Below are 57,671 nucleotides of genomic sequence, written 5' to 3'. Positions count from 1 at the left end.
TGAGTTACTGACGGTTGACAACGACCTGCGCCGCCACATTCATGACCGAGCGTCCGAGCAAGACCTGCGAGAGTATGTGATTTCCCGCGGCATGCGGTCACTGCGGGATGATGGCATGCGCCTGGTTGCACAAGGCGTAACCAGTCTGGAAGAAGTCGTGCGCGTGACGCGCGAATAGGGCCTCCTTAATCCTAAATCCAGTAGTTGGACGGTGTGAAGTGTACGGTTTTTGGGGTACGGGGCAAGGCGCAACAACGCGGAATGGTTGTTCCATTCCAAGGAGTTGCAACGCAGTCATGTGCCGCAAAAACTGTGCAATTCACCCCGTAGTGGCCTCACCCGGAAGACGAGCGTCAAACAATACAAAATATTTTTATTAATCATAATACTAATCTATTAAATGAGCGGTCAACTACCGGATTTAGGTTAATGGAAGCATACCGCTATGAAGCGCTTGACGCAGCGGGCCGTACGGTATCCGGCGTGGTGCAGGCCGATACGCCGCGTCAGGCGCGTGCGCAATTGCGTGCCCAGGGTTTGTTGCCTTCGGTGGTCGATCAGGTGCGGGCCCGGGAGCAGGCGCAGCTGCTCTGGACGCGGGGCATTTCTTCGGCTGAACTGAGTCTCTTGACAAGACAGCTGGCGACGTTGCTGTCGGCCGGGTTGACTGTGGAGCAGTCGCTAACGGCGCTGATCGAGGAGTCCACCGAACCCGCGACACGAGAATTGCTGGGCGGCATTAAAACCGAGGTAACGGGAGGGCTCTCCCTCGCCGGTGCTCTGGGCAGCTACGGCAAGAGCTTCCCCGATTTCTACCGCGCACTGGTGCATGGGGGGGAGGAATCCGGCGCATTGCCTCTAATCTTGCAGCATCTGGCAGATTATCTCGATGCACGGCAGGCCATGAAGCAAAAAACCAGCCTTGCCCTTCTCTATCCGATTCTGGTTACAGTGGTAGCAATTCTGATTGTTACCGGTCTACTGGTTTATGTCGTGCCGCAAGTGGTACAGGTATTCCAGCATTCACGCCAGAGCCTGCCTTTTCTAACACGTGCGCTGATTGGATTGAGCGATTTTCTCGGCATGGCATGGCCCTATCTTCTCACGGCTACCACTGGCGGTCTGATCGGCGCCCGCATGATGCTGCGTCACGCCAGGGCAAAGTACCGGTGGCACGCCCTGCTGCTGCGAATGCCCTGGCTGGGATCGCTCATTCGCGGTGAAAACACCTCCCGTTTCGCCAGCACTCTCTCGATTCTGGTCGGGGGCGGCGTGCCGCTTCTTACCGCGCTCAGTTCCGGTGCGCGCGTAATGAGTAACGTAGTAATGCGCAAGGCCATCGAAGACACCATCGCGCGGGTACGCGAAGGGGCGGGCCTCGCCCGGGCGCTGCGTGAAACACGCGTATTTCCACCCTTGCTTGTCCATCTGGTGGCAAGCGGGGAAATGAGCGGCAAACTGGCGCAAATGCTCGAACGCGCCGCACAACTTGAAACGCGGGCGCTCGAACGGCGCCTGGCAGTATTTCTGACGCTGCTTGAGCCCGTAATGATCCTGGTAATGGGGGGAATTGTGCTACTTATCGTTCTCGCTATACTGCTTCCCATTATCGAGATTAACCAGCTGGTGCATTAAGGAATTTCTGAATTGGTTACCCGTAGAACACGCTATGATGCGTTTAATCCCTTTGCCAGATCTGCCTTGATATCCTTGACCGCTTCGAGCCCCACTGCGATTCTCAGGAGACCGTCGGTGATACCCGCCGCATCCCGGTTTTCCTGACTGATACGCGCGTGGGTGGTCGTGGCTGGATGTGTAAGCGTACTCTTGGTATCGCCCAGGTTGGCGGTGATCGAAATCAGCCGGACAGAGTCCACCACTCGCCACGCCGCCTCTTTTCCATCCTTCAATTCAAATGAAACAATACCACCGCCGGCTTTCTGCTGGCGTTTGGCAAGCGCATGCTGTGGATGCGACGGCAGGCCAGGGTAATGAACTCTTGCCACGCCGGGCTGCGCTTCCAGCCAGCGGGCAATTTGCAGGGCATTTGCGCAATGAGTCTCCATACGAACCTTCAGGGTTTCCATTCCTTTCAGAATTACCCAGGCGTTAAATGGGCTCAGGGTCGGTCCGGCGGTACGCAAGAAGCCGAATACCCCTTGTTCCATCACCAGATCCCGCCTTCCCAGTACCGCACCCCCCAGCACTCTGCCCTGACCCTCAAGGTACTTGGTAGCGGAATGAATCACCAGATCTGCGCCCAGATCCAGTGGCCGTTGCAGTGCCGGTGAACAAAAGCAATTGTCGACTGCAAGCCATGCGCCGGCTTTTTTTGCCACCGCCGCAAGCGCGGCGATATCCGAAATTTCGGTGAGCGGATTTGAGGGTGTTTCTATGAACAATAATTTTGTATTAGGTTTTACCGCCGCCTCCCAGGCCGCAATATCGGTGGCGGAAACAAAAGTTGTCTCGATATTGAAGCGCTTGAGGATATTATTGAACAGGTTCACCGTGGCCCCGAACAAGCTGCGCGATGCAATCACGTGATCCCCGGCGGAAAGCAGCCCCATGACGCAGGCAAGTATTGCCGACATGCCTGAAGAAGTCGCTACGCAGGCTTCCGCCCCTTCCAGGGCCGCAAGCCGCTCTTCGAAAGCCGTCACCGTGGGATTGGTAAAGCGCGAGTATATATTTCCCGGTTCCGCGCCGGAGAAGCGCGCCGCGGCTTGGGCGGCGCTGTCAAATACAAAGCTTGAAGTCAGATATAAAGCTTCAGAGTGTTCATTGAATTGGCTGCGGTGAATACCCGTATGCAGTGCCAATGTTTCCAGTTCAAAATCATCAGACATGCGAATCCCCCAAATAAAAAACCCGCTCAGCATTTGCCAAAACGGGTTCCCCGCTTTAGCCGAATTTATAACGCGCCCGCAAGCTGAACATCAAATCGGCGCACATCATTAAACTACGCTCGGTAACTGTTTTTGTCAAATACTCATCAATGAAATTCCGGATAGGTTTCCAGTTTCCCAGCCTTAATCCGCCGCCGCCAGATTCAGATCCAGCTGCGTGCTGGACCCGGTTCGCGACAATGGAGCACCGCCGTTGCGTTGCGCCTCCAGAACGGCCAGATACTCCTCGGTGACATCACCGGTAATGTAACGACCATCGAAGCAGGATGTTTCATAATGCGTAATGGATGGATTGACCCGGGATACGTCTTTTATGAGGGAGTCGAGTTCCTGGAAAACGAGGTGATCGGCACCGATCTCGCGACAGATTTCGTCATCATCCCGGCCAGTCGCGATGAGTTCTTCGCGTGTCGGCATATCAATCCCATAGACGTTGGGAAACCTGACCGGTGGGGCGGCGGAAGCGAAATATACCTTATGTGCCCCTGCCCCTTGCGCCATTTGCACGATCTCCCGGCTGGTCGTCCCGCGCACGATTGAATCGTCTACCAGCAGCACGTTCTTGCCGCTAAATTCCACGCGCATGGCATTAAGCTTTTGGCGCACCGATTTACGCCGCTGCTGCTGTCCTGGCATGATGAAGGTCCGGCCAATATAGCGGTTCTTGACGAAACCCTCACGGAAACTCACTCCCAGGCGATTTGCCAGTTGCAAGGCACTGGGGCGGCCAGAATCAGGAATGGGAATGACCACGTCGATATCTAAATGACGCATGGTTTTGGTAATTTTGTCGGCCAGGCTCTCACCCATGTTCAGCCGCGTTTCATATACTGAAATACCGTCCATCACCGAATCAGGGCGCGCCATATAGACATACTCGAAGATACATGGATTAAGCACGGGATGAGCGGCACATTGTTTATTGTAGAAATTCCCGTCTCCATCGATAAAAATCGCTTCTCCCGGCGCGATATCCCGCACCAATTTGAACCCCAACGTATCGAGCGCCACGCTCTCGGAGGCCACCAGATACTCCATCCCTTGTTCGGTATCGGCACAACCGAACACCAGCGGGCGTATGCCATAAGGATCGCGAAAAGCCAGTAACCCATAACCGGCGATCATTGCCACGACCGCATATGCGCCCCGGCAACGCCGGTGGACCCCCGACACCGCGGCAAAAATGGCGGCGGGGTCAAGATGATAGTTTTTCGTGCTTTGCTGCAACTCATGAGCCAGCACATTAAGGAGTACTTCCGAATCGGAATTCGTATTGACGTGACGCAGGTCCTCACGAAACAATTCCTGATTGAGTTGTGCCGCATTGGTGAGGTTGCCGTTATGCCCGAGTACGATGCCAAACGGCGAGTTGACATAAAATGGCTGCGCCTCGGCCGAAGATTCGGAGGAACCCGCGGTGGGATATCTCACATGCGCGATACCCATATTGCCAGTCAGCGCACGCATGTTCCGGGTGCGAAATACATCCCGTACCATCCCGTTGCCCTTGTGCATATGAAACGTGTTGTCCTGGGCGGTAACGATGCCGGCCGCATCCTGTCCACGATGCTGAAGTACCAGCAGCCCATCGTATAGCAATTGGTTAGCGGGAGCTTGTGCGACCAGACCCAGAATTCCACACATCATTGCACTCCGTAAAAGTAACTTGGATAACGCTGTACAGGAAAGCGCAAAGAAATTTCTCTCATAACGTACCGGCAAATACGCAGGACGTTATAAGTATCTATTATATTTGCAAATGCTCATTGTTCACTCTTCAGTTTCACGTAACTGATGCGCCCGGACAAATCCTTTGGCAACCACGGTATCGCCATCATCGCCGCTGTCTCCAATGGCTTGCTCAGTAAAGCCTTCTGCCAGAACGGCTCTTGTGGCAACGCGGTCAGCCCCGCTGCCAATACCATCAATAGCACGACCAGCAACCCGCGCATAAACCCGAATAACGAACCAAAAAACCTGTCGGCGAATCCCAGTCCCACGGTCTTTACCAGAGCCGATATCAACATGGTAATCAACGCCATCGCCAGCAACGTCGACAAGAACACCGCAGCAAATGCCAGCAACATACGCAGCGATTCGCCGGTAATGCTGGATGGCAGCATGGACACAAATCCCGCCGCGAACGAATTCGCCACCATGAATGCGACTACCCAGCCCGCCAGCGAAAACAATTCGCGTACGACCCCACGCATCACGCTCAGTAGAATCGATACAACAAGTATGGCAAGAACAGCGTAATCAAAAATAGTCATTCGTAGCGAGAGCAAAATTACACAAGCGCGATTTGCCTATGCGGCAACGGATTCCATAAATTCATCGGCGCTATTTATCTGTGACTACGCCATCCAGCCCCAGCTTCTTCAATTTCTCGCGGGCAACCTCCGCTTCCTCGCGGCTGGCAAAAGGGCCGGCGCGCACGCGCGTTATTTCCCCTTTGTCGGTCTTGAGCGTCTCCGTATAAACCTTGGTGCCCTTGGATGCCAGACTTTGCTGCTGTTGCCGGGCTTTGGCCGGATCAGAGAACGCGCCCAATTGCACTACAAACATAGCCGTGGCGTCGGTGGCTTTGGCAACTCCTGATTCAACCTTGGTACTTGTACTCTTCCCATCCACAGCCGGCTTCTCCACCGGCTCATTCGAGGATTGAGCGGACTTTACGGGTGGTCCGGGTTCTTTTTGCGTTTCCTGCTGTACGCCAGTTACGGTTTTTTCGGGAGCAGGTGTTTTCATACCGGGGGCGCTTCCAGGAATGAATTCCTCCGCGGCCTCTTCCGATGGAATACGGATGTCAATCTCCTGACTTCGCGGCTCCGGTTTACTATCCAGCACCATCGGCAAAATCACAACCGCTGCGATCACTAACGTAATTGCACCAACCAGGCGCCTTCTCGCACGCTTTCTAAGTTGAATCTCTTCTTCGCTGACAGCTTTTGCCATTTGAATCTAAATCCGGTAGTTGATCGCTATCCGTGCTCAACCGTGTTCCGGTACCGTAATACTTCGGCTACGGTATGGAACGAGCCAAATACGCAAATTCTATCATTTTCAGCCGCTCGCTCACAGGCATACGCATAAGCCATGGCGGGATCAGTAAAAGTATGAATAGCCTCCTCAGCGCTATCCACACCCGCCGCTTCCAGCGCCTGCCGCACTTCATTTGCCGAGGCACCACGTGGCACATCAATGCCAGCGGTCAGCCATATATCCACCTTTCCCGCAAGCGCTCGCGCCACACCGGCGATATCCTTATCCTTGAGCATTGCGAATACGGCATAAGTTTTCCGGAAGCGTCCCATCCCGCCCAGGTTGATGGCCAGCGCATGCGCGGCACCAGGATTATGCGCCACATCAAGCACCGTCGCCGGCCGGCCGGGTAGTACCTGAAACCTCCCTGGCAATGCGACGTTCAGCAAACCTTGGCGTACGTCGCTCATGGTAACCGGCAAACGATCCCGGACAACGTCAAGCGCCGCCAGGCAGGCACTGGCGTTGTGCAACTGATAGGCGCCGCGCAGGGCGGGATAGGGCAGCGAATGACGTTTTCCGCCAGGCCCCCAGTAACCCCATAGTGTAGTATCGGCTGCGTTGGCTGAATGGCCGAAGTGTTCACCGATGTGCATCAAATTCGCACCGATGGTATGTGCATGATGCCGGACACTCGCGGGAATATTTGGCTCCGCACAGACTGCAGCCCGCCCGCTTCTGAAAATTCCCGCCTTCTCGAATCCGATTTTTTCGAGAGTATTGCCGAGATAGTCCATATGATCGAAGTCGATGCTGGTGAGCACCGCGCAATCAGCATCAAAAATATTGACCGCATCCAGCCGCCCACCCAGCCCCACCTCCAGAATCGCAACATCCACGCCGGCTTGACTGAATAATTGCATCGCCGCCAGCGTACCGAACTCGAAATAAGTCAGGGAAACACCGCTGCCGCTGCGGGCTGATTCCACAACATCAAAAGCACTGCACAATTCTCCGTCACTGGCCTCTTGCCGGCTTATCCGCACCCGCTCGTTATAACGCAGCAGGTGTGGCGACGTGTAACAACCCACGCGGTACCCGGCACAGCTCAGAATTGTCTCCATCATGGCGCACGTTGACCCTTTGCCATTGGTCCCGCCAACTATGATGATGGGAAAAGGTAACGCGAGGCCCAGTTCGCTCCAGACGCGAGTTACACGCTCCAGCCCCATTTCGATAGCCTCGGGATGGAGACGCTCAAGATAGCTCAGCCAGCCGGAAAGCGTTCTGGATTTTGAGTCCAAATCCATCATCGGCGCCTCATGGCCTTTCATACATGTAGCATAAAGCCGGGATACGATCAGACTGAAGCGCAGTCAGCAATTACGAGACCGGCGCGGATGTATGCATCAGTAACGTGCACAGGTTGGCAAGTTTGTCGCGCATGCGTCTGCGGTCTACGATCATGTCTATCGCGCCATGTTCCAGCAGGAATTCGGCTCGTTGAAAGCCTTCCGGCAGGGTTTGCCGTACCGTCTGCTCGATCACGCGTGGTCCCGCAAAACCAATCAGCGCCCCTGGCTCAGCGATTACCACGTCACCTATGAAAGCAAAACTGGCCGATACGCCACCCATGGTGGGATCAGTCAGCACCGAGATAAAAGGAAGCTGATGCTGACTCAACTGAGTCAGCGCCGCCGATGTCTTGGCCATCTGCATGAGCGACAACAACCCTTCCTGCATGCGCGCCCCACCGCTGGCGGCGAAACACACGAAGGGCAGACGCTGTTCCACGCAGACCCTCACCCCGCGCGTGAAGCGCTCGCCCACCACCGATCCCATTGAACCGCCCATGAAACCGAATTCAAAAGCTGCTACGACCAGGGGAACTGTTTTTACACTTCCCTGCATCACCACCAGGGCATCGTCTTCGTCTGTATCCCTTTTCGCATCCGATAACCGGTCAATATAGCGCTTGCTATCCTTGAATTTAAGCGGATCGAGCGAGAGTATTTCCGCGCCGATCTCATAGCGTCCCTCGGCGTCCAGTAACAAATCAAGGCGCACTCTGGCCGAGATACGGTTGTGATGGTTGCACTTGGGGCAGACGTTGAGATTATTTCCCAGATCAGAGTAATACAGCACGGCTTCGCAAGAGGCACATTTGCTCCACAGTCCCTCAGGGACGGCTTTTTTTTCGCCGCTTTCCTTGCGCTTGATTTTTGGTGGGAGAAGTTTCTGAAACCAGCTCATGGGTTTGCGTGATCAATAGCCACTTCGTTGATTGCGCTTCGCAGGCTTCTTACCAAACGACTCACATTCGTCAGCATCTTTCCTTTGGGCGAATTCTCTATCTCCTCGATGATGCGGCTTCCCACCACCACTGCGTCGGCAAGCTCCGCCACCGCCTTGGCTGTTGCGCTGTCGCGTATACCGAACCCGACGCCAATGGGAATGGAAATGAAGGAACGCAATTGGGTCAGCTTGTTGGATACATCGCTCAGATCCAGGTTTAGCGCGCCAGTCACTCCTTTTAGCGAAACGTAATATACATATCCCTTGGCCATTTCCGCCACATGTTCGATGCGTGCCCGCGGGGTCGTGGGAGACAGCAGGAAGATTGCGTCGATCTGCTGGCGTTCAAGATATTTCACCCATTCCCCGGACTCTTCCGGCGGGTAATCTACCGTCAGTACCCCGTCTACGCCACATGCTTTTGCTCTGACCGTGAATTTCTCATACCCCATCGCTTCTATCGGATTAGCGTAGCCCATTAACACCACCGGCGTGGAAATGTCGTTTTCCCTGAATTTCTCGACCATGGTCAGAACATCGTTCAAGCCAACATTGTGCTTTAAAGCCCGCTCGGAGGATCGCTGTATGGTCGGCCCATCGGCCATGGGATCGGAGAAAGGTACGCCCAGCTCAATGATATCGGCGCCCGCCTTCACCAGTTCATGCATCAGCGGCACCATCATCGCAGGTTCGGGATCACCGGCGGTAATAAAAGGAATTAACGCTTTTTTTCCCTGCTGACGCAGTTCGTCAAAGGTAGTTGCAATGCGTGACATGAAAATAGGAAGTTGAATTAGAAAGTAATATCGGAAGCGCGCACCACGGTGGCCATATCCTTATCCCCGCGGCCGGAGAGATTCACCAGCAGCAGCTTGTCCCGGCTGAGTGTGGGGGCGAGCTGGGCAGCATACGCCAGTGCATGGCTGGATTCCAGCGCAGGCATAATGCCCTCGTAGTGACATAGGTCATGGAAGGCCGTCAATGCCTCATCATCGGTTATGCCCACATATTCGGCACGATGGCTGTCCTTGAGCCATGCGTGTTCCGGGCCGACACCCGGATAATCCAGGCCAGCCGAGATGGAATGTGTCTCGATGATCTGCCCATTTTCATCCTGGATCAGATACGTGCGATTACCATGCAGCACACCCGGCGTTCCCTGCGTCAGGGTAGCGGCATGCCGGCCGCTTTCAATGCCGAGCCCCGCCGCTTCCACGCCGATCATGCGGATGTTACTGTCCAGATAAGGATGAAACAGGCCAATTGCGTTGGACCCCCCCCCCACGCACGCGATTAATATATCCGGCTGGCGCCCGTACTCTTCCTGCATTTGCACAATCGCTTCCCGTCCAATAATCGCCTGGAAATCACGCACCATCATCGGATAGGGATGCGGTCCGGCCACCGTGCCGATGATGTAGAACGTATCTTCAATGTTGGTCACCCAATCGCGCATGGCCTCATTGAGCGCATCTTTCAGTGTTCGGGAACCTGATTCGACCGGCACCACCGTTGCGCCCAACAGTTTCATCCGGTAAACATTGGCGGCCTGGCGTTCCACATCCACCGAGCCCATGTATACCACACATTCCATCCCATAACGCGCAGCTACCGTGGCACTGGCCACGCCATGCTGACCAGCACCTGTTTCGGCAATGACGCGTGATTTGCCCATGCGCCTGGCAAGGAGAGCCTGTCCAATGGCATTGTTGATTTTGTGCGCGCCGGTATGATTCAGGTCTTCTCGCTTCAGCAGAATCTGCGCCCCCCCCAGATGCGCCGACCATCTTTTTGCATGATAGATGGGGCTGGGCCGTCCCACATAGTGCTTCAACTCATAGGCAAACTCGGCCTGGAAGTCGGCATCACCACGATAGTGCTCATATTGAACGCGCAGTTCCTCCAGCGCCGTCATCAGCGTCTCGGCAACGAACACGCCACCATACGGACCGAAGTGGCCGTGACTGTCAGGAAGATCATAAACTTTCACTATTTCGCACTCCTTGCATGAAAGCGGCAATTTTCTCCGCGTCCTTGATGCCTTTGGCAGCTTCCACACCGCTCGATACGTCCACCGCCCAAGGCCGGGCCTGCCTGATTGCGCCAGTAATGTTGGCGGCATGCAGCCCGCCCGAAAGTATCAACGGCAATGGCAAATCCCGTGGGATCAGATTCCAGTCAAACACATGTCCGGTGCCACCCGGCTCGCCTTTAACATAAGTATCGAGCAACAATCCCCTGGCACCGGTATAACGGGTTGCGTATTGTAGCAAATCTACACCCGTCCTGACGCGCACCGCCTTGATATAAGGCAGTGCAAATTTTTGACAAAATTCCGGAGACTCATCACCATGAAACTGAAGCAGATTCAGGCCCGCGATGGAGGAAGTTTCCTTTACCCATTCCGTATCCGGATCAACATACACACCCACCGCGCTAATGAATGGCGGTAGCGCGGCAATAATTTCCCGGGCTTTAGCGGGCGCGACATAACGCGCACTCTGTCTCCAGAATACAAGGCCAATGGCGCTCGCTCCAAAACTCACTGCCGTCAGCGCATCTTCAATACGCGTAATACCGCAAATTTTAACCCGGATGGCCATGCCTTCAGTTTGCTTTATCGGAATTTGGATTCTGCCGGTTTCAGGTTCAAGCCAGCCTGCCTATTCTCGGCAACACCAAAGCAAGCGGCGGTTCGACAAAACCGGGGAGCTTCCATTTGGCATCATAGGCGACCCCCGCCAAGTATAACCCCGCGGCAGGAAAAGTAGGGGCTGCGTGACGACGATCACGGCCTGCCAGCAATGTCTTTATCCATTCAGGAGGATATTTGCCCTTGCCCACATAAATCAGGCATCCGACGATATTGCGCACCATGTGATGCAAAAACGCGTTGGCACGCAGTTCGAATACAATAAGGTCTCCCTGTCGCGTAATCTCGAGTTTTGTCAAATTACGCACAGGAGATCTAGCCTGGCATTCGGCGGCACGAAAGGCGCTGAAGTCGTGCTCACCCAGCAGCATTTGTGCGGCTGTCTGCATTTTTTCCGCATCAAGAGTCTGATGAAACCAGCCTATCTTGCCGTGACAAAGCCCCGGGCGCACGGCATGATTCGATAGCAGATAAAGATAGCAGCGCTCTCTGGCGCAATAGCGGGCGTGAAAATCATCGGGGATTTGTGATGCCCATAATACCGCGATGCTGACGGGTAACAAGGCATTGACCCCGCGCACCCAGGCATTCATTGGCCGTTGCGCCTGAGTGTCAAAATGCAGCACCTGATATGCGGCATGAACTCCCGAATCGGTGCGTCCCGCGGTAACCACCCGAACGTCATCACATGCGATTTTCGACAATGCGGCTTCCAGTGCATCCTGCACGGAACCACCTGATAGCTGGCTTTGCCAGCCACAGTAAGCACTGCCGTCGTATTCCAGTATCAGCGCGATTCTCACACAATAGGCGCCGTCATGACTATCCTAAAATCTCGCAACTGGACAAGGTAGAAGGGGGCGATCCGCTCATTGCCCTCACTAAGCGTGCTCTTGCTATGCTGCGCTTCTCTCATCGCATGGATTGGATCCTGCACGCCGCCTACCTCCATCCCATCCCATCGCTGTTTCTTCCGTTCACACGCTTCCCGACGATGCCCTTTTCACCCATGCCGTTCCCGCCTGGGCCCGTCACGCCCATATTGTTGCCGGCGTTCCATGATCCCTCGCCTTGAAAAAGCTTTGGAACTGAAGGCCCTCCGATTTCCGCATCGGCGGCGGATTCTATCTTCCCCGTATCAGTTTGTTTTGGTTCTTTGGCCACTTCTATTACCCCTGATGGCCTCTGCCGGTTCCAATCCACTGTCTGATTTTTTACCTCTTTGTCAGCCTCTTCTGCGGTTATTGCACCGATTTCGCTATTGTCCGGTATCCGCAAAATTGGCCCTGCCTTAAGCTGATGCATATTACTGCCGAAGAAAGCATCCCGGTTTGCGCGATGAACGGCAACCAGCATCTGATTAAAGCTTACGCCGGAAGGGGGAACAATATTTCTCACTATTCCAGTTAAAGTGTCGCCGTGCTTTACGGGGCCATAGACAGTATGAGCCTTGCTAACCGGCGCAGATTCCGGCGCGAGCGTGTTTTCAACGATAATGGGGCTCTTGAGGGGTAGACCTGATCTCTCAGCCGTAGCGGATTCCGCTTTCACGGAAGCGGGAAGATGGATTTGACTTACCGGTATTATAGGTGGATGCGCATCAATTTCCGGGGGAGCCAGCACAACGGTGTACTCCCGCAACACTCGCGCTGACAGCCCACTCAATTCGATCAAGATATGCAGAAGCGGCTCGGAGACAGGTTGCGGAGAAACTATCCTGATGTAGGGGCTTCCGTTGGAGTGGTTCTCAATACTCGCTTTAAAGGTGGAAAGAAGAGGTACATAATCAACATTGACCTGACGAAAAATTTCCTGTGGTGCGAGCCGCACCGTTAAGGAAGCCTTCTCCTCTTTTTCTACCGCAATCAGATTGATCTCTGCGTCGAATGGTTGACCCAGAGTGGAATTGACAGTCACTCTGCCCAAATTCGCCGCATGAGCCAGCGCCGGGAACAGAAATGCCACTAAGAGCAAACAAGCTTTGGAAACAGGTTTAGGCACTGCACGCTCTTTGGGAAGAACACTCGCAAGGTTAGGCTTCTACTAGAATTCTCAGCATTCTGCGCAACGGTTCCGCCGCGCCCCACAATAATTGATCGCCCACTGTAAACGCCGAAAGATATTCTCCCCCCATGGCAAGCTTGCGCAGCCGTCCTACCGGTATGGCTAGCGTTCCGGTAACCATGGCGGGAGTCAGCTCTTTCATCGTGCTCTCGCGGTCGTTGGGAACCACCCGCACCCAGTTGTTGGAAGCTGAAAGAATATCTTCAATCTCGTCCAGCGGAACGTCCTTCTTCAACTTGATAGTCAGCGCCTGACTGTGGCAACGCATGGCGCCGACACGAACGCAGATACCATCAACCGGAACGGCATGATCACTTCGCCCCAGAATCTTGTTCGTCTCGGACTGTCCTTTCCATTCTTCCCGTGTCTGACCATTCCCGAGGTCTTTGTCTATCCAGGGAATAAGGCTACCCGCCAGCGGCACGCCGAAATTCTGAGTTGGAAAATTCCCGTTGCGCAACGTTCCCGCCACTTCCCGATCGATATCAAGGATGCCCGAGGCAGGATCATCCAATAAATCTTTTGCCACTCGATGGGCTTCGCCCATTTGCAGCAGCAACTCCCGCATATTCTGTGCGCCGGCACCGGAAGCCGCCTGATAGGTCATGGCACTCATCCATTCCACCATATCTTCTTCGAACAAGCCACCCACCGCCATCAGCATTAAACTGACCGTACAATTGCCGCCGATATAATTTTTTACATCATCGTGCAGGGCCTGCTTGATAACCGGCATGTTAACCGGATCAAGAATAATGACTGCGTCCCCCCCCATGCGCAGCGTTGAAGCTGCATCGACCCAGTATCCCTGCCAGCCAGCCTGCCGCAGCTTGGGGAAGATCGCACTGGTATAATCCCCTCCCTGGCAGGAAATAAGGATATCCATTGCCTTCAGCTCATCTATATTGTAGGCATCTTTGAGCGGCGATATTTCCCGGCCGATATCCGGACTTCTTCCTCCTTGCTGCGAGGTAGTGAAAAACACCGGCTCTACCAGTGCAAAATCATTTTCTTCCCGCATTCGCTGCATCAGTACTGAACCCACCATACCGCGCCAGCCAATAAATCCCACTCGTTTCATTGATCGCTCTCTATCTGTCTATATGTTTGCCAGAATGGCGTCGCCCATTCCTTTGGTTCCCACCTTCTTCATCCCTGGTTCGTAAATGTCCTCGGTACGATAACCTTGCGCAAGAACCTTTTTCACCGCGCTCTCAATGCGCACCGCCACCGCCTCCTGGTCAAATGTGTAGCGCAACATCATCGCCACCGACAATATGGTTGCCAGGGGGTTTGCCATATCCTTACCGGCGATGTCCGGAGCCGAGCCGTGGATCGGCTCATATAATCCCTTATTCTTATCATCCAGCGACGCCGATGGCAACATGCCGATGGAGCCAGTCAGCATGGACGCCTCATCCGACAGGATATCGCCAAACATGTTACCCGTCACCATCACGTCAAACTGCCTGGGATTGCGCACCAACTGCATCGCGGCATTATCCACCAGCATGTGTGAAAGTTCCACGTCCGGATATTCCTTGTTCGTCTCCGTCACCACATCGCGCCATAATTGCGTACATTCCAGTACGTTCATTTTATCTACCGAACACAGTCGGCGATTGCGTTTACGCGCTGCCTGGAATGCCACCCGGGCAATTCTGCGTATCTCCGCTTCGCTATAAATCATGGTATTGAAACCAACACGTTGACCGTCGCGTTGTTCAATACCACGCGGTTCACCGAAATAGATGTCTCCTGTCAACTCCCGTACGATGAGAATATCCAGGCCCGCCACGACTTCAGATTTCAGCGTTGAAGCATTTGCAAGTTCTGAATAAAGTACCGCCGGCCGCAGATTGGCGAATAAACCCAGCATCTTGCGTATACCGAGCAAACCCTGCTCGGGTCTTAGCTGACGCGGCAACATATCGTACCGCGGACCGCCTACGGCACCCAGGATCGCGGCATCCGCATCGGTCACAAGTCTGCGTGTCGTCTCTGGAAACGGCTCACCGGCCGCGTCGACAGCGCACCCCCCCAATAGACCCGGTTCCAGTTCAAATTTTAGTCCGTCACTCTTCAGCGCTTCCAGTACTCGCACCGCTTGAGCGACAATTTCCGGACCGATACCGTCACCGGCCAGGATTGCAATTTTCATAAAGACCTCAATGAATCCTAATCTCGTTCTGATACGACATGACTTGGAAGATGTTACCGCTTACATGTTAAATATGTGTGGCGAACCAAAGTTTCTTTTGCGCCGCTGCGCGGATTGTCTATTTACGCATCGAGGCATCCTGAAATCCTTTTTTCAAACAAATCTTTTCATGCAAACAACCATGGCCGCGCTGCCCGATGCCACGCCTCGAATGCCTTGATCTTGTCCGCGTGTTGCAATGTCAGGCCAATTTCATCCAGGCCATTCAACAAACTATGTTTGCGGAAAGGATCGATATCGAAGAAGAAAGATTCGCCGCTGGGCGTAGTCACTGACTGATCTTCCAAATTGACAACCAGACGATAACCCCCGGTCGCAAATACTTCGTGGAATAGCTGATCCACATTGTCTGCATCGAGCACAATGGGCAGCAAACCAATCTTGTAGCAATTGTTGAAAAAGATATCGGCGAAACTAGGCGCGATGATCACCCGGAATCCATAATCCTGAAGCGCCCAGGGCGCATGCTCCCGGCTCGAACCACAGCCGAAATTTGCGCGCGCAAGCAATATTTGCGCACCCCGGTAACGCGGCAGGTTAAGTATGAATTCCGGGTTGAGTTTACGCTGTGCGCTATCCATCCCCGGCTCGCCGTGATCCAGGTAACGCCACTCATCAAACAGATTCGGCCCGAAACCGGAACGCTTGATGGACTTCAGAAACTGCTTGGGAATGATGGCGTCGGTATCGACATTGGCGCGATCCAGCGGCGCCACCAGCCCCTCACAGGAATGAAATTTTTCCACTCGTTACTTTGTCGATCTCTCAATCGCCTCGCCACCTTTCTGGATATCCTTCCCTACTCCACCAATGGTGTTACATGCGGACAAACCAAAAGCAGCGATCAAGGTAATTATTATGGACAATGTTTTCATTACAACCCCCTTTTATAAAAAAAATCTTTCTTCCAAATTAAACCCGCCGCAAGCAGCGGAGTATTAGCTGCGTTCTTACAATCCGCTGGCTTTCAGCCAGCCTTCGCCCCATGGAGCGAGGAATTAAACCCGCAGGGATTAAATACTAATCAATATTAGTATATTTCCCGCACATCCACAAAGTGCCCCGCCACTGCCGCCGCCGCGGCCATCGCCGGACTTACCAGGTGCGTGCGCCCGCCCGGCCCCTGCCTGCCTTCAAAATTGCGATTGGATGTGGAGGCGCAGCGCTCCCCCGGGGAGAGCCGGTCGTCATTCATGGCAAGGCACATGGAACACCCCGGTTCACGCCATTCGAATCCCGCTTCACGAAATACCTTGTCCAGTCCTTCCTGTTCCGCCTGATGCTTGACCAGGCCGGAACCCGGTACGACCAGGGCAAGCTTGATATTCGCGGCAATATGCTTGCCTTTTACCACGTCCGCTGCCGCGCGCAAGTCCTCGATACGCGAGTTGGTACAGGAACCAATGAATATCTTGTCCGGGTGGATATCGGTGATCGGCGTATTGGGAGCAAGACCCATATACTTCAGGGCATGCTCCATATCATGACGCTTCACCTCATCGGTAATCTGGGACGGATCAGGCACCTTGCCGTCAACCGTTGTGACCATTTCAGGCGAGGTGCCCCAGGTCACCTGCGGCTTGATCTGGCCCGCATCCAGCGTCACCACGCGATCGAAGGCCGCATCGGGATCGCTTTTCAGCGTGAGCCAGTAAGCCGCCGCTTTTTCCCATAAATCACCTTTAGGTGCGAAAGGCCGTCCCTTGATATACTCAATGGTGGTATTGTCCGCCGCGATCATCCCGGCACGCGCGCCTGCCTCAATAGCCATATTGCAGAGCGTCATGCGCCCTTCCATGGAAAGCGCGCGTATGGCGCTGCCGGCAAACTCGATGGCGTAGCCGGTGCCACCCGCCGTACCGATCCTACCGATAATGGCGAGCGCTATATCCTTGGCGGTAATGCCGTGACCCAGCTCGCCTTCGACTGCGACCTGCATGGATTTCGCTTTTTTCATCAGCAGGCACTGCGTTGCAAGCACGTGCTCCACCTCCGAGGTACCGATACCAAACGCAAGGCACGCGAATGCGCCATGCGTGCTGGTATGCGAATCGCCGCATACCACTGTCATGCCGGGCAGCGTGGCGCCCTGCTCCGGTCCGATCACGTGCACAATTCCCTGACGCAGGTCGTTCATTTTGAATTCGGTGATATCCAATTCCTCGCAATTCTGGTCGAGCGTTTCCACCTGCAGACGCGATATCGGGTCGCTGATACCGTTGCTGCGGCCAGTGGTGGGAACATTGTGATCGGCCACGGCAAGAATCGAATCCCGCCGCCAAGGCTTGCGGCCGGCCAGCTTCAATCCTTCAAACGCCTGCGGACTGGTGACTTCATGCACCAGGTGGCGATCGATGTAGATCAGCGCCATCCCATCCGGTTTATCGGACTCCTGGTGCACCACATGGCTTTGCCAGAGTTTATCGTATAAGGTTTGCATCTTGCGGAAATCCAAAGGTAAGTTGTAATTATCCCATAAGACCAGGCTTTTAACTTCAGCCTTTTTTTACATTACCGGCTAATGTTCATTTTCCAGACCACCAGTCCCAATCCGAGCAAAACGGCAGCGGCACTCAGGGTAAATGTAAGACTCGCCCCCAGCAACTCCCAGACATAGCCGCTGAATACTCCTCCGAATGCACCACCGAGACCGAATGTAAGACTGGTATAAAGAGCTTGTCCCTTGGCCTGATGGCGTCCGCGAAAGAAGTGATGCACCAGCATCATCGCGGTAGCGTGATGGGCGCCGTATGTCGCGGCGTGCAGGATTTGCGCCAGCACCACCACGGTCAGCCACTCCACTCCCCAGCCTATCATCAAAAAACGTGCTATCGCGCAACTGAAACTGAAAATCATAATCTGCTTCAGGCCAAACCGGCGCATGAGTTGCGGCATCAGAAAGAATACGCCGATTTCGCATATCACGCCTATCGCCCATAACCAGCCGACTAGGCCCTTGTTATAACCGTGCTCCACCAGATAAATCGAATAAAAAGTGTAATAAGGTCCATGAGCAAGCGCCATCAGCAAACACGCCGCAAAAAACGCCAATACTTCAGGGCGTTTGAATATCTGTCGCACGGAAAGATTGTCTGCGGGCTGAAGCGCTATTTCGGCATCGGGAATCTGCCGGGAAAAAATTATGATGCCCAGCTTGAAGCCCAACACCGCCCATAATAACGAGCCGATATCCATGGCATCCAGCAAATAGCCGACGCTTATCACGGCGAAAATAAACCCCAGCGAACCCCAGGCGCGAATACGTCCATACTTTGCCGTGCTTTCGCCGAGGTAAGAAAGCGTGGTTGCCTCGATCAGCGGCAACGATGCGCTCCAGAAGAAGCTCATCAACGCCATCGTTGCCGCCATCCAGGCAAATGATTCGCCAAAAAAAACACCACAATAACTTATCGACCCCATTATTGCGGCCAATTGCACGATCAGCAACCGTTTACCGGTGTGATCGGCAAGCCAGCCCCAGGCGGCGGGGGCAAAAACACGCGTTACATGCAACAGTGACATCAATATGCCAATCTGAAAGGCATTGAAGGAAAGGGATTTAAGATACAGGCTCCAGTAGGGAGCAAATGCGCCGATAAAAGCGAAATGAAAGAAATAGAAACCGGAAAGGGACCAGTAGGGAATGGGGCGCATCCGGCCGATTTTAACAGGCCGCAAGGAACAAACAGATAAACACTCAATGCACCGAACTGCAAAGGAATATTATCCTGAATCCGGTGATTGGCCACTTTCATGAAGCCCGGTTTCATCAACAATTCTTTTTTGCATCCAAATACCTAAAACAAAGGAGGCAAGATGACTTGCCTCCTTTGTTTGCGTAACCCTTGAAGCTACGGGCGACGGTTTCTACTTGTGAAAGTGACGGGGCGCTTCGGTCTCTCCTTTGGCACCATCAGTACCTCTTGTCTTTTGCGCTATCCGAAATCCTCTCGTCCTTTCTGGGAGCGGATGCCGCATAGTCGACGGAAGACTTGGTGTCCGTGTATGATTTTGTCCCATAATAGGAATGGATCGTATTTTGCCAGGTCGGGTCCGCCATATCCGGCCAATCATCCTTATCAAAGCCCGGTGCGGATTCGAGACGTTCCTTATCTACTTTGAGCAGGAAACGTTTGTTCACGGTATCCAGTTTCAACGCACTCCACGGCACTGCGAAAAGCTTGTTGGCGATACCGAGAAATCCTCCGAAAGACAATACCGCATAAGCGATTCTGCCATTGTCTACATCCAGCATGATTTCCTTGATATCGCCCAGATCTTCATCTTTATGATTATATACATCGTCTCCAATGAGGGTGTCAGCACCCATCAATCGAGGCCCTGGACCCTTCTCGTCGTAGCTTTTGTACATGCCGTAGGTATCGCGATCTTCATAACTCATGTTTATCTCCTGTCAATATGATATTTGAGAAATCCTCGTTATTGCCATATGCCCGGCGAAGAAATCTAATCGGGTAAAAGCGTTTCAGGCGAGTACAGGATGCGGGAATCATCCAATGAGGTCGGTACGGTGTTTAACAAAAAGATGTTTTCCAAGGCGATGCGCTAAACCTTTATGACAATATCTGGCACAAGATAAACAGGAATGGGAGAATAGCGGCGTCAAAAAAGAATCGACTGAGAATGGGAGAAGCGGATGTTCGAGTGGCTGGCTAGCCCGGAAGCGTGGGTGGCATTGGTGACGCTAACCGCGTTGGAAATCGTATTGGGGATCGATAATATTATCTTTATCTCCATTCTCGTGGGCCGCCTTCCCGAAGCCCAGCGCAATTTTGCGAGAAGAATGGGCCTCGGCCTGGCCATGCTTACTCGCCTCGGGCTGCTGTTCTCCATTTCATGGGTAATGAGCTTAACCGAACCATGGTTTGAGGTACTCAGCAACCAGATTTCAGGGCGCGATGTCGTTCTGATTGGAGGGGGCCTGTTTCTACTGGTCAAAGCCACTCATGAAATACACAACAGCGTCGAAGGATTGGATGATGAGGGCCACAAGGTTGTCGCCAACAGCATGGGAATGGTACTCCTGCAGATTGCGATCCTGGACATCGTTTTTTCGCTTGACTCAGTCATAACAGCCGTCGGTCTGGTCGATCATGTTTCATTGATGGCGATTGCGATTGTTCTGGCGGTGCTGGTTATGTTGATGGCAGCCAAGGCAATAGGGGATTTTGTAGATACTCACCCAACCATCAAAATTCTTGCGCTCTCGTTTCTGATACTGGTTGGAGTGACCCTTATCGTGGAAGGTTTCGATGTGCATGTTCCAAAAGGTTATATCTATTTCGCGATGGCATTTTCGGTCGGCGTGGAGTTTCTCAACCTTCGAATGCGTCGAAAGAAGGCAATCAGATTACACAAGCAGATTAATGAAATTGACTGACTGCAAGACCAATACGCGCAAATTAGGTTAGTGAACTCACCTGCTGGGCTCTTCTACGTATGATTGATTGGCGAAATGGCCAACCCTTTTCCTCCTTTTTCGGTGATATCTATTTCTCAAGGGATTCCGGGCTGGAGGAAAAACGTCATGTTTTCCTGCAAGGCAATCATCTCTCCGAACGTTTTGCGTCTTTGGCAACAGGTGAAGGTGATGCATTTGCCATTGGTGAGACAGGATTCGGCACCGGGCTGAGTTTCCTGTGCGCATGGCAATTATTCCATGAGATCGCCCCATCCAGGGGCAGTCTGGATTTTTTTAGCGTCGAGAAATATCCACTTGATGAGCGGGAGCTGGCCGATGCCCTGGCGTTGTGGCCAGCATTGCAGCAATATGCTGATGATCTTGTTGCACGTTGGCCGCGCCGCGTGCCGGGCTGGAATCGATGGAGTTTTGCCGATGGACGAGTACGGCTCACGCTGGCGATAGGCGACGTGGCCGAGACGCTGCCTGAAATCCATAACGGCATCGACGCATGGTTTCTCGATGGCTTTTCACCAGCGCGCAATCCGGAAATGTGGACGCAACCGGTATTCGAACACGTCGTACACGCATCCCGCCCCGGCGCTACATTTGCCACCTATACCTGCGCCGGCTGGGTACGGCATGGACTGGAGCAAGCTGGATTTCAGGTAAGCAAGCAGCCGGGTTTCGGCCGCAAACGCGAAATGCTGCGAGGTTGCCTTCCCGGTTCACCGCTTATGCAACCCTCCAGTCCTGCAACGGCCATCGTGATCGGCGGGGGAGTGGCGGGCTGTGCCGTTGCATCAGCGCTGGCCATGCGCGGGGTCTCCGTTGCCCTCATCGAACGTGCGCCAGCCCTGGCTGCGGCGGCGTCAGGCAATCCACGCGGCATACTGCACGCTCGCTTGAGCGCGAGCATGAATCTGCTGCAACGCTTCGTGCTGGCCTCCTATGGGCATGCGCTTGCCTTGCTGGATGAAAAGCTGCCCATAGACGGCATCGCCCGCGCGCAATGCGGAGAGCTGCAATTGGCCTTTTCCGCGGAAGAGGTGCAACGCATCAACAAGCTGGTGGCGCTCGATTGGCCACCGCACATATTGCGGTACGTCAATGCGGCTGAGGCATCCGCACTCGCTGGCATCGAGTTGTCGCATGGGGGTTTGTGGTTTCCCGCAGGCGGCTGGCTGGTTCCACCACGATTCTGCGCAGAATTGGCAGCGGGCCCGGGCATTGTGCGCCACACCGGCCATCGTGTGGAATCCCTGATGGCGATGGATGCTGGCTGGCGCGTGGAGGGGAAGGATCAGCAGGGGCAGACATGGTCCCATGAGGCTCAAATAGCCGTGATTTGCACCGGATATCAGGTGAAATCATTTGCGCCGATGGCAAATTTTCCACTGACTCCAGTACGGGGACAGATCACTATGGTACCCGCCACACCCTATAGCGAGAATTTGCGGACGGTCGTGTGTACCAGCGGTTATCTGGCGCCATCAACCGAGGGACTGCACATGATGGGAGCGACGCATGGTTTTAACGATGAAGCGATTAATTTGCGCGCATCCGATCATGCCGCCAATTTGGCTAGGCTAGTGGAAATATCCCCCATGCTGGCAAAAGCGATAAATATCGATTCTTTGGATGTTGAGGGACTGGCTGGACGCGCCGCGGTGAGGGCATCCATGCCCGGAGCCTTACCGCTGGTGGGCGAACTATTGCCCGGGCTTTATACCAGTCTGGGCCATGGCACGCGCGGCCTGATAACCGCCGGTCTCTCAGGTGAATTGATCGCAGCGGCTGCGTGCGGACAATTGTCCCCCTTGCCAGCGTCTGTGCTAAGCGCATTGTCCCCTGCGAGAAGGCTTATGGGGCTTATTTGCCGCGCAAGCAGGACAGGAACATAAAACGAACGTTACAGTATGGAATGAGTAAAGCGATTAAGCGCAACGGGACAGGATGCAGGAAATAGGGCTCTACGCGACGCCCCCGTATGTCGTTAAAACGAGGTGCGCACCGTATAACAGTTTCTGATCAATCTTTTGATCTCATTCGAATATTTGCCTGTGCCTCTGCTTTATTAATGGCCGAAATCTGGCGTCCGAATGCATCGCGTGTCTTTCTATCAGCCTGGGCGCTCTTGATGCTGCGTTCACACCGCCAGCGTTTGCCCGTCTTTGTAACGACCAGACGCATTTCATCGCGCGAATGTTGAACGTGGCAATGGTAGCAATAAATAGTGGCAGACATGGCTAATTATGAGAAGTTGTGCGTTTTTCCAGCTTCTTCCAGGATGACCGGATGCTGGCTGGGGGAAAACAAGGGGCCAGACTTTCGCCTAGCCCTCTGTTCACGTGGCGCGCCCGGCAGGATTCGAACCCACGACCCCTTGGTTCGTAGCCAAGTACTCTATCCAACTGAGCTACGGGCGCTAAAGCTGGTCAATTTTACTCGCGTCATTCAAAATTGCTGGCCACGATTATACCAGACTGGTGGCTCATCAAGTCAAAGTGAACTTCATTCAGTTAAAATTTTTCGTAAGATTCTAATTATTACGACATTACTGAGAACTTTCCATTGTTTCTTTATTTGGCTGACACCGCCGGGTTTAGGATAATCAGGGGACGATGACTTGACCAACCGATCCTATGGAACAGACGATCTGGCCTTGAATGGTTAACAACCGGGAATCAATACCGCCGCTCCTGTGAATTTTCCTTCTCGTAGCCTCATCAGCGCAATATCAGCCTGGCTTAGCGGCAGAGATTCGGTTGTCACTCGAACAGGCACTTTCGGTGCCAACGTCAGAAATTCTTCAGCATCCTGGCGGGTCAGGTTGGCAACCGAGACCAGATGTTTTTCGCGCCATAGAATGTCGTAGGGAAAAGCGGGAATGTCGCTCATGTGGATGCCGCCACAAATCACTATCCCACCGGGACGGATGGCGCGCAGGGCGGCGGGCACCAAAGCGCCGGTAGGGGCAAAAATAATGGCGGCATCAAGTTCTTCAGGCGGCATCGTATCCGAATCACCTACCCACGCCGCACCCATCTTGCTGGCAAAATCCTGTGCAATAACATCACCGGGGCGTGTAAACGCGAATAATTTACGCCCTTGATAGCGCAGTATTTGCGCCACGATATGAGCCGCGGCGCCGAAGCCATAAATTCCAATCCGATCTGCATTCCGGGCCATTTTGAGCGCACGATAACCAATCAGGCCGGCACATAACAAGGGTGCCGCTTCGACATCATCATAAATCTCGGGTATGCGAAAACAATAACGCGCATCCGCGACTGTATATTCCGCATAGCCGCCATCGATTTGATATCCGGTGAACTTGGCTTCCGTGCACAAATTCTCATGGCCATTACGGCAGTACCGGCAATGACCACACGTCCAGCCCAGCCAGGGAATCCCAATCCGCTCCCCAATCGCAAAATTATGGACATTTATCCCGCAAGACACCACGCGCCCCACGATTTCATGACCGGGAATAATGGGCAATTTTGGATTGGGCAATTCGCCGTCAACAATATGCAAATCCGTGCGGCAAACGGCGCAGGCTGCAATCTTGATCAACAACTGATCCGGGGCTGGCTGGGGACGAAGCACGGAACGCATGTGCACTGTTTGCCCCGGCTTATCCAGTACCATCGCTTGCATGGAATTGTTTGGCTTGGACATGTCACTATTGGCGGTCGATTACTGCCCCAGCGGAAACTACTATCGGTTCTGGTACCGGCTCAGGTCGAACACACCGGCATAGATCGGGTCATCGTGACGATACTTTGCCTGGAACCAGTCCGCGCTCTGCCAGAACTGCGGGTTGCTGCGGCGAACGCCATACTTTTCGATCAACGCGTCATAACGCTCATAGCCGTCGATCGCACTATACTGATCCACGAACGCCTGCAGATCCGATAAGTGCAGCTCCATGAAAAAATTGGGATAGGCGCCGATGAAACCTCTAACTACATCGACCGTGTCCTCGCTCTTGACGCGACTTCTTTCCATGGGTACTAAAGCCGTGGTGTTGAAGTACGACTTGTTGCGCACCAGCGTGTAGACCAGATCATTTTGCACCGACCCGTCGACAATGACTCGCATGAAAGTCACGTTGGGGAAGACATCCGTGATCTCGCCTTTTATGTCGCTCAGACGCCGGAATGCTTTCTCAACCGCGTCGGCTCGTGGATCCAGTTTCAATGCCGCGCATTGCACCGGGAACTCCCGGCACCAGTTGATGGTGTCCAGCGATGATCGTGCGCCGCCCAGATGCTGGTAGGCCTTAACAAAAAATTCCTTCTTGCCGTCCGCCGATTCATAGCGTATCGCGGCCTCCCGCGTGCCGTATTTTCTGACATTCCCGGCAATCAGGCGTTCCAGCTTCTCCGGCTTGTTGGTCCCTCGGTACCAGTGGCGATACAGCGGGAACCGCTGGTCGCGCGGTAGAAAGAGCAAGAAATTGAACTCTGCCTCCATGCGCAGGAAATCCATGTAGGTACGAGTGGCCAGCTGATGACCCGCAGTACCATAGACGTTGAAGCCCGCCACCAGCAGATAATGGATACGCTCAAGCAGTGGATAATCCAGCACCCAGCCAGTCTTTGGAATCTCGCCAACAAAACCATGCACCACGGTGGCGCTATCATAGTGGCGGTATACCGTGAGCGCAGCGCTGCGATTGACCTTGCCGCCATCCCAAATCTGCGGCAGCCCGTAACCCTGACCGCGGGGATAGGCACTCTGCAAGTACTCAATCTTATTCAGGAAATAGCGGTGCGCAACATCATAGTAGGCGTCCCAGGCCTTCAGCAACCCGATGCTCTCCTCGCGTTCGGAGGGAATGCGCAGATCATCGCTGATTTTTTCAAGGAATTTGGCATCGTGACCCAGAGGATCGCCGTCCGGATCGGTGAATAGGACCCAGAAATGATCATCGATCACGCTCAACGCGATTGAGCCGCGGCACACCGGCCCCTTGATGAACCCGGCGATAATGAAATGCGCGTCATCCAGCAAGAATTGGTACCGGCTGCGAGGGGGGATGGCAACAAAAGTCTTGAACGGATTCGCGGAAAGGTGTGACTCATAGCCAGGCAAGATATTCACCTCATAGTCCGGCTCGAGAAACAGCTCCTTAAAACGCGCCAGGCGCTGGTTGTTGAGGGCATAGGGTAGATGGGTCTTGTCGACAATGGTGCGGTCATGACGCTGCAGCCGATAGTAAAATGGGCCTGCACCAGGGTCGTCATAGGGGCGGACCGAAGGAATTATGTCAATGGGCTGCCCGGGTGCCGTACGCGACCGCACCAGCATGAAATACGTGCCGGGATCAATCTGATCGAAAAAAAGATGTCCGAGGAAAAGATGCTCATACAGATATCGCGCCATGAGTCGTTCCTTGTTCGACGCGCTGTTGAAGAACATCTCCCATTTGGCGATTTCCTGTTGCATAGGCTGCGGAAGCGCCACCGCGGGCTCCACCGGCGCGCCCTGCGCCAGCCAGGTTTCGATGGTCTTGAACTCATCCTTGCTAAGTGCCGGAAAACCGAACGGCATGCCCCACTGCGGGTGCTGGCGCGCGAAATGGTCGTAGCGCTCTATGTCCGGGCACTGGCTGGGTTGGGTAAGCGAATCCTTATCGGTGCGTAACTCGGAACCGACGGCATATGCGTCCGGCAACCGGCCCGAGGTTGGAAATTTATCACTACGCTTGAGCAGCAGGGTTTTGTACAACAGTGAGTTGTTGAGATGGGCCGCGCGCGTACCGACGCCTTCATTCAGTACCGGGTAGAAACCCATCTCGCGCCATGCGGGGGTGTTTTGGGCATCGATTCCGAGGCGAACCGGATTGCTGGTCGTAAATCGGGCGCCATTGTATACCGGCACAGCGTTCGCGCCGCGATCAAGCCCTTCGTAGGAGGTCAAATCCAGCCCACAGGGTGCGTCGTAACAGCTGTGACATACGATACAGCGTTGATTCAGGATCGGCTGCACCTGCTTATCGAAGGAGACATAATTGCCAGCGGCGGCAGTGTCCGAAGAAATGAGCCGATCTTTGGGGGCTGACGGGCCGTAGAGTGTCTCGTAATTGGTTGCCAGCGCGACACAACCCGCCAGCAGGGCCGTCAATAGAAACAGGTAATTGCTCATAGGCGCTTCCTGCAAAACTTCCCATCTAAGCGGAATCAGCCGCGGAATTTGATAGAGATGGGCATCTCTATTGCTGGCAAGATGGAAATTCTGAATATATCATCCATGCGCCTGATATGGATACTACGCAATGAATCAGAATCATGCAACGGGATTTAGGATCACGGAGTCAGGATGTGACGGAGTGCGATCATGGCGTGGCAAGCGAGTGGAACGGGGATCAACTGGAGGTGGTCAAAGCACTACAGAAGAACACCAGGACAAGGAAACACTCAGGGCGGCCCAAGCTGATCCGGTGGCAAAAGATGGAAATCAATTAGCTGAAGATATGTGAGCCCTGTTTTTTCCGCCCTGTTCGCCTGCACTCAGCCCGCGAGAGCCTGTATGCGATGAATTGCGTGGGAAGCTCCTTCAAGACCATGCATTCGACAACCGGATGCACCGGAGAAGGAAGAAATTAAACTGCCAGATACTACTGAGTTCAACTACTCCGGACTGGGTGGCGGAGAGAGAGGGATTCGAACCCTCGATAAGCTTTTTGAGCCTATACTCCCTTAGCAGGGGAGCGCCTTCGACCACTCGGCCATCTCTCCATAAAAGAGGCGTTAGGATAGCGGTTTACTACCCTTCGGTCAAACAATGAGTCTTATCGCGGCGGCTGTTCTCACAGAATCTCACGATACCTGATCCAGTTCAAAAATCTTGTGTAACACCCGCACCGCAAGTTCCATATATTTTTCGTCCACCACCACGGAAATTTTTATTTCGGAGGTGGAAATCATCTGGATATTAATGCCTTCTTCCGCCAGGGCACGGAACATTCTGCTGGCAATGCCGACGTGCGAACGCATCCCCACTCCTACCACCGATACCTTGGCTATTCTGTCGCCGCCGATTACACCGCGTGCGCCGATATGGGGTTGCACCTGATTCTCAAGAATATCCATGGTTCTGGCGAACTCATTCCGATTTATGGTAAATGAGAAATCTGTCATACCATCGTGACCAACATTCTGGATAATCATATCCACATCGATGTTGGCATCGGCAACCGGACCGAGGATTTGATAAGCAATGCCCGGACGATCCGGTACACCCAGCACGGTAATTTTCGCCTCATCACGGTTGAATGCAATACCTGAAATAATTGCGCGTTCCATGTTCTCGCCTTCCTCGAAAGTAATCAGGGTGCCCTCGCCTTCTTCATCGAAACTGGACAGCACCCGCAACCTGACCTTATATTTACCGGCAAATTCCACCGAACGAATTTGCAACACCTTCGAACCCAGGCTCGCCAGCTCGAGCATTTCCTCAAAGGTGATGGTCTTGAGCTTCCTGGCTTCGGGGACGATGCGCGGGTCGGTCGTGTAAATACCATCCACGTCGGTATAAATCTGGCATTCTTCGGCTTTGAGCGCCACCGCCAATGCTACACCGGTTGTATCAGACCCGCCGCGGCCCAGCGTCGTGATGTTGCCGGTATCATCCACCCCCTGAAATCCGGCTACCGCTACAACATATCCGGCATCGAGATCAGTACGGATTTTATCCTCATCAATTTTCAGTATGCGTGCTTTAGTATAGGCATTATCAGTCAGTATTCGCACTTGCGCGCCAGTATAACTCTTTGCTTTGACGCCTAGATCCATCAGCGCCATCGACAGCAAGGCAACGGAAATCTGCTCACCGGTCGATACCATGACATCCAATTCACGCGGGTCGGGATTGGCCTGAAATTCCCTGGCCATGGCAATGAGGCGATTGGTTTCTCCGCTCATGGCGGAAACCACCACCACCACCTGATGGCCCCGGGATCGAAATTTTGCTATCCGGCGGGCAACATTCTTGATGCGCTCAGTACTGCCAACCGAGGTGCCGCCGTATTTTTGAATAATCAGTGTCACGTTACCGGATTTTCTATATTAATAAAGGGAACTCTGCCGCAAACAAAAGGGTCGTATATGTTGAATCAATGACGCATCGAGCGGTAAAAAATTTGATTTCATAAAAATGGGAATTTTACCCGATTACCGGAAATAAAACTAAATATATGCAATAATGATAACCAGGCGACCATGAACAATGTCAAGCAGCATGCACTTAAGACTTGCATTGAATAGGAAAACAAATTAAATTTATGAATCCGCAATAATCTTCCAACATAACCCATACCATTACCTTATGGAGAGCTGCCCCTATGAAACTCTTTGAAGAAATATCCAATCCTCGCGATATTCGGCGTAAGCTTGGCCTGAATCAGCATGATTTCTGGAGTAAAGTCGGCGTCACTCAAAGTGGTGGCTCCCGTTATGAAAGCGGACGAAATATGCCAAGGCCGGTGAGAGAACTCGTACGACTTGTGCATATCGAGCATATCGATCTGGCCAAGATCAGAAAAGATGATCTAGTGGTGGCCGCCTTGCTGAAAAGCCAGGACCCTGATTTATACAAGAGCCTGAAAAAAGCCGCCAAGTCAAAATAACCTGGCAAAACAATCGTCGCGGCCAAACGGCCATTGATTCCATGCGGTCGAATATTATTTGACGGAATCAGAGTGCGACTGCTACGGATTGAGCTTAACGGTGAGTCCAAGCGCCTGGATTCTCGCATAAAACGCATCCATCCACACCTGACTGACTTTTGAAAGCCGCGGTGCTTCTAGCTGCATGGATGGACGCGCGAGGCCATATAGCAGCGTTCCTTTGAGCGGCACACCTTCCCGTAATAGTTCCTCTATGAATTTAAGATAAGCGCCGGATTCCGCGCTGGAGGGTGGTTTGCCATCGGTTTGAAACACGCAGGTTTGCAGCCAGGTAGGGCACAAAGATGCGGCCAGTTGCAGATTCTCGCGCATCCGCTTCAAGCTCATTCGTGTATTGTTGATGCGCTGTCTCCCTTCGCGCGTGACGCTATCCAGCTTGAACCAGACTTCGCCGTTAAGCTCCGCCATCCGGCGCAATCCCGCCTGTACGCTAGGTCGGTCAATCAGGCTGCCATTGGTAATCAGCACCAATTTAAGATCCTTGGGCAAGTCGTAGTCGCCCATCACTCTTCCAATCAACTCGATCACATGTTCAAATTCTCTTGCGCTGGTGGGTTCGCCGTTGCCGGACAAAGCGATGTCATTGATACGCCTTGCAGCCAAAGGTACTTGTGTCTGCATGAAATAACCATGCTGAATTTCGTGCAGAAACATGCGTAACTCACTTTCGAGCCGGACCAAGTCAATCACCGGCGCCGTGCCGCGTTTGAGTTCCGGGACCTGGCAATAAACGCAACGCCAGTTGCAAGCATTGTTGGGATTAAGATTGACGCCCACTGACACGCCTCCAGCTCGGCGCGATATCACTGGATAAATATAGGTCAACCCTGCCCTGTCGCGGCTGTGATCCGCAATATTCAATAGTTTGGAGGCGTGCTCCAATGCTACAATCTCCGTAATGTTAATCACACGCAGGCTGGAATTCGATGCCGGCCACCGCATACCTTCCCACAATAGCAAATGCCGCCACTTGCATGGCCATCGTTACGCTATTGAAATTACCTTGTCAGGTGACATTATCACTGAGGCAGGCATCGCCGAGCAAGGCATGGTGATGGATTATTCAGAAGTAAAACGTATCGCCAGCACTGTACTGGTAGACAAATGGGATCACGCATTCCTAGTCTATTCAGAAGATGTAGCGGTAATGCAATTTCTTCAATCCCTGGACGGGCACAAGACAGTCGTACTGGACGTACCGCCAACGGCGGAAAATCTTGCACTCGCTGCGTTCCGTATCCTTGACACAGCCTACCAGGATAGTTATGGCAACCACCTCAGACTGGAACAGGTGCGCTTGTTCGAAACCCCCAATTGCTGGGCAGACGCGACACGGGGGCAAATATTAAGTAACTCGGTCCTGTAAGATAATTTGCCTGCAATCGACTTCCTGGCACGAAACCGGCTGCAGCTTCATTGACCTTCTGCAAGCATCCCCTCTCTTGGCGTCATGGCCGATTTGCTTTATGCCCTCTTTTTGTTACCATGCAAAATGAGGAAATTTTAAAGTAAATCTTTTTACGAGTCATTCAAAATGAGGCTTTCCCTATGCTAACCCAGCTCATTCCCGATTTTGAGCTTCCTTCTACCGGCAACAAGGTATTCAGGCTATCCAAAGCCTCCGGGAAAAACCTGGTGATTTATTTTTATCCCAAAGATGACACACCCGGCTGTACCACTGAGGGTCAGGAATTCCGTGACGCTTACGGCGAATTCACCAAACTCGACTGTGACATTGTGGGCATCTCGCGCGACAGCATTAAATCGCACGAGAACTTCAAGGCGAAGATGGATTTTCCTTTCGAGCTTTTAAGCGACAGTAATGAAGCTGCCTGCAAATTATTCAACGTCATGAAGATGAAAAATATGTACGGCAAGCAGGTTCGCGGCATAGACCGCAGTACCTTTGTGCTGGACGCAAACGGAACGTTGCAGAGGGAATGGCGCGGAGTCAAGGTTCCCGGCCATGTTCAGGAAGTACTTGAGTTCGTGAAAACCTTGCCCAGAGAGGAGTCATGAGCCCCAGGAAATCGGCTTCTCCCATTACCACGGTCACACGTTTGCGGGCTAACCCCAAGCTATTTGTACTGGATAGCAATGTACTGATGCACGACCCCACCAGTCTGTTCCACTTCGAGGAACACGACATCTATATCCCCATGGTGACGCTCGAAGAACTCGACAACAACAAGAAAGGAATGTCGGAAGTGGCGCGCAACGCCCGTCAGACAAGCCGTTTCCTGGATGAGATCGTGAGCAGCGCGATAGCGGATATTGACGAGGGCATTTCGCTGGAAGCGCATGGCAGCAAGAACGCGACCGGACGGCTGTTCCTCCAGACCCAGGCGATCAGTAGCGTTCTGCCGGTGCGGTTAGCGAGCGGCAGTGCCGACAATCAGATCATCGGCGTAGTGAAATTTTTGCATGAAACCTGCCTCAACCGCAGCGTCGCGCTGGTTTCCAAAGACATCAACATGCGTATCAAGGCGCGTGCGCTTGGGCTGGCGGCGGAGGATTATTTTAACGACAAGGTGCTGGAAGACACCGATCTCCTCTATTCTGGCATTCAGGAACTACCGACGGACTTCTGGGACAAGCATGGCAAGGAAATGGAATCATGGCAACAATCCGGACACACGTTTTATCGTGTAAGCGGCCCGCTTTGCACCCATTTCCTGATCAATCAGTTTGTTTATCTGGAACATGACAAACCATTCTACGCCCTGGTCAAAGAGCGTAGCGGCAAGACTGCGGTTCTGCAAACGCTCAAGGATTACACGCACCAGAAAAATAACATCTGGGGCATCACGGCGCGCAATCGTGAGCAGAATTTTGCGCTCAATCTGCTAATGAACCCGGAAGTGGATTTTGTGACGCTATTAGGACAGGCGGGTACCGGTAAAACTTTGCTGACGCTGGCCGCCGGCTTGATGCAGACGCTTGAGTACAAGGTTTATTCGGAAATCATCATGACCCGAGTCACGGTGCCGGTGGGTGAGGATATCGGCTTTCTACCCGGTACCGAGGAAGAAAAGATGACACCGTGGATGGGTGCGCTGGAAGACAATCTGGATGTGCTCAACAAAACCGACAACGATGCCGGCGAATGGGGGCGCGCCGCCACACGCGACCTGATTCGCTCACGTATCAAGATAAAATCACTCAATTTTATGCGTGGCCGCACTTTCATCAATAAATTCCTGATCATCGACGAGGCGCAAAATCTCACGCCCAAACAAATGAAAACACTCATCACTCGGGCCGGGCCCGCCACCAAGGTGGTCTGTCTGGGTAACATCGCACAAATAGATACGCCTTATTTGTCCGAGGGAAGTTCAGGCTTGACCTACGTGGTCGATCGTTTCAAGGGATGGGATCACAACGGACACGTGACGTTACAGCGTGGCGAGCGTTCCAGATTGGCGGATTATGCGGCGGAAGTATTGTAGCAGGACCGTCATTTTCAGTAATGCCCGGATTTGGCATAGCTCTCAAATCTTGTATATTCGCCGAGGAAGGTGAGATCAACTTTACCTATGGGACCATTACGCTGCTTGCCGATAATGATTTCGGCGATCCCCTTGTCCTGCGTATCCGGGTTGTATACTTCATCACGGTAGATAAACAGTATCAAATCTGCATCCTGCTCGATGGCACCCGACTCGCGCAAATCCGACATGACCGGGCGCTTGTTCGGGCGTTGCTCAAGACTGCGATTCAATTGCGATAACGCCACTACGGGTACTTGAAGTTCTTTTGCCAGTGCTTTCAGGGAACGGGAGATTTCCGAAATCTCAGTGGCACGATTCTCGCCTTGGCCACTGGCGGACATTAGCTGTAAATAATCCACCACAATCAACCCCAGTTCACCGTGCTGACGATAAAGCCGTCGCGCCCGCGCCCTGAGCTCCAGCGCGTTCAAGGCAGCACTTTCATCTATAAACAAGGGAGCATCACTCAACTTGCCCAAAGCATGGGTTAACTTGGACCAGTCTTCGTCCTGCAGGCGGCCGGTACGTACCTTGTGCTGATCCAGCCGTCCTACGGAACCCAGCATCCGCATCGCGAGCTGGGCTCCCCCCATTTCCATACTGAATACCGCTACCGGTTTTTCCAGCTCAAGCGCCACATGTTCAGCGATATTGAGCGAGAATGCGGTTTTACCCATGGATGGCCTGCCAGCGACAATGATCAGGTCACCAGGCTGAAAACCCGAGGTTTTCTGATCGAGATCATGGAAACCGGTCGCAATGCCCGTCACATCACTTGGGTTGTCCTGATTGTAGAGTGTCTCGATGCGCTCCACTACTTGCTTCAGAAGCGGCTGGATATCGACGAAGCCCTGCTTTCCTCGTGCCCCCGCCTCGGCTATTTCAAATACCCTGGCTTCCGCTTCATCCAGCAGGTCCGCAGCGGATCGCCCCGCGGGGTTATAGGATGATTCGGCTATCTCCGATCCGACTTGAGCCAGCTTGCGCATTACCGCCCGCTCCCGCACGATCTCCGCATAGCGGCGAATGTTGGCTGCGGATGGCGTATTCTGAACCATCACGCCAACATAGGCTAATCCGCCCACGTTTTGCAGTTCCGCCGATATTTCAAGCGACTCTGCGACGGTCACTACGTCCGCTGGTTTGCTATGCTCGACCAGCTTGCAAATATGCCGGTAAATAAGTCGATGATCCTGCCGGTAAAAATCATCCTCGGTGATGACGTCAGCCACTTTATCCCAGGCATGATTGTCCAGCATCAATCCACCCAATACGGACTGCTCCGCTTCAACCGAATGCGGTGGCATTTTGTAGGCTTCAAGCGACTGATCGTTGGTGGCTGCGGTGAGGAATTGAACCATGGAACCCGGGTGACGTGACAAAGTATCGGAAAGATTTTACCACCAGGCGCCAGGCGGCATAGAAAAAATAAAAAGGGCTGTCAACAGCCCTTTTTATTTATCCGGATGAAAACCTGCTTATACTCAGGCAGCGGTTTCACCCAGGACTGAGACGACGATATGCGCCAACACGTCACTATGCAATGCAATAGTCAACGGATAATCGCCCACCTGCTTTAATGAACCTTGCGGCATACGTATCATTGACCGTTCAATCTCAAAACCCTGAGCCTTGAGCGCTTCCTCGATATCAGCGTTGGTGACCGAACCGAACAGCTTGCCATCCACCCCGGCTTTCTGGGTAATTTGCACCATCAATCCGTCCAGCTTTGCCGCATGGGCCTGGGCACCGGCCAGAACTTCCGCCTGTGTTTTTTCCAATTCGGCGCGTTTTGCATCGAACTCGGCAATGGCGGCTGGTGTCGCCCGCTTTGCTTTACCTTGCGGGATCAAAAAATTCCGCGCATAACCATTCTTTACTTTAACAACATCACCCAACTGGCCGAGGTTGACAACTTTTTCCATCAGTATGATCTGCATGTTGTCGCTCCTCAGTGCAAATCAGTGTAAGGAAGCAGTGCGAGAAAGCGTGCACGCTCAATGGCAATACCCAACTGGCGCTGATAACGCGATTTAGTGCCGGTAATGCGGGCGGGAATGATTCTGCCATTTTCATTAATGAAATCTTTCAATATCTCGATATCCTTATAGTCCACCGTCTGAATACCTTCCGCGGTGAAACGGCAGAACTTCCTGCGCTTGAACAAGGGGCGATTTGCCTTCTTGTCCTTTTCCTTATCCTTGCTATCTTTACGTCGTGTAGTAAAACGAGCCATAATTCTTTTTCCTGTTTCTCATTAAATGAGATCTATGTTGTTCACATGCAACACCAATTGCAAACTCATCCGGCTTCTTTTTGCCAGAAAACCGGTTGACTTCACCTTGGTACCAAGTGCCATACTGGAAATGGTTTCAGCCATTTGCGCTAATGCAACCGCGGAAATTTCGCATTCTACCTTGCGTGGCATGCCCGCTTCAATTTGACGCGAGACGTGGCCAATTTTGAATTCTGCCACTGCCACACCAGCTGGCGTGTAACGCAGACTACCAATTTCAATAATCCTGCCGCAAATTACGGTCTGGTTACAATTCAATTAGTTTTTCCGGGCCTTACGTCACCAGCGTGGTTTCTCTGAGTTCATCCGCTGCGGGCGTTGCTGACTTTGCTTTCTCTTCGCGCATCATCGGCGAAGCGGCAGTTACCGGTCCATCCATTTTAATGGTTAGATGGCGTAGTATCGCGTCGTTGAACTTGAACGCATGATCGAGTTCGTCACGAGTTTCCTGATCGCACTCAATATTCATCAGGACATAATGCGCCTTGTGAACCTTCTGAATCAAATAGGCAAGCTGACGTCGTCCCCAGTCTTCAAGGCGATGAATCCGGCCGTTTTTTGCGGTTACTATGTTCCGATACCGCTCGATCATTGCGGGCACTTGCTCGCTCTGGTCGGGGTGGACAATGAAAATGATTTCGTAATGTCGCATGCAGTCTCCTTATGGGTAGAGCCCCCCGAGATGCGAACCCGGTGGGGCAAGGTTAAGAGGTCGGTACTATACTGAACCAGGACAAAAATATCAATCAGCAAAGGTATTTAAAGCGGCGGTATTAGAAATGAAAAGAGCCACAAACAGAATTGATCAACGATTTAAATTCCGTCTTTTTTGATATTCTCTCGGCAATGCAGAGAGTCCCTCAGTAGCCCCAAGCAGACGATAGTGTATTTCATGAGACTTTCAGAAAATTTCTTTCCCTATCTAATGTTTTGCCCGCTGCCGGCGTGTCTCAAACAAGCATATGCCAGCACTGACTGAAACATTCAGGCTCTCCACACTACCCAGCATGGGAATGGAAACAAGCTGGTCACAGGTTTCGCGCGTAAGCCGGCGCATGCCTGTTCCTTCTGCACCCAGTACCCAGGCAACAGGTCCGTCCAATGTGACGGAATTAAGATCGCTCTCCGCATCGGCAGCAGCGCCAACCAGGGTTATGCCACGCTGCTTCAATTCTCGTAAGGTACGCGCCAGATTGGTGACAGAAACATATGGCACGGCATCAGCAGCGCCACTCGCCACTTTATGCACCGTCGCCGTGAGTCCAACGGCACGATCTTTTGGCGCAATGACAGCGTGAACACCGAAAGCATCCGCTACTCGCAGGCAAGCCCCCAGATTATGCGGATCGTGGATGCCATCCAGCACTAGAAGTAATGCCGGTTCCGCAAGCGTGTCGAGTACATCTTCGATATCCACATGACTGCGGGATGCATCTATATTTGCCGCCACGCCCTGATGGCGGGCATTGCCTGCCATCGCCGCAAGCCTTGTCTGATCGCAGGAGATCAGGCGAATGTTTTGGACCTCGGCAAATTTTGCCAAATCACGTGCACGCTGGTCGCGCCGGGTAGAATCGAGAAAAATCTCCCTGATGCTGCCGGGATTCTGCCGCAAACGGCTGGTAACGGCATGAAAACCGAATATAAGACGGAAATTAGACATTCTCTAAACACGTATTGTTATGGACCGGTAGGGGTGGGACTGTTTATCCTGCCTGACTCAGGTTGAATCCTTGTCGCTATTTTCAGCCAGCACAAAATCGATTTTGCTCGACTCCAGATCTACCCGCACGAGCCTGATCCTGAGTCGATCGCCAAGACGGTAGCGCTTACCGCTACGTTCACCCAGCAACATGTGCTTGGTAGCGTCGAAATGAAAGTAATCGCTGGGCAACGCGGAAATATGCACCAGTCCTTCTACATAAATGCCATCCAGCGCCACGAACAGGCCGAAACCCGTTACGCCGCTGACGACCCCCTCGAAAGATTCCCCAATTCTATCCTGCATGTAATAACACTTGAGCCATGTCTCCACATCGCGCGTCGCTTCGTCCGCGCGGCGCTCTGTCTGGGAGCAATGCATGCCGAGTTCGTGCCAGCTGCCAGGAGAGTACACGGTGCCACTCAACACCGCCTTGATGGCACGGTGCACCAGCAAATCGGGGTAACGCCGGATGGGTGATGTGAAATGGGTATACGACTCATAGGCAAGCCCAAAATGACCCACGTTATCGGGACTGTAAACCGCCTGACGCAAGGACCGCAGCATTACAGTCTGCAACAACTGCGCGTCGGGCCTATCCTTTATCCTGGTCAGCGTTTTTGCGTAGTCCTTGGCACTGGGCGCATCACCGCCGCTTAGCTGCACACCGAACTCTTTGAGGAAATCACGCAAGGCAGCAAGCTTTTCCGGCGTAGGGCCTTCATGAACACGATAGACGGTGGGTTGTTTATGCTTCTGCAAAAAATCCGATGCACATACATTAGCCGCCAGCATGCATTCTTCGATCAGGCGATGGGCATCATTTCGCTTTATTGGAAGGATACGCTCGATTTTGCCCTGAGCGTTGAATATCATCTGCGTTTCAATCGTTTCGAAATCGATCGCGCCGCGTTTCGTTCTTGCTTTCAGCAGAACCTTGAACAATTTGTAGAGCAACTGGATATGCGGCAAAAGCGCTTGATATTGCTTCGCGTCCTCTCCCTTGGGATTTTCCAGCATCCCCGCCACTTTGGTATAGGTCAACCGGGCGTGGGAATACATTACCGCCGGATAAAACCGGTAGTCACGAAAATCCCCTGCGGCATCCAGCTGCATCTCACACACCATGCATAAACGCTCCACTTGCGGGTTGAGTGAGCACAGACCATTGGAAAGAACTTCCGGTAGCATCGGAATCACGCGTCGCGGAAAATACACCGAGTTGCCGCGATTAAGCGCCTCCCGATCGAGTGCATCGTGCGGACGCACATAGTGACTGACATCGGCGATGGCAACATATAATTTGAAACCCTTCCCATCACGCTCGCAATACACCGCATCGTCAAAGTCTCGCGCGGTTTCGCCGTCTATGGTCACCAGCGGCAGATGACGGATATCCTCTCTTTCCGCCAACTCTTCTGTTAGCACCTTCTCCGGAAATCGAGTGGAAAGCTTTTCCACATCCGGTGGAAACAGGTTAGGCAGGTCATGCTTGCGCAGGGCAATTTCAATTTCCATTCCCGGCGCGGTGTATTCACCCAGAATCTCGACGATACGGCCAATGGGTTGCGCATGCTTGCTCGGCTGCTGGATGATTTCCACCATCACTACCTGGCCAGCCCCGGCATTCATGGATTCTTCGCTGGGTATCAGAATATCCTGGCTGATGCGCCTGTTTTCCGCCTCTACAAACAGTATTCCATGATCGGCGTGCAACCTTCCCACCAGCTGCGTGACGGCACGCTCAAGCACTTCCACAATGGTTCCTTCCCTGCGTCCGCGCCGGTCCACGCCAATTTCGCGTACCATCACACGGTCACCATGCAACGCCTTGTGCATTTCCTTGGCACTCAAAAACAAATCCGGACTGCCATCATCGGGCACCAGGAATCCGAACCCATCCGGGTGGCCCTGTATCCTGCCCTTGATAAGATTGAGCTTCTCCACCACGCAGATATCGCCCTTGCGGTTACGCATGATCTGACCTTCGCGCACCATTGCGGAAACACGGCGGCTAAAAATTTCATTTTCTTCTTCCGTGATTTCAAGCAGCCCTTGCAATGCTTCCTCATTCACGGGCACACCCTGCTCTTCCAGGATTTGCAGCATGAACTCCCGGCTTGGCAGCGCATGGCCGTAACGTTGTTTTTCACGTTCAAGGTGAGGATCCAGACTGCGAAGTTTGCGTTTCTTCTTGATTGACAAAGCAATGATTTCCTATAGAATTGGCGCCTCTATCCCGTACCTTTGTCCCGTATTGAGACAGAAAGCAGGCATCGCCCAGATGGCGGAATTGGTAGACGCACTAGGTTCAGGTCCTAGCGGTGGCAACACTGTGGAGGTTCGAGTCCTCTTCTGGGCACCACGATGTAAACACGTTTCCCATTAAGTCTCAAGCGCGTCATATTTGCGGAAACTGCACGGTTTTTCCGCAGTTCTGGTGAATGCTATACCGTTTGACTTCAAGATTATAGCAGGCGGCACGCGGTATCGAAGAAAAGGTTAGGCAACGTCAAGGCTGTGCCGCTGATAGCAAACGGCAATACCCCATGACTGTGGCGGAATATTTTCGGCCTTGGGCCTTGGGCCTCGTGACGTTTTCCATAATTTCCACAGTTAAAATGGCGCCCTGTTTTCCCTTGAAGTAGCCACAGTTATTGGATGCCGCCGATTCTGGTATTTTCCAGCTGTAAAATCTTACAGCTATCCACAGTCTTCAATCCGTTGTCTCATAACGTTTTGGAGGCAGACCATTACCCCTTTATTCGTCATAACGGTATGGAGATTCACCTCGTATCATGTGTCTTGTAAGAAGGCAAAATACTGCTTTCAATTCGATTTTATGTAAACAGTGCCGTAATAAAGAAGGGGGATTCCTGGCATTGCGGCCCAGCCATACCGCGAGTCCCGATTTCTGTTGACACAACATAATGAGGCACGCCTTTCCACGGAAGCGATGAAAGTGATGTTGAAGCCAGCAGACTACTATTACAACTACTGGAGTTTCTTCCAATGAACGACGTCGTTGCCGCTTTTAATGAATACTTTGAAGTGATTGACGCACACTCTCCGGAATTATTGCATCACGCATTTAAGCTGCGCTACCAGGTGTATTGCATCGAGCAACGTGCCCCAGGGTTCGAAGCATCGAAGTATCCCGCAGAGATGGAAAGTGACGAGTACGACCCTCATTCATCCCATATACTTCTAAGACATCGCCCATCCGGCGAATTTGTCGGAACCGCGCGCCTGATACTTCCCGATCCACTGGACCCGAAGAAACTGTTTCCAACCGAGCAGCACACCCGGCTTGACCCAGCTCTCATTGATATGAGTCACTTACCACGGCGGCATACCGGTGAGATATCGCGTCTGGTCGTTGTACGTCGATTTGCCCGGCGCAGGGACGAACCACTCCATGCGCTTGAAAAGGGAGCGAACATTGAAAAATGGAACCCCACAAGCAAGCGGCGCTTCCCTCACCCTCTGCTGGCACTTGCTGTTGGCATCATACGGATGTCGGTAGAACGCAATGTCACTCACTGGTTGTCTGTCATGGAGCCTTCGTTGAATAGATTGTTGAGTCTCTATGGACTTCAACTCGATCCGGTGGGGCCGATAATCGAACACCATGGCCAACGCGGACCCTACTACGTCGATCTGGTCAAAATGTTGGACAGAATGCACAAAGACTACAACGAGTTTTGGGAGCTGGTTACCGACTACGGCCGGCTCAGGCCAATATCCAGCGAATACACGCAAAGTTCTGTATCAGATTCTGAGCATTTGCTGGAAGCGGTCGAATGATAGATTTCAAAAGATTTCTACAGCTTTATCCATGGCATCTGTTATCAACATTATTGGGTAAAGGCTAAACAATAAAGATGCGGCAGCCTGTAATGCGGGTACGTTCAAAACCTGACGTATCCCTGGTCTGCTGTCTATTTCTATTTTGATGATTTGATCCCGGTTGGGCCTCAGCAGATAACGCGAACGAATAAATTATATAAAACTCGTGATAACTAAAATAAACACTGGTCGCCTCGTTTTATTGTTATGCCTGTTGCTCGGCATGAATTGTGCCACGAACATGGCTTGGGCAGTGGAACCCTATGATGTTGTGACCAATTCGAGCGTGAATGAGAAAACGCTACCCAAGAGTTCGCTCCGCGCCATCTTCGGCATGCGCCTGCATACCTGGCCGGACGGCACAGCAATCAGAGTGTTTGTAATGCCAGATGATGCGCCCCTGCATGCAACCTTTTCTAAAGAAAAGCTGAATGTCTTTCCGTATCAATTGCGCTCAGCATGGGATCGGCTGGTGTTTTCCGGCACGGGTCAGGCTCCCGAGACCGTAACCTCCCCAGAGGAAATGCTTGCCAGGGTTGCCAGTACGCCTGGAGCCATCGGCTATTTAATCAAATCCAAGACGGATGGCAGAGTTAATGTACTCGAGATCAAGTAGTTGCCCGCGTAAGCGCTCTCCATGGGTCATCACTGTGATTGCCCTGCCGGCACTCCTGTGGAGTTTATCTGTGCAAGCCGACATACTGCCAAAGCTGCCAAAATTGCCAACGCTGCCAACACTGCCAAAGCTGCCGCCACTGCCTCATAACCTGCAAATTCATGGTTTTGCAAGCCAATCTTGGCTGATGAGTTCGGGTAATAATAACTTTTTTGGCAAGAGCAGTTCCGATAGCGGCAGCTTCGACTTCAGGGAATTGGGATTGAACGCTTCGATGCGGCCACTGACGAGGTTACAATTTTCGGCACAAATGCTGTCTCGCACCGCTGGTGAAGGCAGTCCCGGCAATGTCCGCCTCGATTATGGATTTATGGATTATACGTATTTTTCCGGTGAGAGCAGCCAACTGGGAATACGGCTGGGCAGAATGAAAACTCCCCTTGGCTTCTACAACGACACGCGTGACGTTCCCTTCACGCGACCGAGCATTCTGTTACCTCAGTCCATCTATTTCGACCGTACGCGCAAGCTTGCGCTGGCCGCCGACGGCGTGCACTTATACGGGGAATACCGCTCGGATTTGGGAGATATCTCCTTTCAGGGTGGTGTGGTGCGTCCACTGGTGCTAGGGGACGAAGCCGAAGCGGCTGTGCTGGGGGGACAATTTCCGGGTCATTTGACGCCAGATATATCGTATACAGGTCGCGTTAATTATGACCTTGATGGTGGGCGTATCCGCTTTGCCGTCAGCGTATCCCGGCTAAATATCAGTTACGTTCCCGGTGCAGGTGATGTCCTTCAGGCAGGCTCGGTTAACTTCACCCCTTTAATTTTTTCCGCACAATATAACGCCGAACGCTGGAGCCTCACTTCTGAATATGCGCTCCGCCGTCTTCAATATAACAACTTCGGCGCCGTGCCCAACATGGACTTTTACGGTGAAAGCTATTACTTTCAAGGTGTCTACCGCTTTACCCCCGCATGGGAAGGCATTGTCCGTTACGATGTCTTGCTTACGGACAAAGACGATCCCCATGGGAAAAAATGGGCAGCCGCCCGGCCCAGCAGATCAGGCCTCGCCGATACTCGCTTTGCAAAGGATATAACTGTAGGATTGCGCTGGAATATCACACCCGAGTTCATGTTGCGCGCGGAATATCACCATGTAAATGGCACCGGCTGGCTCTCAACCTTGGACAACCCGGTTCTTGGCAACCTGGATCAGCACTGGAATCTCTTCTCCATCCTTGGCTCTTATCGGTTCTAGGACGACGATAATCCATGCAACACAACCTCCACAAAGGCACGGTACAGCATGAGGGTACCGCAAGCTTAAGGCCACACAGATTTCTGGGCCTGAAGTGGAAAGTCTTGTTGTTGAGCAGCCTGATATTGTTCGCTATCGTGGCGTCATTCAGTGCAATTACTTACTTACGCCTGATTAACAACTTTGAACGCGAAAGGGATGTGCAGCACCAGCGTTATGCCAGCGAAGTGGAGGGCTTGATAAAAGAAACCTCGCAGGATTTACATCAATTGGCTGAACTGATTCCTTTTCTAGAGGGAATGAGCACCGCCCTGCTCATCAGCAAGAGTGAAAATATTGCGAAGACGTTTGATCTTTACTGGACACCCCTTCAGTTCAACAAAGGTATTGAACTGGTACGCTTCTACAGTAAGTCGAATCAATTGCTGGCAAATTGGGGTAGCCCTGAATCTGATATGCACGGAAACGAGGGGATGTTGAATTGGGTTCGTGAAGTTAATGCACAAGAACAACCCATCAGTCCTCTTAGTTGTGTAGAAAGCTGCATGCAGTTTGTTGTGGCGCCTTTGCTGGTCGAGGGAATAAGTGTTGGCGTGGTAGTCGTCGGGATTTCCCTGGTCGATGCCGTCCTGGGGTTCAAAAATATTTCAGGAGCCGATATTGGCTTGTTTATCAAAGAACGGGACAACGCACCTAAAAGTAACGGTATGAGAATCTCAAACTGGGGCGTGAGGATTGCCGCGCTTACCAGCAAAGAAAAAAGCTTCGCAATTCTCAATAGAGCCGCCGAACAATACCCGGATTTTAACCACCTTGAAAATGGTGTGCAGGTTTCCTTGGGCAACCGTCACCAGCAAATAAGGCTGCTTTCCCTGGGAAGAGAAAATCCAACCAGCAAAGCGCAGTTAATCGTTATCACCGATATCACTTCCACCATTGATGTCATTAACAGTTTGACATGGCAAAATGCAATGACAGGTTTAGTGGGGCTTCTGCTTTCCGTCATATTACTGTTTGTAATCCTTACAAAACCGCTATCGCGATTCAAACACATTGTCTTTGCCTTACCGCTCTTAGCCCACAGTAATTTCGAGAAATTTCGCTCATCACTTCATTCCGCCGGCCAGAAACAATGGTTAAAGGATGAAATTGACACGCTTGATGAAACAGCGGTCGCCTTGTCTTATCAACTCGAGAAACTTGAAGATCAGGTCGCGGATCGGACACGGATATTAGCGGCGAAAATGGATGAGTTGAGCAAGGAAAGAGATTTCATCACAAACCTGCTCGATATCGCACAGGTGATTGTATTGACACAAAATGCCAATGGCAAGATCATGATGCTTAATGCTCACGGCGAGATGCTTATTCAATATACGGAGCAGGAACTGCAAGGAAAGCCTTTCATCCAGCTTCTTACTCTCGACAATGATCTGCAGGACTTGCCCACCCATCTTGAGGAAGTGCGGTCTGAACAAAGAGACCAGCTGCGTCATGAAGCCAATATTTTGTGTAAAGATGACTCGGTACGCCACATACTCTGGCTGCACTCCCGTCTGACACGGCACTCCGCGGATGATCCAGCGATGTTATCGGTAGGCCTCGACATGACGGAACATAAGCGTGCGGAGGGCCGGTTGGCATGGCTGGCCGATCATGATCCGCTCACGGACCTATTCAATCGGCGCCGCTTTCAGGAGGAACTGGAGCAGATGCTCAATTTGGCTGCCCGTTATAACTATTCGGGCGCGCTACTCTTTTTCGATCTTGATCAGTTCAAGTACATCAACGACACGAGCGGACACCAGGCGGGTGATGCTTTGTTGAAAATGGTCGCGCGCATGTTGCTTAGCAGCATCCGCAGCGTCGATATACTTGGACGGCTGGGCGGAGATGAATTCGCGGTGATATTACCGCAGACCACCCCTGAAGGAGCAATAGAAGTCGCAAAAAATGCTCTGGCAGCCATGAGTCAGGGAAAGCTGACTGTAAACGGTCGAACACATAAAGCGTCAGCCAGTATTGGTATTGCCCTCTTTCCTGAGCATGGGAACAATGTTCATGATCTGCTTGCGGCAGCGGATCTCGCCATGTATCAGGCAAAGGAGGCGGGGCGGGGTGGCTGGCATCTGTTTTCCAACGAGGAAAAAACCCGGGAGCGTATGCACACGCTTGTGTATTGGAAAGAGAAGATTGAATACTCCTTCTTGCATGACAGATTCTTCTTCTACTTTCAGCCGATCATGCATATTCAAAACAAAACCATCGATCATTATGAAGTACTGTTGCGCATGCTCGACAATGACGGAACAATACTTGCTCCTCATCTTTTTATACCCGCGGCGGAACAAACCGGGCTTATTCATGCCATTGACCATATGGTTCTGCGAAAATCCATTGCCCTATCGGCGGGAATCCAGCACCGGGGGCACAACGTCCGTTTCTCGATAAATTTGTCCGCCCATGCATTTCATGACCCGGAATTGCTGCCGATCCTGACCGAGACCTTCGCACATTATGGTGCGGATCCATCCACTTTCATGTTTGAAATAACGGAAACAGCGGCTTTGGAAGATCTGCCCGCGGCACGGAAACTCATGGAGACAATCAAGACACTTGGCTGTAGTTTTACGCTGGATGATTTCGGCGTTGGCTTCTCGTCCTTTTATTACATACGGCAACTTCCGATTGATGTGGTAAAGATCGATGGTTCGTTTATACGAAATCTGGCTGATAATCCCGACGATCAAATCCTGGTAAAAGCCTTATGCGATGTGGCCAGAGGATTTGGGAAGCAAACAACGGCCGAGTTTGTAGAGAGTGCCGCGACATTTTCGCTGCTGGAGAAAATGCAGGTAGACTATGCACAAGGTTATTGGATAGGAACACCGGTTCCGGCCCATGAATCGCCCTTCAAAGATTTTCTGCAGGAATGAGGAGGAGAAGCCTGTGAGTATGAGCTGGAAGAACAGATCAGGTTTATTCGCTCCGATCGTGTTTATCAGGACTCATTTGCGGTGCCTGTTCCGTAACCTCACAGGGGGGTTCCTTCTCGGTGGATTTTCCCAGGTAGGTGTTTGCATAAGAAGCGATTAATATCATTACAGACAGCGCAAAAACCCTTGTCGATTCCATCTCCCCATGCTCTCCGAATGATTTTTGATCTCCCCTTAGTTAAATACAGTGGGCAGATTATTATCTTGTATCTTACGGATTCTGAAGACAGGGACAATTGGACTTAGGTACACCCGCATCACCGGAACATCGGTGCCCTGATTCTCACCAGGATTCAAAGCATTTTCTGGCCGCATTCATGAGGAGTAGCTTTTCTGATATTCAAGCTTCGTCAGGTTCCGGGTTTTCGGCAAATTCCGGCTTCGCCTTGACGTTGGGAATACCGGATGAAATGGATTCTTGTTTGCCAATCTTGCCCGGAATCTTGGGTGTGGCGCATACGACATCCGCATTTTGCGCACGGTGGCGCAAGGCATGATCCATGAGCACCAATGCCAGCATTGCCTCGGCGATGGGCGTGGCGCGAATCCCTACACAGGGATCATGTCTGCCGTGTGTTTCCACTATGACGGGCTTTCCGGACTTATCAACCGAGCGTCGTCCCAGACGGATACTGGAAGTCGGCTTGACGGCAATATTAACGATAATATCCTGGCCCGTGGAAATCCCCCCCAATATGCCCCCCGCGTTGTTGCTCAAGAATCCTTCGGGGGTGATTTCATCAGAGTGCTCGGTACCTTTTTGCGCAACGGATGCAAATCCCGCCCCGATTTCCACACCTTTCACCGCATTGATACTCATCATGGCGTAGGCGATTTCCGCATCCAGCCGATCATATACCGGCTCACCCCAGCCTACCGGCACGCCTTCCGCCACGATGCTGATTTTTGCTCCGACAGACTCACCGGATTTGCGCAGCTTATCCATGAACTCTTCGAGATGGGGTACCAAGCTGGCGTCAGCCGCAAAAAACGGATTCTGATGAACCATCCCCCACTGTTTAAACGGGATATCCACGGGCCCCAGCTGAGACATAAAGCCGCGTATTATCACGCCGTATTTTTCAAATAACCACTTTCTGGCGATAGCCGCTGCAGCAACCCGCACCGCGGTTTCGCGTGCGGAGGAACGTCCACCGCCGCGGTAATCGCGTATGCCGTATTTCTGCCAGTACACATAGTCCGCATGCCCTGGCCGAAAGCTATCCATGATCTTGCCGTAATCCTTGCTACGCTGATCCTCATTACGGATCAGCAGCGCAATGGGGGTGCCGGTGGTTTTGCCCTCGAATACGCCCGAAAGGATTTCCACGGTATCGGATTCGCGACGCTGCGTTACATGACGCGAGGTACCGGGCTTGCGCCGGTCCAGGTCTTGCTGGATATCTTCGGTGGATAATTCCATTCCCGGCGGACAGCCATCGACAACACAGCCAATGGCGGGACCGTGAGATTCACCAAAAGAGGTGACGCAAAAAAGCTTACCAAGGGTATTACCGGACATTTTATTTTCTCGCCAAATCAATGCCTCAAGTTTAACATATCCCTTCCACGCCTCCACCCCGCCATCCAGTCAGACACGGAATGAACAAACCATGACAAAACCCGATCCCGACAAACTCAAGGGTCCCGGCGGCTTGACCTTGCGCCAGATTCATGAGCAAGTGAAACTGAGCACGGCCCGCGACCGATCAGAAAGACTACAGAAAAAGTCCGCGCAGACGATCAACCTCAATCGCTGGCAGCGGTTTGTCCATTATGTATGGGACAAGAATAGAGGAAAATCATGAAGGCCGTACTGATGAATAGCCCGGGTGAACCGGGTGTATTGGCAGCAGCCGATGTGCCCATCCCGCCCCTCACCGATCCATCCAGCGTACTGGTGAAACTGCATGCCGCGGGTGTGAACCCGATAGATACCAAAGTGCGCAAGCTCAATATGTATTATCCCGATAAGCTGCCTTCAATTCTGGGCTGTGATGGTGCGGGCGTGGTGGAAGCGGTAGGGCGTTCAGTCACGCGCGTGCACCCGGGCGATGAGGTATTTTTTTTCAACAATGGCCTGGGCGGCTCACCTGGAACATATGCTGAATACACGGTGGTAAGGCAGGAATATCTGGCATTGAAACCGAAGAATCTCTCCATGCTGGAAGCGGCTGCTATGCCACTCGCAATGATTACTGCATGGGAAGCGCTGGTAAACCGCGGCGGTATGAGTAAAGGCCGGCCCGCGCTCATTCACGCAGGCGCGGGCGGCGTGGGTCATGTCGCGATTCAGCTCGCCCGCTACTTGAATGCACCGGTCGCCACGACGATATCATCCGCCCGGAAGGCGGAGTTTGTGCAATCGTTGGGAGCGGAACTGGCAATCAATTATACCGAGCAGGATTTTGTGGAAATGGCACTGAACTGGACGGATGGACTGGGCGTGAGACTTGTCATGGATACGGTGGGCGGAGAAACTTTCTGTAAATCTTTCGCCGCAACCCGGCTATATGGCCGCGTAGTGACTCTGCTTTCGACTACATGCGATATCAGGCACACCAATACCGCCCGGCTGCGCAACCTTACTGTCGGCTATGTACAAATGACCGCCCCGCTCTATTTCGGTATACACCGTGCGCGTGTAGCCCAGACCCGCATACTCGAACATGGTGCGCTGCTGTTCGGACGGAATTTACTCAAAATTCACATTAGTCATGTACTACCGTTAGAGAAGGCCGCCGAGGCACACCGGTTGGTTGAAACCGGACACACCATCGGCAAGATAGTATTACAGATTGCCTGAGTAGAAAGTAAATTCAGCCACACCCGGGATTTACTCGTTGATCCGCCCTGTCGATAGCATCTCGATTCCCCATGCCACCCCAAACCCGGTAACGTCGCTGCCAACCGCGCCCAGTCCGCCCTTGTTACTACTTGCCGAAAGATCCATATGCAGCCAAGATACATCGCCCACAAACCGGCTGAGAAAACGCGCGGCGATAATGTGATCCATCTCCCCCTCCAAGGTGCACTGCTTGACATCGGCTATCTTGCTTTCCAGCTCCGCATCGTAGTCTGCATCCATTGGAAATGCCCAGGTCCGCTCGCCACTTGTCTTCCCCGCTGCAAGCGCCATCTGCGCCAACGCTTCCCGGTTGCTGAATATGCCGCTATAACGCGATCCCAGCGCCACGTGCATGCTGCCGGTCAACGTCGCGAAATCAATCATTACATCAGGCTTCTGTTTTGCCGCCAGCGTCAGCGTGTCCGCCAGCACCATCCGGCCTTCGGCATCGGTATGGATAATCTCGATGGTGGTGCCGTTCAATGCCGTGATGACATCGTTCTGCTTGTAGGCGCGTGGGCTGATGTGGTTCTGGGCAAGGGCGAGCCAGCAATCGATGTTCACCGGCAGGTTGGCACGCGTTGCAGCCAATAAAATGCCCAAGGCCACGGCGGAACCATTCATGTCCTCGTGCATGCCGTGCATGTAGCGAGGCGGCTTCAAATTGTGACCCCCGGTATCAAAGCAGATACCCTTGCCTACCAACGCGACGGTTTTATGCGCATGCTTGATGCGCCGTTGCAAATGCACGATGGCGGCATCTTCCGGATCGCTCCCCTGGGCCACGGCGACAAACGCGCCCGCGCCCATCTTGCGTAGCGCCTTGATATCAAATTCCTGATGCTTCCAGCCTTCGCTGGCTGCGAGCTTCTTGACATATTTTCGATAAAGCCCCGGCGTCAATTCGTTGGGCGGCAATACCGTAAGTTCACGCGTGAGCAGATTGCCTTCCGCCTTGGCTTGCGACACGGCAAAGTTGCCCGCGTCTTTATATCCATGCAACACGATTCTTGCCAACGACTTCCTGTCCGATTTTTTCTTGCTGGTTTTGCGCAATGGCAGCATTGAACCATTGATCCAGGCAGCATATACCGCCAGTTCCGCGAATGCGCGCTTTTCATCTATATTGCCGTAAATCGCGATATGCGTTTCCGCCGGATTTTCCTCCAACAGCAGTTGCATAGCCTTGCGAACGGAGGTTTGTTGCTCGAATGGGGATTTTCCTGAATCCACCATGACCCATACGCATAAAGCCCCGCTGCCAAGATTGGCTGCTACCGGTGTATCGCCAATTTCCCCAAGCGACATTCTGCGTCGGGATAACAGAACTTCCAGTATGTCCTTACCCAGGAAATCAAGTTTGTTTTGATGCTTATCCAAAACCTTACCCGGCTTGGGCAGCACCACCAGAATATGTGTTGCCTTGGTGGATTGACTTATAAGCGAAGCATTCTGCGTCAGCGTTGCGAGCATATTCCTATCCTGTAAAATATAAGCTTGTTATTATATACACCCTATATCTATTCCGCGCACCGCACGTAAGCTCAAGAATTTTGCCTACCACCCTCCTATGCGCCAGTACCTTGATCTAATGCGGCATGTGCTCAATCACGGGCACAAGAAATCCGACCGCACAGGTACCGGCACGCTTTCAGTATTCGGCCACCAGATGCGTTTCGACTTATCGGAAGGGTTTCCGCTCGTGACCACCAAGAGATGCCATCTGAAATCCATCATTTACGAATTGCTGTGGTTTTTGCAAGGCGATACCAATATCAAGTACCTCAAGGATAATGGTGTGTCCATCTGGGATGAATGGGCTGACGAGAACGGCGACCTGGGTCCCATATATGGCCGGCAGTGGAGATCCTGGCCGGGTGCGCCAAGTGTAGAGAAACAGGAAATCGATCAAATAAGCGGGGTAATCGAGCAGATCAGGAATACCCCGGATTCAAGACGCATGGTCGTCTCATCCTGGAATGTAAGCGAGCTGAATAAAATGAAATTGTCACCATGCCACGCCTTATTTCAATTCTATGTTGCTGAAGGCAAGCTTTCATGCCAACTCTATCAGCGCAGTGCGGATATCTTTCTGGGTGTTCCGTTCAATATCGCCTCCTACGCGCTGCTCACGCTGATGGTGGCACAAATATGCAATCTGAAACCTGGAGATTTCGTGCACACCCTGGGCGATGCTCACCTTTATCTCAATCATCTGACACAGGCACAGGAACAACTGAGCCGCGAACCCAGAAAACTGCCGGTAATGAATTTGAACCCGGCAATCGATAGTATTTTTGAATTCAGATACGAGGATTTCATATTGGAAGGCTATGACCCTTATCCGGCAATCAAAGCGCCGGTCGCGGTATGACTCCCCGCCGTCTTTCCATTCTGGTGGCCATGGCCCGAAATCGCGTTATCGGCAAGGATAATGCATTGCCGTGGCGTCTGCCCCCCGATCTGAAGCGCTTCAAAGCGCTTACCATGGGGCATCCTATTATCATGGGCCGTAAAACTTACGAGTCCATCGGCAGGTCGTTACCGGGCCGCACCAGCATTATTGTTACACGGCAACCCGATTACAAAGCTGAGGGCGCTATCGTAGTGGGTTCATTGGCGACCGCGCTGAGAACCTGCTACGAGTGTGCCGATACGGCGGAGAGCTTCATCATCGGCGGGGCTGAAATATTCCAGCAAGCGTTGACTGTCTGCGACCGATTGTATATTACCGAGATTCAAAAAGATTTTGAGGGTGACGCACTATTTCCCAAATTCAGCCAGGGGGAATGGCGCGAAACATCACGCGAGAAACATCATCTGGATGACGATGGACTGGAATATCATTTTGTCGTGCTTGATCGCAAGTGGAATTAACCCGGATGATCCATTAGGACATGAGACCAGTCCCGTGATCGAGTGAGGTATCCGGGCTAAGGATATACTCCCGCCCAGGCATGAATGTTTGAGAAAAAAAAGGCGGGCACGCCTTCATTGTGCCCGCCGTCTATCTTTCCAGAATTCTATTTTGATCCCTTGGTTACAACACCATTACATCCGGCAACGGAAAACCGTTGAAGTTGCTGGCATAGGCGGTGGTGTAGGCACCCGCATTGGGAATATAGATGAAATCGCCTTCCTGAATATCCTCCGGCAACATTTCGTCACGCATGAGAATGTCCACCGAATCGCAGGTCGGTCCGGCCACGGACCAGGGAATGTCCCGCCCCTTGCGATCAGAAAGGATTTCATAGCGCAGACCCTCGGTAACCTCGATCACACCGCCAAACATGCCCGCGTCCCAATACATCCAGCGCTTCCCACTGCGGGTAGCTGTTCCCACCACGCGGCAGACGAAATACGCGGCATCGGACACGAGATAACGCCCTGGCTCAGCCATGACACGAATACTCTCCGGCAGGTCCGCGATAGCCGTATTTACGACTTCCGCTATTATTTCAATCGAAGGAATAGGCTTGATATGACGTACGGGATAACCGCCGCCGATATTGAGCAAGCGCGGGGTCAACCCGGCGCGGCGCATATCGGCAAAAACTTTTTTGGCTCGCTCGATACCTACCCGCCAGTTCTGCGGATTGCGGCACTGGGAACCCACATGAAAAGTTACCCCGGCAAGATCGGCCTTAAGTTTTGCCGCTTCGTTAATGATGCCCTTGATCTCCGCGGCATGCGTGCCAAATTTGCCGGCCAGCGGCCAATCGCTGCCAATATTGGGTGTGTCGATGCGCAAATACATTTTTGCATCCGGCTTGACATTCACAATTTTACGCAGCTCTTCGACACTATCCAGCACATACCATTCAACGCCTTTAGACGCCGCATACTCCAGATAATCCCTTGATTTCATTGGGTTACTGTAATATATCTCTACAGCAGGCACGCCTAGGCTGAGCAGCAGATCCAGCTCGGAGATAGAGGCTATTTCAAAACCCACGCCCTCCTCGATCATGGTTCTCAGCACGCGCGGATCTGGATTGGCCTTAACAGCATAATGTGGCTGCACGCGTGGCATGGCAGCTTTGAAACGGCGGGCTTTATTGCGGACGATATTGCTGTCAACCAGCAGGAATGGCTTGCTGTAGCCTTTTTTTAGGGCTTCCTGGACATGTTGAAAATCCAGGCTGACTTCGGGATGGGTATCGAATACTGCTTCGGGCTCTACTTTTTGCCGTAGAGCGGCATTACGCATTTGCATGAGAATCTCCTCAGGGAGGCGCTACGTTACGGGAATATGGATATTTACCAAATCAGCCGTGTCGAAATAGTTTGCTTTGCTTTTCATGATGACCTCCTGTTCTTTATGTGGCGAAAAAAAGCGGATTATAGACTGCATTTTGCTGGAATCAAGCGTTTTTTTCTCATCTGAAAAAAATAATCGCGGACGCTCGAAATTTTGTGGAAAAACCTATCCCGCATCGTGTTACCGTTGCCCGCTCTAAACAAAGATATTGAGGGGCAAAGCCCCCCATAGCAACCCAATTTTGTAGTTCTTTTGGCATATTCGTAACCTGAAGGCGACCCCATTCCCAATCATTTTCGTGACCAACAAAGGCCCGTCTCATCCAATAAATGAAATCAAATTTTCGGCAGGGTCACACCCTGCTGTCCCTGATATTTTCCACCGCGATCCTTATAGGAAATTTCGCAGACTTCGTCAGATTCAAAGAAAATCACCTGAGCCACTCCCTCGTTCGCGTAAATCTTGGCAGGCAGCGGTGTAGTGTTTGAAAACTCGAGCGTGACATAACCTTCCCACTCCGGCTCGAATGGAGTGACGTTGACAATGATGCCGCAACGCGCATAGGTGGATTTTCCCAGGCAAATGGTCAGTACATTGCGTGGGATGCGAAAATATTCGACGGTGCGCGCCAGCGCAAAGGAATTGGGCGGGATGATGCAAATCTCGTTTTTGACATCGACGAAGGAGTTGGAATCAAAATTCTTGGGATCAACAATGGTCGAGTTGATATTGGTGAACAGCTTGAATTCATCCGAGCAACGAATATCATAGCCATAACTCGAAGTTCCGTAGGAAACGATCTTGTGGCCATTCACATGCTTGACCTGATTGGACTCGAAAGGCTCGATCATGCGATGCTCCGCCGCCATGCGGCGAATCCACTTGTCAGACTTTATGGTCATTTTTGAAAAACGAAAGTGAGTGTAATATTAAGCGTGAACAGATGGTCAACCCCGCGGCGGCACCGTTATTACCAACCCCCCCGCCGGCCATTGTCCCGCCGGTCCGCCACGGGATTATCAGGTATCCTGGATCACTATGTTTGCAAATAATGCCGAGTGATCGAGTGACAATTCGTCGATCTTGACCGCAAGGCGGCGGGCAATGCCACGATAGATCTCCGCTATCCGTCCGTCGGGATCCGCAACCACCGTGGGTGCGCCCGCGTCAGTATGCTCGCGGATTCTGATATCGAGCGGCAGTGCGCCCAGAAACTCCACATCATAATCCTTGCACATCTTTTCCCCGCCGCCCTGGCCGAAAATATGCTCTTCGTGACCACATTGAGAACAAATATGCGTACTCATGTTTTCGACGATGCCAAGGATGGGAATACCCACTTTCTGGAACATTTTGAGCCCCTTGCGAGCATCCAGCAGCGCGATATCCTGTGGGGTGGTGACAATAACGGCACCGGTAACCGGCACCTTCTGCGCAAGCGTCAACTGGATATCACCGGTACCGGGCGGCATATCCACAATGAGATAATCCACATCGTTCCAGCGTGTATCATTGACCAACTGCTGCAAAGCCTGCGTCACCATCGGCCCGCGCCACACCATCGGCGTCTCCACGTCGATCAGGAAACCGATGGACATGGCCTGGATGCCGTGCGCTTTCATCGATTCAATGCTTTTGCCATCAGGTGATTCGGGGCGGCCGGTAATCCCCAGCATCTGAGGCTGTGAAGGGCCATAAATATCGGCATCCAGAATGCCAACAGAAGCACCTTCCGCAGCCAGTGCCAATGCCAGATTTACCGCCGTGGCGGATTTGCCCACCCCGCCCTTGCCGGAAGCCACCGCAATGATATTCTTCACGCCGGGAATGAGCTTCACTCCGCGTTGTACACTGTGAGAAACAATCTTGCTCGTGATATTGACGCTTACGTCTCCGCCACCTGCAATGGTTTTGAGTTTACCGGCCACCTGCTGGCGAATACTTTCGATTACACTCTTTGCCGGATAACCGAGCACGATATCAAGTGAAATATTATCGCCATCTATTTTGATGTTGCGCGCCTCATTGCTGACCACATAATCCTTGCCCGTGCTCAGATCGGTAATTTCCTTGAGCGCGGATTGCACTTGCTGTTCGGTGATAGCCACTTTTACTACTCCTTTACCCTGCGCCTGCGAAATAAATAAACCCTGACCAACTTTAAATATTAACAAATATCGGGGTTGAGGATCTGATGACCAAAAAATAAAAAGCAGACATAATGAAGAATGAATATACGGAATACATCTCGCATCTTTAACCTAACTCCGGTACTTGATCGCTCATTTAATAAATGGGTATATGATTAATAACAATATTTCATATTATTGACTCTCCCTGTTGAATGAAGCCGTCAGGGGTGTGAATTACGCAGTTTTTGCGGTATAGCTGCATTTCAATTTATTGAAAATGGCACGGCTATTCCACACCGTTGCGCTTTGCCACGTGTCCCCAAAACCCTACGCCCACTACCAACTACCGGCTTCAGGTTTAAAGGCGGCTTTATTTCACTGGTATAAATTCGTAAGTAACCAGAGCGATCAGGAATTGGTTTCCTTCAGTTCTACAGACCGCTAACCCCGCAGTTTGTTACAATTGTATTTGACAATTTCTATAGGCAATTGATGAACAAGCGAAAAATTCTCGTTACTTCCGCCCTGCCCTACGCCAACGGCAGCATCCATCTCGGCCATCTGGTGGAATACATTCAGACCGACATTTGGGTGCGTTTCCAGAAAATGCAAGGGCATGAGGTGCATTATGTGTGTGCCGATGATACGCACGGCACACCGATTATGCTTCGCGCCGAGCAGGAAGGTATTACGCCCAAACAATTGATAGATCGTGTGTGGCACGAACATAAAACTGATTTCGATAACTTCCATGTCGGTTTCGACAACTACTACACCACGGATTCGCCCGAGAACCGGGAGTTTTGCGAAGATATCTACCGTCAGCTCGAAGTTAAGGGCTTGATCACCCAACGCTCGGTCGAGCAGTTTTATGATCCTGTCAAACAGATGTTCTTGCCCGATCGTTATATCAAGGGCGAATGCCCGAACTGCCATGCCAAAGACCAATATGGGGACTCCTGCGAAGCTTGCGGTGCGACGTATTCACCAACCAATCTGATCGACCCGTACTCCGCCGTTTCCGGTGCAATCCCGGAACGAAAATCTTCAAAACATTATTTCTTCAAGCTTTCCGATCCGCGCTGCAAGGCTTTCCTTGAGAAATGGGTTTTTGAATCATTTGAAGGCCAATCTGGCATCACGCCAGAAGTAAAACGACGGCTTCAACCGGAGGCTGCCAATAAAATGAATGAGTGGCTTTCGGGCGGCCTGGTTGATTGGGACATTTCCCGCGATGCCCCCTATTTTGGCTTTCCGATTCCCGGCACAAATGGCAAGAAATTCTTCTATGTCTGGCTGGACGCTCCCGTGGGCTATTTTGGCAGTTTCAGGAATTACTTCAAACAGAAGCAGCGATCTCAGGCAGAAATTGACGAGTTTCTGAGACCCGGCGGCAATACCGAAATGATGCACTTCATCGGGAAAGACATTCTCTATTTTCACGCCCTGTTTTGGCCAGCAATGCTGGAATTCTCCGGCTACCGCACCCCAACCCAAATTTACGCCCACGGATTCCTTACCATCAATGGACAGAAGATGTCCAAATCCCGCGGGACGTTCATTACCGCGGAAAGCTATTTAGCCCAGGGTTTGAAACCGGAATGGCTGCGCTACTACTATGCTGCAAAACTCAATGACAGCATGGAAGATATTGACCTCAATTTCGATGATTTCATTGCACGAGTTAACAGCGATCTGGTAGGAAAATACATCAATATAGCCAGCAGGTGCTCAGGTTTTATTACCAAGAAATTTGCCGGCAAGCTTACCGACACTATGTCAGAGGCCAACAGAAAATGGTTCAATCAGTTTCTTTTCTGCGAATTGGGTGAAGGGGATACCTTTCTCAGTCGCCACGTCTCAATCGCATACTTTTATGATCGCAGGGAATACGGCAAGGCGATAAGGGAAATGATGCTTGCGGCGGACGTTGCCAACCAATACGTAGACCGGATGAAGCCATGGGAATTGGCAAAAAGCAGCGAACATGACCTCGAATTGCGGGAGGTGTGCAGTGTGGCGTTGAATATGTTCCGAATTTTGACTATTTATCTAAAACCGGTACTGCCAGAACTTGCCATGGAAGCCGAACGATTTCTTGGGGTAAGCCCCTTTATCTGGAACGATGCTAACTCACAAAATAGATTATTACCTGACGGTCATCAGATTAACGAGTATAAGCATCTTATGAGCCGCATCGATTCCAAACAGATCGAGGCGTTGATCAGAGTCAATCAAGAAAGCCTGCAACCGTCAAAAACCAAACAACAAGTGCAAACCATGGATAAAAATTCCTCGAACTCTTCCTCCTCGCCATCCTCGGGCGGGGAGAACGTAAAAGATGCCGTGCCGGCAACTATCACGATTGACGATTTCACCAGGATTGATCTCAGAGTGGCAAAAATCATTGATGCCGAACATGTTGAAGGCGCAGATAAATTGCTGAAGCTCACCCTGGATGTAGGGACAGAGCAACGCACGGTTTTCGCCGGTATAAAATCGGCCTACGATCCGGCGCAGCTCAAAGGCCGCCTGACCATTATGGTAGCCAATCTTGCGCCACGCAAAATGAAATTCGGCCTCTCGGAGGGAATGGTGCTGGCTGCCGGGGGTGAGGACGGCGGACCTTACCTGCTCGCCCCGGATGAGGGAGCGCAACCGGGAATGAAGGTTAAATAGACGATCTTCGCGCAGCCACACTCATATAGAGCGCGCTCAATGTCCATAAGAATGTCCACAGAATACGGAACCGCTACTGTTGCATCACCCCCGTTTGACGAGGATAAATGAACGATTGGCGCCAGATTTTGTGCGCTCGCAAGGACATCCATGAAAATTCCGAAAAGAATTGAACCACTCGTCGAGGAGGGCCTCGTCGATGAAGTCATCTGCCAGCTCATGAGCGGCAAGGAAGCCATGGTCTACGTGGTTCGCTGCGGAGAAGCGATTTGTTGCGCCAAGGTATA

At 52.3% G+C, this 57,671-nt stretch carries 52 protein-coding genes, 3 tRNA genes and 1 pseudogene (1 of these 56 running past the window's edge); 20 read left to right on the top strand and 36 right to left on the bottom strand.

What is annotated here, in order from left to right; genetic code table 11:
• Together gspE and gspF are read left to right on the top strand one after the other, a co-directional pair.
• Positions 1 to 178 carry the final stretch of a type II secretion system ATPase GspE gene (gspE, locus tag BLO43_RS12030; RefSeq protein ID WP_090907259.1) on the top strand. The gene continues 1,295 nt to the left of window position 1, outside the view, so only the last 178 of its 1,473 coding nucleotides appear in the window; the start codon falls outside the window, past its left edge; the stop codon is at positions 176 to 178.
• A 251-nt stretch (positions 179 to 429) separates the two neighbouring features.
• Complete coding sequence (gspF, locus tag BLO43_RS12020) at positions 430 to 1,635, top strand: type II secretion system inner membrane protein GspF (RefSeq protein ID WP_090907258.1); 1,206 nt, start codon at positions 430 to 432, stop codon at positions 1,633 to 1,635.
• A 32-nt stretch (positions 1,636 to 1,667) separates the two neighbouring features.
• Here gspF and BLO43_RS12015 read toward each other — a convergent pair whose 3' ends face one another.
• The 18 genes from BLO43_RS12015 to BLO43_RS11930 all read right to left on the bottom strand — a co-directional run bounded on the left by BLO43_RS12015 (position 1,668) and on the right by BLO43_RS11930 (position 19,529).
• Positions 1,668 to 2,849, bottom strand: coding sequence for an O-succinylhomoserine sulfhydrylase (locus tag BLO43_RS12015; protein WP_090907300.1), 1,182 nt, complete (start codon positions 2,847 to 2,849; stop codon positions 1,668 to 1,670).
• Between the two features lie 183 nt (positions 2,850 to 3,032).
• A complete protein-coding gene (purF, locus tag BLO43_RS12010; RefSeq protein WP_090907257.1) occupies positions 3,033 to 4,553 on the bottom strand; it encodes an amidophosphoribosyltransferase in 1,521 nt (506 codons plus the stop codon).
• Positions 4,554 to 4,672: 119 nt separating this feature from the next.
• A complete protein-coding gene (locus BLO43_RS12005; RefSeq protein WP_090907256.1) occupies positions 4,673 to 5,182 on the bottom strand; it encodes a CvpA family protein in 510 nt (169 codons plus the stop codon).
• 70 nt (positions 5,183 to 5,252) lie between these two features.
• Entirely contained in the window at positions 5,253 to 5,867 is a 615-nt protein-coding gene (locus tag BLO43_RS12000; RefSeq protein ID WP_090907255.1) for an SPOR domain-containing protein, read from the bottom strand.
• A 26-nt stretch (positions 5,868 to 5,893) separates the two neighbouring features.
• Positions 5,894 to 7,207, bottom strand: a complete 1,314-nt coding sequence (gene folC / locus BLO43_RS11995) for a bifunctional tetrahydrofolate synthase/dihydrofolate synthase (protein WP_254773453.1) — start codon at positions 7,205 to 7,207, stop codon at positions 5,894 to 5,896.
• Between the two features lie 70 nt (positions 7,208 to 7,277).
• Positions 7,278 to 8,147 carry an acetyl-CoA carboxylase, carboxyltransferase subunit beta gene (accD, locus tag BLO43_RS11990; RefSeq protein ID WP_090907253.1) on the bottom strand — a complete coding sequence of 290 codons (870 nt, stop codon included), beginning with the start codon at positions 8,145 to 8,147 and terminating at the stop codon, positions 7,278 to 7,280.
• Entirely contained in the window at positions 8,144 to 8,965 is an 822-nt protein-coding gene (trpA, locus tag BLO43_RS11985) for a tryptophan synthase subunit alpha (RefSeq protein WP_090907252.1), read from the bottom strand. The genes accD and trpA overlap by 4 nt, the downstream gene beginning before the upstream one ends.
• Positions 8,966 to 8,982: 17 nt before the next feature.
• Positions 8,983 to 10,179: a tryptophan synthase subunit beta gene (gene trpB, locus BLO43_RS11980; protein ID WP_090907251.1), complete on the bottom strand. Its 1,197-nt coding sequence runs from the start codon at positions 10,177 to 10,179 to the stop codon at positions 8,983 to 8,985.
• Entirely contained in the window at positions 10,166 to 10,792 is a 627-nt protein-coding gene (locus tag BLO43_RS11975) for a phosphoribosylanthranilate isomerase (RefSeq protein WP_090907250.1), read from the bottom strand. The genes trpB and BLO43_RS11975 overlap by 14 nt, the downstream gene beginning before the upstream one ends.
• A 46-nt stretch (positions 10,793 to 10,838) precedes the next feature.
• Positions 10,839 to 11,645 carry a tRNA pseudouridine(38-40) synthase TruA gene (gene truA, locus BLO43_RS11970; RefSeq protein ID WP_090907249.1) on the bottom strand — a complete coding sequence of 269 codons (807 nt, stop codon included), beginning with the start codon at positions 11,643 to 11,645 and terminating at the stop codon, positions 10,839 to 10,841.
• Between the two features lie 139 nt (positions 11,646 to 11,784).
• The gene (locus tag BLO43_RS11965) at positions 11,785 to 12,843 is read right to left on the bottom strand and encodes a type IV pilus assembly protein FimV (protein WP_090907248.1); all 1,059 of its coding nucleotides are present in this window, start codon (positions 12,841 to 12,843) and stop codon (positions 11,785 to 11,787) included.
• A 31-nt stretch (positions 12,844 to 12,874) separates the two neighbouring features.
• Positions 12,875 to 13,987, bottom strand: a complete 1,113-nt coding sequence (asd, locus tag BLO43_RS11960; RefSeq protein ID WP_090907247.1) for an aspartate-semialdehyde dehydrogenase — start codon at positions 13,985 to 13,987, stop codon at positions 12,875 to 12,877.
• An 18-nt stretch (positions 13,988 to 14,005) separates the two neighbouring features.
• A complete protein-coding gene (gene leuB, locus BLO43_RS11955; RefSeq protein WP_090907246.1) occupies positions 14,006 to 15,067 on the bottom strand; it encodes a 3-isopropylmalate dehydrogenase in 1,062 nt (353 codons plus the stop codon).
• A 167-nt stretch (positions 15,068 to 15,234) separates the two neighbouring features.
• Positions 15,235 to 15,873, bottom strand: a complete 639-nt coding sequence (gene leuD, locus BLO43_RS11950; protein WP_090907245.1) for a 3-isopropylmalate dehydratase small subunit — start codon at positions 15,871 to 15,873, stop codon at positions 15,235 to 15,237.
• Between the two features lie 3 nt (positions 15,874 to 15,876).
• Entirely contained in the window at positions 15,877 to 16,002 is a 126-nt protein-coding gene (locus tag BLO43_RS11945; RefSeq protein WP_074633320.1) for an entericidin A/B family lipoprotein, read from the bottom strand.
• A gap of 155 nt (positions 16,003 to 16,157) precedes the next feature.
• A complete protein-coding gene (gene leuC, locus BLO43_RS11940; protein ID WP_090907244.1) occupies positions 16,158 to 17,567 on the bottom strand; it encodes a 3-isopropylmalate dehydratase large subunit in 1,410 nt (469 codons plus the stop codon).
• A gap of 71 nt (positions 17,568 to 17,638) precedes the next feature.
• On the bottom strand, positions 17,639 to 18,781 hold the full coding sequence (locus tag BLO43_RS11935) for an MFS transporter (protein ID WP_090907243.1): 1,143 nt from the start codon (positions 18,779 to 18,781) through the stop codon (positions 17,639 to 17,641).
• Positions 18,782 to 19,040: 259 nt separating this feature from the next.
• The gene (locus BLO43_RS11930; protein WP_090907242.1) at positions 19,041 to 19,529 is read right to left on the bottom strand and encodes a PRC-barrel domain-containing protein; all 489 of its coding nucleotides are present in this window, start codon (positions 19,527 to 19,529) and stop codon (positions 19,041 to 19,043) included.
• Positions 19,530 to 19,784: 255 nt separating this feature from the next.
• On the opposite strand from BLO43_RS11930, the gene BLO43_RS11925 reads away from it, so the two are divergent.
• Both BLO43_RS11925 and mnmC read left to right on the top strand, forming a co-directional pair.
• Positions 19,785 to 20,528: a TerC family protein gene (locus BLO43_RS11925; protein WP_090907241.1), complete on the top strand. Its 744-nt coding sequence runs from the start codon at positions 19,785 to 19,787 to the stop codon at positions 20,526 to 20,528.
• A gap of 59 nt (positions 20,529 to 20,587) precedes the next feature.
• Entirely contained in the window at positions 20,588 to 22,453 is a 1,866-nt protein-coding gene (gene mnmC / locus BLO43_RS11920) for a bifunctional tRNA (5-methylaminomethyl-2-thiouridine)(34)-methyltransferase MnmC2/FAD-dependent 5-carboxymethylaminomethyl-2-thiouridine(34) oxidoreductase MnmC1 (RefSeq protein ID WP_090907240.1), read from the top strand.
• Positions 22,454 to 22,901: 448 nt separating this feature from the next.
• Here mnmC and BLO43_RS11910 read toward each other — a convergent pair.
• The 3 genes from BLO43_RS11910 to BLO43_RS11900 form a co-directional block, all read right to left on the bottom strand.
• Positions 22,902 to 22,978 (bottom strand) — tRNA-Arg (locus tag BLO43_RS11910).
• Positions 22,979 to 23,222: 244 nt separating this feature from the next.
• Positions 23,223 to 24,233 (bottom strand): zinc-dependent alcohol dehydrogenase family protein, encoded by a 1,011-nt coding sequence (locus tag BLO43_RS11905; RefSeq protein ID WP_090907239.1) that lies wholly within the window; start codon positions 24,231 to 24,233, stop codon positions 23,223 to 23,225.
• A gap of 39 nt (positions 24,234 to 24,272) precedes the next feature.
• Positions 24,273 to 26,705, bottom strand: coding sequence for a fatty acid cis/trans isomerase (locus tag BLO43_RS11900; protein WP_090907238.1), 2,433 nt, complete (start codon positions 26,703 to 26,705; stop codon positions 24,273 to 24,275).
• Positions 26,706 to 26,848: 143 nt separating this feature from the next.
• On the opposite strand from BLO43_RS11900, the gene BLO43_RS16825 reads away from it, so the two are divergent.
• On the top strand, positions 26,849 to 27,025 hold the full coding sequence (locus BLO43_RS16825; protein WP_175443944.1) for a hypothetical protein: 177 nt from the start codon (positions 26,849 to 26,851) through the stop codon (positions 27,023 to 27,025).
• Between the two features lie 180 nt (positions 27,026 to 27,205).
• Here BLO43_RS16825 and BLO43_RS11895 read toward each other — a convergent pair.
• Together BLO43_RS11895 and BLO43_RS11890 are read right to left on the bottom strand one after the other, a co-directional pair.
• A tRNA-Ser gene (locus tag BLO43_RS11895) sits at positions 27,206 to 27,298 on the bottom strand.
• 81 nt (positions 27,299 to 27,379) lie between these two features.
• The gene (locus BLO43_RS11890; RefSeq protein ID WP_090907237.1) at positions 27,380 to 28,609 is read right to left on the bottom strand and encodes an aspartate kinase; all 1,230 of its coding nucleotides are present in this window, start codon (positions 28,607 to 28,609) and stop codon (positions 27,380 to 27,382) included.
• 293 nt (positions 28,610 to 28,902) lie between these two features.
• Between BLO43_RS11890 and BLO43_RS11885 the strand changes: the two genes are divergently transcribed.
• Positions 28,903 to 29,187 carry a helix-turn-helix domain-containing protein gene (locus BLO43_RS11885; RefSeq protein ID WP_074633390.1) on the top strand — a complete coding sequence of 95 codons (285 nt, stop codon included), beginning with the start codon at positions 28,903 to 28,905 and terminating at the stop codon, positions 29,185 to 29,187.
• Between the two features lie 81 nt (positions 29,188 to 29,268).
• On the opposite strand, the gene BLO43_RS11880 is transcribed toward BLO43_RS11885, so the two are convergent.
• On the bottom strand, positions 29,269 to 30,129 hold the full coding sequence (locus BLO43_RS11880) for a radical SAM protein (protein WP_254773452.1): 861 nt from the start codon (positions 30,127 to 30,129) through the stop codon (positions 29,269 to 29,271).
• 16 nt (positions 30,130 to 30,145) lie between these two features.
• Here BLO43_RS11880 and queD point away from each other — a divergent pair, with 16 nt between their 5' ends.
• The 3 genes from queD to BLO43_RS11865 all read left to right on the top strand — a co-directional run bounded on the left by queD (position 30,146) and on the right by BLO43_RS11865 (position 32,696).
• Positions 30,146 to 30,613: a 6-carboxytetrahydropterin synthase QueD gene (queD, locus tag BLO43_RS11875; protein ID WP_090907299.1), complete on the top strand. Its 468-nt coding sequence runs from the start codon at positions 30,146 to 30,148 to the stop codon at positions 30,611 to 30,613.
• A gap of 182 nt (positions 30,614 to 30,795) precedes the next feature.
• Entirely contained in the window at positions 30,796 to 31,266 is a 471-nt protein-coding gene (locus BLO43_RS11870; RefSeq protein ID WP_090907235.1) for a peroxiredoxin, read from the top strand.
• Complete coding sequence (locus BLO43_RS11865) at positions 31,263 to 32,696, top strand: PhoH family protein (RefSeq protein WP_090907234.1); 1,434 nt, start codon at positions 31,263 to 31,265, stop codon at positions 32,694 to 32,696. Before BLO43_RS11870 ends, BLO43_RS11865 begins: the two co-directional genes overlap by 4 nt.
• 14 nt (positions 32,697 to 32,710) lie before the next feature.
• On the opposite strand, the gene dnaB is transcribed toward BLO43_RS11865, so the two are convergent.
• The 7 genes from dnaB to rnr form a co-directional block, all read right to left on the bottom strand.
• Entirely contained in the window at positions 32,711 to 34,099 is a 1,389-nt protein-coding gene (dnaB, locus tag BLO43_RS11860) for a replicative DNA helicase (protein ID WP_090907233.1), read from the bottom strand.
• A 123-nt stretch (positions 34,100 to 34,222) separates the two neighbouring features.
• A complete protein-coding gene (gene rplI, locus BLO43_RS11855) occupies positions 34,223 to 34,678 on the bottom strand; it encodes a 50S ribosomal protein L9 (RefSeq protein WP_074633406.1) in 456 nt (151 codons plus the stop codon).
• Between the two features lie 11 nt (positions 34,679 to 34,689).
• Entirely contained in the window at positions 34,690 to 34,974 is a 285-nt protein-coding gene (gene rpsR / locus BLO43_RS11850) for a 30S ribosomal protein S18 (RefSeq protein ID WP_004180039.1), read from the bottom strand.
• A gap of 21 nt (positions 34,975 to 34,995) precedes the next feature.
• Entirely contained in the window at positions 34,996 to 35,292 is a 297-nt protein-coding gene (gene priB, locus BLO43_RS11845) for a primosomal replication protein N (protein ID WP_074633409.1), read from the bottom strand.
• Between the two features lie 16 nt (positions 35,293 to 35,308).
• Positions 35,309 to 35,686: a 30S ribosomal protein S6 gene (rpsF, locus tag BLO43_RS11840; protein WP_074633412.1), complete on the bottom strand. Its 378-nt coding sequence runs from the start codon at positions 35,684 to 35,686 to the stop codon at positions 35,309 to 35,311.
• A 270-nt stretch (positions 35,687 to 35,956) separates the two neighbouring features.
• Complete coding sequence (gene rlmB, locus BLO43_RS11835; protein ID WP_090907232.1) at positions 35,957 to 36,697, bottom strand: 23S rRNA (guanosine(2251)-2'-O)-methyltransferase RlmB; 741 nt, start codon at positions 36,695 to 36,697, stop codon at positions 35,957 to 35,959.
• A 57-nt stretch (positions 36,698 to 36,754) separates the two neighbouring features.
• Positions 36,755 to 38,941: a ribonuclease R gene (rnr, locus tag BLO43_RS11830; RefSeq protein ID WP_090907231.1), complete on the bottom strand. Its 2,187-nt coding sequence runs from the start codon at positions 38,939 to 38,941 to the stop codon at positions 36,755 to 36,757.
• 73 nt (positions 38,942 to 39,014) lie between these two features.
• Here rnr and BLO43_RS11825 point away from each other — a divergent pair.
• The 5 genes from BLO43_RS11825 to BLO43_RS11805 all read left to right on the top strand — a co-directional run bounded on the left by BLO43_RS11825 (position 39,015) and on the right by BLO43_RS11805 (position 45,404).
• Positions 39,015 to 39,101 (top strand) — tRNA-Leu (locus BLO43_RS11825).
• A 647-nt stretch (positions 39,102 to 39,748) separates the two neighbouring features.
• Positions 39,749 to 40,543, top strand: a complete 795-nt coding sequence (locus tag BLO43_RS11820) for a PEP-CTERM/exosortase system-associated acyltransferase (RefSeq protein WP_090907230.1) — start codon at positions 39,749 to 39,751, stop codon at positions 40,541 to 40,543.
• Between the two features lie 265 nt (positions 40,544 to 40,808).
• On the top strand, positions 40,809 to 41,201 hold the full coding sequence (locus BLO43_RS11815; protein WP_090907229.1) for a type 2 periplasmic-binding domain-containing protein: 393 nt from the start codon (positions 40,809 to 40,811) through the stop codon (positions 41,199 to 41,201).
• 70 nt (positions 41,202 to 41,271) lie between these two features.
• A complete protein-coding gene (locus BLO43_RS11810) occupies positions 41,272 to 42,468 on the top strand; it encodes an OprO/OprP family phosphate-selective porin (RefSeq protein WP_254773451.1) in 1,197 nt (398 codons plus the stop codon).
• A 14-nt stretch (positions 42,469 to 42,482) separates the two neighbouring features.
• On the top strand, positions 42,483 to 45,404 hold the full coding sequence (locus BLO43_RS11805) for a bifunctional diguanylate cyclase/phosphodiesterase (RefSeq protein ID WP_090907227.1): 2,922 nt from the start codon (positions 42,483 to 42,485) through the stop codon (positions 45,402 to 45,404).
• Between the two features lie 400 nt (positions 45,405 to 45,804).
• On the opposite strand, the gene aroC is transcribed toward BLO43_RS11805, so the two are convergent.
• The gene (aroC, locus tag BLO43_RS11800; protein WP_090907298.1) at positions 45,805 to 46,986 is read right to left on the bottom strand and encodes a chorismate synthase; all 1,182 of its coding nucleotides are present in this window, start codon (positions 46,984 to 46,986) and stop codon (positions 45,805 to 45,807) included.
• A gap of 91 nt (positions 46,987 to 47,077) precedes the next feature.
• Between aroC and BLO43_RS11795 the strand changes: the two genes are divergently transcribed.
• Positions 47,078 to 47,272, top strand: a complete 195-nt coding sequence (locus tag BLO43_RS11795; RefSeq protein WP_090907226.1) for a hypothetical protein — start codon at positions 47,078 to 47,080, stop codon at positions 47,270 to 47,272.
• Entirely contained in the window at positions 47,269 to 48,270 is a 1,002-nt protein-coding gene (locus tag BLO43_RS11790; RefSeq protein WP_090907225.1) for a zinc-dependent alcohol dehydrogenase family protein, read from the top strand. The genes BLO43_RS11795 and BLO43_RS11790 overlap by 4 nt, the downstream gene beginning before the upstream one ends.
• A gap of 30 nt (positions 48,271 to 48,300) precedes the next feature.
• Here the strand turns inward: BLO43_RS11790 and BLO43_RS11785 are convergent, their stop codons facing one another.
• Positions 48,301 to 49,785: a M17 family metallopeptidase gene (locus BLO43_RS11785; protein WP_090907224.1), complete on the bottom strand. Its 1,485-nt coding sequence runs from the start codon at positions 49,783 to 49,785 to the stop codon at positions 48,301 to 48,303.
• Between the two features lie 97 nt (positions 49,786 to 49,882).
• On the opposite strand from BLO43_RS11785, the gene BLO43_RS11780 reads away from it, so the two are divergent.
• Positions 49,883 to 50,686: a thymidylate synthase gene (locus tag BLO43_RS11780; RefSeq protein WP_090907223.1), complete on the top strand. Its 804-nt coding sequence runs from the start codon at positions 49,883 to 49,885 to the stop codon at positions 50,684 to 50,686.
• Positions 50,683 to 51,189 (top strand): dihydrofolate reductase, encoded by a 507-nt coding sequence (locus BLO43_RS11775; protein ID WP_090907222.1) that lies wholly within the window; start codon positions 50,683 to 50,685, stop codon positions 51,187 to 51,189. Before BLO43_RS11780 ends, BLO43_RS11775 begins: the two co-directional genes overlap by 4 nt.
• A 163-nt stretch (positions 51,190 to 51,352) precedes the next feature.
• Here the strand turns inward: BLO43_RS11775 and BLO43_RS11770 are convergent, their stop codons facing one another.
• From BLO43_RS11770 to apbC, 3 genes are all read right to left on the bottom strand, one after another.
• Entirely contained in the window at positions 51,353 to 52,528 is a 1,176-nt protein-coding gene (locus BLO43_RS11770; RefSeq protein ID WP_090907221.1) for a type III PLP-dependent enzyme, read from the bottom strand.
• A 380-nt stretch (positions 52,529 to 52,908) separates the two neighbouring features.
• On the bottom strand, positions 52,909 to 53,475 hold the full coding sequence (dcd, locus tag BLO43_RS11765) for a dCTP deaminase (protein WP_090907220.1): 567 nt from the start codon (positions 53,473 to 53,475) through the stop codon (positions 52,909 to 52,911).
• 117 nt (positions 53,476 to 53,592) lie between these two features.
• Positions 53,593 to 54,681: an iron-sulfur cluster carrier protein ApbC gene (gene apbC, locus BLO43_RS11760; RefSeq protein WP_090907219.1), complete on the bottom strand. Its 1,089-nt coding sequence runs from the start codon at positions 54,679 to 54,681 to the stop codon at positions 53,593 to 53,595.
• Between the two features lie 516 nt (positions 54,682 to 55,197).
• On the opposite strand from apbC, the gene metG reads away from it, so the two are divergent.
• Complete coding sequence (gene metG, locus BLO43_RS11755; RefSeq protein ID WP_090907218.1) at positions 55,198 to 57,384, top strand: methionine--tRNA ligase; 2,187 nt, start codon at positions 55,198 to 55,200, stop codon at positions 57,382 to 57,384.
• 150 nt (positions 57,385 to 57,534) lie between these two features.
• Positions 57,535 to 57,671, top strand: a pseudogene (locus BLO43_RS17100) (serine protein kinase RIO); the annotation flags it as partial.

Origin of the sequence: Nitrosospira sp. Nsp13 (genome assembly GCF_900101945.1) — a bacterium.
Taxonomy (GTDB): Bacteria; Pseudomonadota; Gammaproteobacteria; order Burkholderiales; family Nitrosomonadaceae; genus Nitrosospira; species Nitrosospira multiformis_D.
The sequence above is the reverse complement of the archived record's forward strand: the minus strand, read 5'-3'. Positions and strand labels throughout refer to the sequence as shown.

Coding starts and splice junctions, on each gene's coding strand:
- gspF (WP_090907258.1), top strand. CDS start 430: ATGGAAGCATACCGCTATGAAGCGCTTGACGCAGCGGGCCGTACGGTA.
- BLO43_RS12015 (WP_090907300.1), bottom strand. CDS start 2,849: ATGTCTGATGATTTTGAACTGGAAACATTGGCACTGCATACGGGTATT.
- purF (WP_090907257.1), bottom strand. CDS start 4,553: ATGTGTGGAATTCTGGGTCTGGTCGCACAAGCTCCCGCTAACCAATTG.
- BLO43_RS12005 (WP_090907256.1), bottom strand. CDS start 5,182: ATGACTATTTTTGATTACGCTGTTCTTGCCATACTTGTTGTATCGATT.
- BLO43_RS12000 (WP_090907255.1), bottom strand. CDS start 5,867: ATGGCAAAAGCTGTCAGCGAAGAAGAGATTCAACTTAGAAAGCGTGCG.
- folC (WP_254773453.1), bottom strand. CDS start 7,207: ATGATGGATTTGGACTCAAAATCCAGAACGCTTTCCGGCTGGCTGAGC.
- accD (WP_090907253.1), bottom strand. CDS start 8,147: ATGAGCTGGTTTCAGAAACTTCTCCCACCAAAAATCAAGCGCAAGGAA.
- trpA (WP_090907252.1), bottom strand. CDS start 8,965: ATGTCACGCATTGCAACTACCTTTGACGAACTGCGTCAGCAGGGAAAA.
- BLO43_RS11975 (WP_090907250.1), bottom strand. CDS start 10,792: ATGGCCATCCGGGTTAAAATTTGCGGTATTACGCGTATTGAAGATGCG.
- asd (WP_090907247.1), bottom strand. CDS start 13,987: ATGAAACGAGTGGGATTTATTGGCTGGCGCGGTATGGTGGGTTCAGTA.
- leuB (WP_090907246.1), bottom strand. CDS start 15,067: ATGAAAATTGCAATCCTGGCCGGTGACGGTATCGGTCCGGAAATTGTC.
- BLO43_RS11945 (WP_074633320.1), bottom strand. CDS start 16,002: ATGAAAACATTGTCCATAATAATTACCTTGATCGCTGCTTTTGGTTTG.
- leuC (WP_090907244.1), bottom strand. CDS start 17,567: ATGCAAACCTTATACGATAAACTCTGGCAAAGCCATGTGGTGCACCAG.
- BLO43_RS11935 (WP_090907243.1), bottom strand. CDS start 18,781: ATGCGCCCCATTCCCTACTGGTCCCTTTCCGGTTTCTATTTCTTTCAT.
- BLO43_RS11930 (WP_090907242.1), bottom strand. CDS start 19,529: ATGAGTTATGAAGATCGCGATACCTACGGCATGTACAAAAGCTACGAC.
- BLO43_RS11925 (WP_090907241.1), top strand. CDS start 19,785: ATGTTCGAGTGGCTGGCTAGCCCGGAAGCGTGGGTGGCATTGGTGACG.
- mnmC (WP_090907240.1), top strand. CDS start 20,588: ATGATTGATTGGCGAAATGGCCAACCCTTTTCCTCCTTTTTCGGTGAT.
- BLO43_RS11905 (WP_090907239.1), bottom strand. CDS start 24,233: ATGTCCAAGCCAAACAATTCCATGCAAGCGATGGTACTGGATAAGCCG.
- BLO43_RS11900 (WP_090907238.1), bottom strand. CDS start 26,705: ATGAGCAATTACCTGTTTCTATTGACGGCCCTGCTGGCGGGTTGTGTC.
- BLO43_RS16825 (WP_175443944.1), top strand. CDS start 26,849: ATGCAACGGGATTTAGGATCACGGAGTCAGGATGTGACGGAGTGCGAT.
- BLO43_RS11885 (WP_074633390.1), top strand. CDS start 28,903: ATGAAACTCTTTGAAGAAATATCCAATCCTCGCGATATTCGGCGTAAG.
- queD (WP_090907299.1), top strand. CDS start 30,146: ATGTTAATCACACGCAGGCTGGAATTCGATGCCGGCCACCGCATACCT.
- BLO43_RS11870 (WP_090907235.1), top strand. CDS start 30,796: ATGCTAACCCAGCTCATTCCCGATTTTGAGCTTCCTTCTACCGGCAAC.
- BLO43_RS11865 (WP_090907234.1), top strand. CDS start 31,263: ATGAGCCCCAGGAAATCGGCTTCTCCCATTACCACGGTCACACGTTTG.
- dnaB (WP_090907233.1), bottom strand. CDS start 34,099: ATGGTTCAATTCCTCACCGCAGCCACCAACGATCAGTCGCTTGAAGCC.
- rplI (WP_074633406.1), bottom strand. CDS start 34,678: ATGCAGATCATACTGATGGAAAAAGTTGTCAACCTCGGCCAGTTGGGT.
- rpsR (WP_004180039.1), bottom strand. CDS start 34,974: ATGGCTCGTTTTACTACACGACGTAAAGATAGCAAGGATAAGGAAAAG.
- rpsF (WP_074633412.1), bottom strand. CDS start 35,686: ATGCGACATTACGAAATCATTTTCATTGTCCACCCCGACCAGAGCGAG.
- rlmB (WP_090907232.1), bottom strand. CDS start 36,697: ATGTCTAATTTCCGTCTTATATTCGGTTTTCATGCCGTTACCAGCCGT.
- BLO43_RS11820 (WP_090907230.1), top strand. CDS start 39,749: ATGAACGACGTCGTTGCCGCTTTTAATGAATACTTTGAAGTGATTGAC.
- BLO43_RS11815 (WP_090907229.1), top strand. CDS start 40,809: ATGAATTGTGCCACGAACATGGCTTGGGCAGTGGAACCCTATGATGTT.
- BLO43_RS11805 (WP_090907227.1), top strand. CDS start 42,483: ATGCAACACAACCTCCACAAAGGCACGGTACAGCATGAGGGTACCGCA.
- aroC (WP_090907298.1), bottom strand. CDS start 46,986: ATGTCCGGTAATACCCTTGGTAAGCTTTTTTGCGTCACCTCTTTTGGT.
- BLO43_RS11795 (WP_090907226.1), top strand. CDS start 47,078: ATGACAAAACCCGATCCCGACAAACTCAAGGGTCCCGGCGGCTTGACC.
- BLO43_RS11790 (WP_090907225.1), top strand. CDS start 47,269: ATGAAGGCCGTACTGATGAATAGCCCGGGTGAACCGGGTGTATTGGCA.
- BLO43_RS11785 (WP_090907224.1), bottom strand. CDS start 49,785: ATGCTCGCAACGCTGACGCAGAATGCTTCGCTTATAAGTCAATCCACC.
- BLO43_RS11780 (WP_090907223.1), top strand. CDS start 49,883: ATGCGCCAGTACCTTGATCTAATGCGGCATGTGCTCAATCACGGGCAC.
- BLO43_RS11775 (WP_090907222.1), top strand. CDS start 50,683: ATGACTCCCCGCCGTCTTTCCATTCTGGTGGCCATGGCCCGAAATCGC.
- BLO43_RS11770 (WP_090907221.1), bottom strand. CDS start 52,528: ATGCAAATGCGTAATGCCGCTCTACGGCAAAAAGTAGAGCCCGAAGCA.
- dcd (WP_090907220.1), bottom strand. CDS start 53,475: ATGACCATAAAGTCTGACAAGTGGATTCGCCGCATGGCGGCGGAGCAT.
- metG (WP_090907218.1), top strand. CDS start 55,198: ATGAACAAGCGAAAAATTCTCGTTACTTCCGCCCTGCCCTACGCCAAC.